The organism is Acinetobacter faecalis (assembly GCF_034187745.1).
GTDB classification, from domain to species: domain Bacteria; phylum Pseudomonadota; class Gammaproteobacteria; order Pseudomonadales; family Moraxellaceae; genus Acinetobacter; species Acinetobacter faecalis.
Genome location: NZ_JAXHPF010000004.1, coordinates 230,686 through 287,387 on the forward strand (window position 1 = coordinate 230,686; position 56,702 = coordinate 287,387).

Below are 56,702 nucleotides of genomic sequence, written 5' to 3' on the forward strand. Positions count from 1 at the left end.
GCGGAGGCGGTAATGTGTAAGCGGATTGCAGCTTGTTCAAAACTTCCTGTTTCAACTACAGCTAAAAAAGCTTCACAAGATTTGTGTGGGAGCATTACTAATCCTTAAAAATATTTAGTTATGTTGATATTTTCTTAATAATACTTAATTTTAAAAAAATTACGAGATAATCCGTCGCATATTAAAATGACGGTGAACAAAATGCTAAGTACAGCTCTTCAAGGATTTTTAGTCAGCATTGGATTGATTATTGCAATTGGTGCGCAAAATGCATTTGTGTTGAAGCAAGGTTTAAAACGAGAACATATTTTTTGGATTTGCTTAATTTGTGCAATGTCAGACGCCATTTTGATTTTTTCAGGTGTTTTTGGTTTTGGGCAAGTTGTTCAAAGTCATACGGGTTGGGTAGATATTGCAAAATACGCAGGTGCAATTTTTCTATTTTTATACGGTTTACAGCATTTTTATCAAGCTTTTGTTAAAAAGCATAGCTTAGAAGCGGGCGGTAAAGATGAATCTAGTTTACTTCGTGTTTTGCTCATTTGTTTAGCATTTACATGGTTAAACCCGCATGTGTATTTGGATACAGTCATTTTAATTGGTGCGATTTCTACACAAATTAATGGTGATAAAACACATTTTGCAGTCGGGGCGAGTTTAGCTTCATTTATATTCTTTTTTAGTTTGGGTTATGGGGCGAAATTTTTACAGCCATTGTTTAAAGATTATAGAGCTTGGAAAGTTTTAGATGTGTGCGTTGGTTTCTTGATGTGGGGAATTGCGTATTCGTTGGTTTTTTAAATAAAAAAGCAGGATCATTGAGTTATCCTGCTTTTTTATTTAAAAGGGTGATTTTATTAACCCTGAAGCGCTTTTAAGTCTTCCAAAACTTGTTCAGCATGACCTGCTGCTTTCACTTTACGGTATTCCTTAACCAATTTACCGTTATGGAAAATAAAAGTAGAACGTTCAATGCCCATAACTTTTTTGCCGTACATATTCTTTTCTTTAATTACATCAAAATGTTGGCAAAGTGCTTCTTCTTTATCGCTAATTAAATTAATCGTTAGATTTTGCTTTTCTGTGAAGTTTTGGTGTGCTTTAACAGAATCACGAGAAACACCAAAAATCGTGGTATTTAAAGCATCAAATTCATCTTTCAAGCAAGAAAAACCAACGGCTTGCGTAGTACAACCTGGAGTAGAATCTTTAGGATAAAAATAAACAATTAACCATTCTGTAGGCACTTCAGTTAAATTAATTTCACCCGTAGTTGTAGGGAGAACTTGATTAAGCAAACTTAATTGAGATGACATATGAATACTCTAAAATTCTGAATTATGGTAATGATCATACTGAATGTAGCTTAAATTTGGTAAGACTTTTCAGATAATTTTTATTCTAAAATATTTTATTTAGACATTAAAAAAGCCACATGATGTGGCTTTTTTAGCATAACTTATTTCTGTTGTTGTAACTTAGCAAGTTTAGCTTCTAAAGCTGTACCTAAGCATGCTTTAATTTTTGGTTGCTCAGTTTTCGCGAAACCTTGCATCGCTGTTGCAAAGCGTTTTTGATCTTTCGCATTTTGGGCACCTTGAAGTTCCCATTGTAGCGATTGAGACATACGACCTTGAGATTCAACATTACATTTACAAAGCTTATTCACTTCTTCTTTGCTTAATGCTTTTAAAGCGCCAGCTTTAGTTTGTTCATCTACACAAACACCAATTAAACCTTGTTTGATGTTATTACTTTTATAAGCAGCAGCCATTTTTGCTTGTTGATCTGCTGCTGGAGCTGCGAAGCTAGCAGCTGAGAAAAGTGCAGAAATAGCAAGAACACTTGAAAGAAAAATCTTTGATTTCATAAGGTTAGAATTCCTATTAAGCTGGAATATAACGAGTTGGATCTGTAATGCCTGCTTCTACAAAACCTTGTTTGCGTAAACGGCAGCTATCACATACACCACAAGCTCGTCCTTGGTCATCTGCTTGGTAGCAAGATACGGTTTGGCTATAGTCTACGCCATGCTCTACACCTAATCTAATAATATTTGCTTTAGATAGGTTTAAAAGCGGTGTTTCAAATTTAAGCGGTTTGCCTTCTACGCCTACCTTTGTAGCAAGGCGAGCCATATTCGCAAAAGCTTCAATGAACTCAGGACGGCAGTCTGGGTAACCTGAATAATCTACAGCATTAATACCAATAACAATTGCTTCTGCTTCAAACACTTCCGCTGCCGCTAAAGCATAAGAAAGGAAAATCGTGTTGCGTGCAGGAACGTAAGTAATTGGAATGCCTTCTTGTTCATGATCAGGCACAGAAATATTATGGTCTGTAAGCGCAGAACCACCTAAATTCCCTAGGTCGATATTAATAATACGATGTTCTACACCTGCGCGTTCAGTTAATGCTTGAGCAGCAACTAATTCTGTCGTTGAACGTTGACCATACATGAAGCTTAGTGCGATACATTCATAGCGAGCTTGAGCCCAAGCTAAACATGTTGTTGAATCTAAACCACCTGACAACAATACAATCGCACGAGGGCGCATATTAAATCTCCAAAAAAATAAATTAGTTTCAGATTTCTTCTATAAAATTCTTTAACTTATTCCACTGAATAAGCATGGAAAAAAGAATACAAACTTTATGAAAAAAGTCTATTAACGACCAGTTTCGTCATTCCAAAGTAGTTTATGCAACTGTAATTGGAAACGAACAGGGAGATGGTCTTCTAAAATCCATTGTGCTAAATCACGTGCAAGTTGAGGTAAGCGAACAGCACCTTTTTCTACTGCAAAAGCAGGGGAAAACCAAACAGTACTCACTTTTTCGTTTAGTTTATATTGTTCAACTTGTTGTTTAGACCATTCATAATCTTCACGGTTACAAATCACAAATTTAATTTGGTCATGTTGAGTTAAGTGATCTAAATTTGAAAGCAAGTTTCGTGCAACTTCACCTGAAGTTGGTGTTTTTAAATCTAAAACTTTAGATACACGTGGGTCAACTTTAGAAACGTCTAAAGCACCACTTGTTTCTAAAGAGACTTCACAGCCTAAATCTGCCAAGCGTTGCATTAATGGCAGCGCATTTGGTTGTGCCAGTGGTTCGCCACCAGTTACACAAATATACGGTGTTTTAAAATCTAATGTTGTTTGAATAATTTCATCTAAAGATTGGCGCTCACCACCTTCAAATGAATACGTTGTATCACAATAAGTACAACGTAAAGGGCAACCTGTTAAGCGAATAAATACAGTTGGCAAACCTGCTGCATTTGCTTCACCTTGTAATGAATAAAAAATCTCCGTAATGCGTAACCCCGCAGACGGATCAGAAACAGGAATAGCGGAAGATCGGAGAGTAGTCATAACAAAATTAACCAAGGAAGATGTAGCACTATAAAAATAAAAATCCCTACGATCATGTCTGATCGTAGAGACGAGGAACAGTTAAAGTTCCGCAATCTATTTAATGAAGAAGATTAATCTTCACGTAATAAGTCATTCAAGCTAGTTTTTGCACGAGTTTTCGCATCTACTTTTTTCACAATAATTGCAGCGTATAAGCTGTAAGTACCGCATTTAGATGGAAGGCTACCAGAAACAACAACAGAACCCGCAGGAACACGTCCGTAATGAACTTCACCTGTTGCACGGTCATAAATCTTAGTCGATTGACCAATGAACACGCCCATTGAAATTACAGAACCTTCTTCAACAATTACGCCTTCAACAATTTCAGAACGCGCACCGATGAAACAGTTATCTTCAATAATAGTAGGGTTCGCTTGAAGCGGTTCAAGAACACCACCAATACCAACACCGCCAGACAAGTGAACGTTTTTACCAATTTGAGCGCAAGAACCAACAGTTGCCCATGTATCTACCATTGTGCCTTCATCAACATAAGCACCGATGTTTACGTAAGATGGCATAAGTACAACATTTTTAGCTTGGAAAGAACCTTTACGAGCAACAGCAGGAGGTACTACGCGTACACCAGCAGCTTTAAATTGCTCTTCAGTCCAATCGCCAAATTTAGTATCAACTTTATCATAGAAGCGAAGATCACAAGCTTCCATTGGTTTGTTGTCATTCAATTTAAAAGATAATAATACTGCTTTTTTAATCCATTGATGAACAACCCATTCACCATCGATTTTTTCAGCGACACGTAAAGAGCCGTTATCTAAACCAGCAATAACTTCTTCAACAGCTTGACGAATTTCAGTAGAGCAATCCGTTGCTGTAAAATTGGCACGGTCTTCAAACGCTTGTTCAATGATAGTTGAAAGCTGAGACATGATCTTCGTTCCAGAAAAAAATTTTCAAAGATTTTACACTAAATTGATCAAGAAAATGTTTTAAAACAGTATTCGCTTTGAATTTATTCGTAAGTTTTTTATTTTTTAGAGGTATAAAACAGAATAAGGTTCGATGCTCTATATTTCTTCATAATTGTACGAAAAAGTATACTAATCATGTAAATGGAAACAAAAAACAAGCAAAAGGTGATCAAAAAATAGCTTTTTATAATCTATAGTAAATTTGTTGGTTATTCACATGAATCCAGATTTAAGACAATTTTGCACTTAATGGAGTATTAAATGAAATATTTAAAAACAGCTTTAGTTGCATCGGTTTTAACAACGGCAGCAGGTACTACAATGGCTGACGGTGCAGTAATTAAAGATGGTTATGTTTTCGAACAGAATAAATTAATTCCAACGGGTGCGCGTGCTGAAGTTGGTACAACGGGCTACGGTGGAGCAATTCAGTGGACTGCAAGCCCTTATGTAGGTCTTTCGCTGGGTTATAACGGTGGTAATATTTCTTGGCGTGATGATTTATCCGTAAACGGCACTAAATATGATGTCGATATGGACAATAATAACGTTTACTTAAATGCGGAAATTCGTCCTTGGGGCACAAGCGATAATCGTTGGGCTCAAGGTACATACTTTGCGGCAGGTGTAGCATACTTAGATAATGACTATGATTTATCTCAGCGTTCTAAAGATGGTAATGTGAAACTCAATGGAACAAACTATAGTTACAATGGTGAGCTACGTGGTCAAATGAACTATAAAAACAATATCGCACCTTATGTAGGTGTTGGTATTGCACCTAAATTTGGTAAAAACTGGGGTGTATTTGGTGAAATTGGTGCTTACTACACTGGGAATCCAACAGTTAATCTAGATGCAGACGGTACTTTTATTAATGCAAATGGTGGTAGTGCTGAAGCAGATTTAAAAGCTGAACAGCAAAAAATTGCCAACGATGATAAATATGCTTGGTTACCCGTTGGTAAAGTTGGTGTGAATTTCTATTGGTAATTTAGAAATTTTTACGCAATAAAAAAGAGGCTATTTAGCCTCTTTTTTATATTTAAAGAAATTGGCTTAATCTTCAGGATAAGCCATTTTCTTTAATGATTTTATATCTGTTTCTGGTGAACATAAAGAAATAAATTCGTAGCCATATCCACGAAGTAAATGACCTTTACGAACCGCAATCCATGTTGTATTAACACCAAAAATATCGGTTGGGATTTGTTTTAAGCGGTGGTCACGTTCAGCATCATATGCAACATCGTTGACAATACCAACGCCCATACCAAGTTCAACATAAGTCTTAATTACATCGGCATCTAAAGCTGACATTACAATATCAAAATCTGCACCAGATTCTTCAAAGGCTTTATCAATTTTAGAGCGACCTGTGAAACCGCCATGATAAGTAATAATAGGATATTCAGCTAAATCTAGAATTGAAATATCATTTTTTTGAGCCAGTGGATGGCTTTGTGGCGTAATAATACTATGTTGCCAGTTATAGAATGGAACACTAGCAAGGTTACTTTCAGTTGTTAAAGACTCTGTTGCAATACCAATATCAGCTTCGCCTTGTAATAACATTTCTGTAATTTCAACAGGGCTGGCTTGTTGCAAAATCAAGTGAACTTTAGGGAACTCTTTTTTGAATTTATTTACAATAGGCGGTAACACATAACGCGCTTGTGTATGCGTTGTTGCAATGGTCAGCGTACCTTCGTCCACTCTATTAAAATCATCTGCAAGACGTTTAATATTGTCTGCATCTACCAACATCCGTTCTACGATACCAAGTAAAGATTGACCAGGTTCTGTTAAGCCAAGTAAGCGTTTACCTTTACGAATAAAAAGTTGTACGCCTAATTCATCTTCTAAATCTTTAATGTGTTTACTCACGCCAGATTGCGAAGTGTATAACGCTGCAGAAGCTTCGGTAAGATTGTAATTTTGTCTTACTGTTTCTCGGATGATTCGTAGTTGTTGGAAATTCATTATCTTTGTTCCCTTTATATGAGTGGGGAATTAACCCCACTCTAAAGTCTTAAGCGACTTGATTTTCAAATAAATGCAATGCTGTTGCGCTTAACCAAACGGTTTGGTTAGGGCGGAATTGGTGTAGCTTTGCTTCATCAGGCGTTAATGTAATTTCAATTAAATTGCCTTGACGATCATTTAATTCTGCAATGACTTTACCTGCAATCCAAACTTCACGTATGAAAATTGCCTGAATAGCATTGTCTTGAGGCTGTGCATGAATGTGTAACTCATCTGGACGAGCAAAAGCAATAACACTACCTTCAGGTGCTTTGTTTAAACTGTCAAGTTGAATGCGATCTTCACCAATTTGAATTACACCATTTTGGTTGTGTCCTTCAAAACGGTTTGCTTGACCCAAAAAGTCGAATACAAAAGGTGTTGCAGGTTTTTCGTAAACTTCACGAGGTGAACCAATTTGCTCAACATTACCTTTGTTCATAACAATAATTTGGTCTGCAACTTCAAGTGCTTCTTCTTGGTCGTGCGTTACGAAAATAGATGTGATATGAAGTTCATCATGCAATGTACGTAACCAACGACGCAATTCTTTACGAACTTTAGCATCGAGCGCGCCAAAGGGTTCATCAAGTAAAAGTACGCGAGGTTCAACAGCTAAAGCGCGTGCAAGCGCAATACGTTGACGCTGACCACCTGAAAGTTGAGCAGGGTAACGATCTGCCAAGAAACCAAGTTGCACTAAGTCTAAAAGACGAGTTACACGCTTTTTAATTTCAGCTTCTGAAGGGCGAGTTGCACGTGGGCGAACACGTAAACCAAAAGCAATGTTGTCAAATACAGTCATATGACGGAACAATGCATAATGTTGGAATACAAAACCAACTTCACGTTCACGAACATGAACATTGGTTGCATCTTCACCTTCTAAAATAACCTGACCACCATCTGCAGATTCTAAGCCTGCAATAATACGAAGTAAGGTTGTTTTACCACAGCCAGATGGACCAAGCAGTGCCACCAATTGACCATCTGGAAAGTCTAAAGAGATGTTGTTAAGTGCATGGAATGCACCAAAATGTTTTTCAATATTTTTAACTTGAATACTCATGAGGTCATTCCTTAAGCTTGTGCATCTTCATTGCGTTTATCTTGTTTCTCTTGGCGAATCTCAACCCATGTTTTCAAAATTAGGGTCACAATTGCGAGTAGCGCCAACAGTGAAGAAACAGCAAATGCAGCACTGAATGTATATTCGTTATATAGAATTTCTACGTGTAATGGCAATGTATTGGTTTCACCGCGAATGTGCCCTGAAACGACAGACACCGCACCAAATTCACCCATTGCGCGCGCATTACATAGAATGACACCGTAGATTAAACCCCATTTAATATTTGGTAGGGTTACTTTCCAAAAAGTTTGCCAACCTGAAGCACCAAGGACAATTGCAGCTTCTTCTTCTTCTGTACCCTGAGCTTCCATAAGTGGAATAAGTTCACGGGCAACAAAAGGAACAGTAATAAATACAGTTGCAAGAACAATGGCAGGAACGGCATATAGGATTTTAATGTCGTTGTCCATGAGCCAACCGCCCATCCAACCTTGTGTACCAAAAATGAGAACAAGCATTAAGCCTGCAATAACAGGTGACACAGAGAAAGGCATATCAATAATTGTGGTTAAAATAGATTTACCACGGAAGTTAAACTTCGCAACACACCATGCCGCTGCTACACCAAATACAACGTTCATTGGTACTGCAATAACCGCAGTTAGGAGCGTTAATTTCACAGCAGATAAAGTATCTGGATGCACAAGTGATTGGAAATAAACGCCAACACCTTGTTTAAATGCTTCTACAAATACCAATATTAACGGCAGAATTAAGCAACTTAAAAAGAAAATAAGAGCAATTGTGAGCAGTGTATAACGTACCCAAGTTGGTTCACGTGTTGCATCACGCGACTGTAACTTTTCTGCTAAAGCAAAGCTGTTCGTATTCATCGAGCAGTTCTCCCTGTACGACGACTTGCCCAAGCTTGTAATAAGTTAATAAAGAACAAAATTACAAATGAAAGCACAAGCATAACCACTGCAATTGTTGTTGCGCCTGCATAATCATATTCTTCTAAACGAGAAATAATCATGAGTGGCGCAATTTCAGTTTTAAATGGCTGGTTACCTGCAATGAAAATTACCGAACCATATTCACCAACACCACGAGCAAATGCTAGAGCAAAGCCTGTAATAAGTGCAGGAAATAAAATAGGTAAAATCACTTTAGTAATAGTTTGGAAACGACTTGCCCCCAAAGCAGAAGCTGCTTCTTCAAGTTCAGTTTCTAAATCTGCAAGTACAGGTTGAACTGTACGCACAACAAAAGGAATACCAATAAAAATAAGCGCAAGGGTAATACCAATAGGGGTATAAGCCACTTGAATACCAATTGGTTCAAGATATTGACCAATCCAACCTGTAGGTGCATATAGCGATGTTAGTGCAATACCTGCCACCGCAGTTGGGAGTGCAAAAGGTAAATCGACTAAAGCATCTACAATACGTTTGCCAGGAAAGTTATAACGCACTAAACACCAAGCGAGTAATAAACCAAAAACAACGTTAATTACGGCAGCAATAATGGCTGCGCTAAAACTGAGTTGTAATGATTTTAAAATACGTTCAGATGTTAAGATTTCCCACAAACCATCCCATCCGATACCCATTGATTTTATAAAAACCGCAGACAGGGGAATAAGAACAATTAACGACAAATAAGCTAGGGTAAAGCCTAGGGAAAGACCAAATCCTGGCAGCACTCGGGATCGCTGCGACATGATTACTCCTCAAAAAGAGAGCACTGACTAAAATGAGTCAGTGAAATAAATAAATTGAAAACAAGCATAGTTTGCAGGCTTTAAATAGCAAATTTAAAAAAATACTTGTTTACATCAGAAATATTGATATGTTTAGGTGGCTTTTCTGAAATGAGATATTTTTCTAACTCAGGAAAAGCACCAAAACCAGATGCAACATTAATATGTCCAACTTGACCCAAGTTCACTGGGTTTAAATTCCAAGCCTTCGCCAATTGCAAAGCATCTTGAAATTCTAACCACGGATCATTTTCACTAATAATTAAATGTGTTGGCGCAAGTATCTTTAACTGATGAAAATAAGCTTGATAGTCGTTTTGGCTATCTCGTGCAAAGCCTGCATTTCCAAAACGTGCAGGGTTTGCAGGTGCAACTAAAACTAAGTTTTTCACTTTGCTATTTAGTTCAGGATGTTGTGCTAATGCAGCAACAGTCGTTAAGCAACCAAAACTATGTGCAACAATTTGAATATCATCTTTAATTGGTGCAACAGTTTTAACAAACTCTGCAACCCAGTCTTTTAAAATGGGTAAATTCCAATTGCTTTGTTGAACGCGAGAGCAAGATGACATGAGCTGTCTTTGTAATATAGATTGCCAATGGTTGTGTTCACTTCCACCAACACCTGGAACAATTACTGTATGTGTCATGATCTTGCTCCTTAACTTAGTGCATTACTTAGCGCTATTTGCTTTTACAATTTGATCGAACACACCGCCATTTTCAAAGTGTGCTTTTTGAACTTTTTCCCAGCCACCAAACTCTTTATCAATCGTTACAAGTTTTAGCGGTTTAAAAGTGGTTTTATATTTGGCTAAAGTTGTTGCATTACGTGGACGATAAAAGTTACGTGCAGCAATTTCTTGACCTGCAGGTGAGTACAAGTAATTTAAATAGCCTTTCGCTAAGTTTAAATTGCCTTTTTTCTCAGCGTTTTTTTCTACAATAGCAACAGGCGGTTCTGCCAAAATTGAAAGAGATGGTGTCACAATTTCAAACTTACCTGGTTGTTCACGAATTGCTAAATGTGCTTCGTTTTCCCATGCAAGTAGAACATCGCCAATACCGCGTTCTGCAAATGTTGTGGTTGAACCACGTGCGCCAGAATCGAGTACTTTTGTATTTTTATAAATTTTACGTACAAATTCTTGAGCAGTTTGATCGTTTCCACCTGCTTGATGCTTAGCCCAAGCCCAAGCTGCTAAATAGTTCCAACGTGCGCCACCTGAAGTTTTAGGGTTAGGTGTAATAATGCCAACATTTGGTTTAACTAAGTCACCCCAATCTTTAATGCCTTTAGGGTTGCCTTTATGCACCAAGAAAACAATTGTAGATGTATAAGGTGTCGAGTTTTGAGGAAGTTTTTTCTGCCAATCTAAAGGTAATAATTTTGCTTTTTCTGCAATTACATCAATATCTGCTGCTAACGCTAAGGTTACAACGTCAGCATCTAAACCATCAATTACAGCACGAGCTTGTTTGCCCGAACCGCCGTGTGATTGTTTGAAGTTAATTTTTTGACCTGTACGGCTTTCCCAGTATTTTCCAAACTGCTTGTTTACGTCTTCATATAATTCACGAGTTGGATCATAAGACACGTTTAAAAAGTCTTTCGCAGCAACAGAAAATGAAGTTGCAGAAATGACAGCGGCAAGTAAACCTAGTTTTAATTTTGATGAAACACTCATGACAACCTCAATATTATTAATGTTTTAAACATGGGTGCAGAATAGCGATTATCTTTATGCAGAAAAAATAATTTAAAATGAATTTTATATGAAAAAAAGAGATAAAGTAAGTGCGTGTAAAAAATGCTTATTTCTAAAATTGTTTGAATAATATGTGAATATCAGGCAAAAATAGCTTAGTTAAATGTATGTGTAAGTAAGAAATGAATTGGTCATTTCTAAACAGGTTCAACATCTAAAGATTTATGGGATATGCGATATATGCAATGTTTTAAAAATGCTCAACCAGTTTTAGATATTTCATTGCTAGATCGTGCATTTCATTATGGTGATGGCTGTTTTACTACAGGTCGTATTCGAAACAATAGAATTGAACTAGAAGATTTACATTTGGCGCGTTTAAAGCTCGCATGTGAAAAACTTCATTTAAATGTCAATTTAGAACTAATTAATCAAAGTATAGAAAAGTTAAAACTCGAACATCAAACTTTAAATGGAACTTTTAAAATTGTAATAAGCAGAGGTGAAGGGCAACGTGGATATAGCTTGCCTGAGCATGAAGCGGATTTTTGGTTTTATTTTTATTCTAAAGAAACTCAAGACTTCCAGTACGAATTAATACAAGCAGGTGTTTTAACGCAATCTATTGGTTTGCTTGCGCCAAATTTGGTTGGCGTGAAAAGCTTAAATCGTTTAGAACAAGTGCTCTTAAAAAAAGAAGTAGATGAAAAAAAATGGGTAGAAGCTTTAGTAACTGATATTCAAGGTTCTGTGATTGAAGGTGTGAGCAGTAATTGCTTTGTGCGAATAAACAACACGTGGATTACACCAGAACTTCGCTATAATGGCGTTCATGGTATTATGCGCACGGAAATTCTTCAGCGCATGAAGCAACAAGGAATTTCTTGTGAGCAACGCAGTATAGATCAGAATGAAATTCCAAATATTCAAAGCCTATTTTTTTGTAATGCATTGAGTCCTATGAAAATAGTGACAGAATTGAATACTGAACAGTTAAATACGCAAGCTTGTATTGATTTATTTCACCATCTTCAATTAAACCAGATTCGCTAATATGTCTAAACCAAAGCCAAAAGTTAAAAAGAAAACGACAAAATCATCATCAGTCGTTTCAGCTAAAACTATTTTAATGACAGCTCTTTTTTGTGCTGTTGTAGTGGCGGGTGTACTTTGGAGTAGTCTATTTAAGGATTATCCTGTAGATGCTCCAAAACAAAGACTTATTATTAGCAATGGCGATACTTACACAGGTTTTATTGACGATTTAGCGCATGAAGGCAAAGTAAATTTCCCAATTGTATTGAAGCTTTATCAAAAGTTTATGATTCATGACACTTTAAAAGCAGGTGTTTATGAAGTTCGTAAAGGCATGAGTGTGCGTCAAGTATTAGATATGATTTCTAATATTGATAATGCGGACATGAATCGTGTTCAAGTCATTGAGGGAACCACTTTTAAGGATTTAATTAACTCACTTCGAAAAAATCCTTTGGTTAAAAATGAAGTGAGTCATTTATCAAATGCAGAAATTTTAAAAGCTTTAGATATTCCTTTTGATCATCCTGAAGGTTTATTTGCGCCAGATACTTATTTTTATGATAAAGGCGAGTCTGATAAAACCATTTTACTCGATTTATATAAACGTCAAATGCGAGCTTTAGATGAGGCGTGGGAAAATAGAGAAGAGAATCTGCCTTATAAAAATAAATATGAAGTGCTGATTATGGCTTCAATTATTGAAAAAGAAACCAATGTAGATAGCGAGCTTGCACAAGTTTCAGGTGTATTTGAACGTCGTTTAAAACTCGGGATGCGTCTGCAAACAGATCCAACTGTCATTTATGGAATGGGTGATCGTTACAAAGGTAATATTACACGTAATGATTTACGCACAATGACGCCATACAATACCTATCGAATAGATGGCTTACCGCCAACACCAATTTCTTTACCAAGTAAAAAAGCAATAGAGGCGGCTGTTCATCCAGACGATTCAGATTATCTCTATTTTGTGGCTACAGGTAAGGGTGGACATAAATTTACCAGTAATTTGGCCGACCATAACCGCGCTGTGCAAGAGTATCTTGCTGTCATTCGTGCAAAGAAAAATTAAGGAGAGAATATGTTTATTAGTTTTGAAGGCACGGAAGGTGTAGGTAAAACAACGTTAATTCGTCGTATTTATGAATATTTAGAACAACAAAATAAAGATGTTGTACTTACTCGTGAGCCGGGTGGAACACCAATGGCAGAACAAATTCGTTCGCTATTGTTGTCTGTAAATCACGAAGAAAAAATGTGTAATGACACTGAACTCTTGTTGATGTATGCAGCACGAGCGCAGCATTTAGATTTGGTGGTGATGCCTGCTTTAAATTCAGGAAAAACGGTACTTTGCGATCGTTTTACAGATGCAAGTTTTGCTTACCAATGTGCAGGTCGAGGTTTAAGCCAAGAGAAACTTGCGCTTTTAAATGAAAATTTTGTAACGCGTATGCCAGACTTTACGTTTTGGTTAGATGCGCCTATTGAAATTGGTATGACACGTGCAAGAGAGCGTGGCGCACTTGATCGCTTTGAGCAAGAGAAGGTTACTTTCTTTGAGAAAGTAAGAGCGGGTTATGCAACTTTAGCAGAGCGTCATCCTGAGCGTATTAAGCGTTTAGATGCGACGCAAACAGCAGATCAAGTTTTTGAACAGGCTTTGGCATATTTAAAATCTGCATAGTCAAATTTTAATATCTAGCTATTTCATTAAATCCTTTATAGTAAAGATTCTATAAGGGATTTTTTAATAACAATGAAAAGTAATAAAGCGGAAATTATTGAATTTTTAAAACATGATTTTCCACAAAGTTTGGTTAATTGTGAAATTGAAGATGTCTTTTCTAAAGGCTCACGCCTGATTTATAAAATTGATCAGGAACAGCTCAGACCTGGTGGAACAGTATCTGGCCCTACAATGATGACGCTTGCAGATTTAGCACTTTATGTCGCAATTTTAGGTGAAATAGGTATTATTGCTTTAGCAGTAACAACCAATTTAAATATTAATTTTTTACGAAAACCTGTAGGTAATCAAAATTTAAAAGGCGAGTGTCGTTTAATAAAAGTCGGGTGCAGTTTAATTGTAGGGGAAGTCTGGATTTATTCGGCGGGTATGGATGATCCTGTTGCACATGTAACAGCGACCTATGTCATTCCTTAAATATAACAACTAAATATAGGAATGGAATAACGACCAAACAGTAGACCAAGTATTTGAACAAACTTTGATATATTTAAAATTCTTTATAGTGAACATTCTATAAGGGGGGGAATTAAATATATAAAAATAAGATGTGTGATTACGCATCAATTAAAATTTTAACAATATTTAAATTAATATATTCAATTACTTAGGTTTGTTAAACCTGGTGCTGATCGAATATTGATTAATCAAATAGCTTGAATTATGAAGTTGTTTTTATCAATCCAAATTTATAATAAAAGCATAATTTAGAGATAGTGATACTTATGGGAATAGATCACGAAGTTGTAAAAACTTTTCAGGATAATGTTTTTCCATTATCAGATAAGTTTACAGAAATGTTGAATGAGCATTTTAGCCATCAAACAGAGCGTCGGGGGTGTGGTTATACACAAGCCACACGTTTACTTGCTGATTATGTGAATTTTTCTCGTCAGGAAAAAGATTTAACAGATCTTAAAATTTTTAAAGATTATTCATCGAAAAGTGTTCGAAAAATTTTAGATAATAAGTCTTTGTATGGATTGGAAATTTCAAATTGGCGAAATTTGGATCAAAACTCAGATGTAGATGAATTCTTAAATAATCAACCTAAAGAAGATGATTATGTATTGAACTTAAAACAGCAAGCGCATATACAGTCTTCATTACGCAAATGTTATGAAAAGGTCGAATTAGAAGAAAGTAAAGTTTTATGCCAAATGCTTGCGGATGTTATTTTACCTATTTTACCCGAAACATCTCAGCTGATCGAACTCAAATCTTTGGTTGAGAAGCCTAAGGTTGGTTCATGTCCATTGGCAGAAAAATTCTTTCTAAAAATTGCTCATGGTACGATATTACGCCATGGTCAAATTAATATCATTGTTGATGAATATGATCGTCCATTGCTCATGGAAAAAGTGAATATGGGGGATAATCATTCATGTATAAGCTTACAAACTTTAGTGATGAATGGTATTCGTATCCCTGCGGGATCATTGTTTTCTGTAAATTATGATGTTGAACAAATTCAAAATAAGCGCCTAAATAAGCAATTTAAAGGGTTTGTTATTCCTTATACGGAGTTTCCAGGCTTTTGGTTTTTACGCTTAACGACATTAGCAATTTCACCTGAAAATCGTAAACGTGCATTTAGTACACATTATGATCAGCAAGTTGCAAATGGATTATTTAGCCCGGGGACGACCAAGCTGAGTCAATTGATTGATGTGGCAAAGGCTCAAATTTAAGGAGAAGCAAAATGCTCAATGTTTGCTATTCTCCGAAATATTTTGCCCATACGCACACAAACAGTATGGAGAAGTTAAAGGCAATTGCAGATCAACTAGGTGAATGGAAATGTGTGAAAATTCATGAGCCTGATGAGTTGGATTATACTTTGCTGTATGAAGTGCATGCACAAAAATATGTCGATGCAGTCTTAACAGGTGAACCTGCAAAATTGGCGACAATGGCGGGGTTTAAACCGTGGTGTGAACAGTTTAAAGATGCAGTTTTAAGCATTAATGCGGGACAAATTAAAGCAGCAGAGTTAGCCTTTGAGCATGGTATTTCAGCTAATGTAGCTCAGGGTTTTCATCATGCAACATATGATTTTGGTGGTTCATTTTGTACGTTTAATGGTTTAGCACTTATTGCAAAAGTCTTTCCATCTAAGCGAGTGTTTGTTTTAGATTGCGATCAACACATGGGTGATGGAACGACTGAGTTGGCAAGTCGAATTGAAAATTTATTTAACTTTTCAATTTATGGATTTCCACTTGGTGTAACTGCAAATGAGCGCTCGGCGTCACATCTTATACATAAAACCTCGGGTAATTTTGCTCAATATACCATGGCTATTTATGAGGCTTTTCAACGTGCAATTGATTGGCAAGCCGATATTATTGTTTATCAAGCAGGAATGGATTGTCATCAACATGATCCATTTGGTTCAAAATGGTTAACGACTGAACTTATCGAAAAACGTGAAGAGTTAGTTTTTAGTTTAGCCAAAAAACATAACATTCCAATCATGTTTGTTATGGCGGGTGGATATCAGCCTTTGCCAGAATTGGTTCCCCTACATTTAAAAACCTTTGAAATTGCACATCGCGTATTTTATTCAGCAGGTTAAATAAAAAGAGCAACTTTAAAAGTTGCTCTTTTTTTTAAGAAATAACAGAGATTAGAGATTGATTTGCTCAGAACGAATCATTGAATCTTTAGGGTTAAGTACAGTTCTTTGTAAATCATTTAACTGTTCAGCGTGGTCTAGTGTGTAATGCAAACCACGAGATTCTTTACGTTCAATAGCACATCGAACAATCATTTCTGAAACAAGGACTAAGTTACGTAATTCAATGAGGTTTTTACTAACTTTATAGTCTTGATAGTATTCAGAAATTTCGTTCTTTAACATTTCAATACGATGTAGTGCACGTTCTAAACGTTTGTTAGTACGTACAATACCAACGTAATTCCACATAGTCTGACGCAACTCATCCCAGTTTTGCAGAATGACAACATCTTCATCAGGATTCGTTACTTGAGAGTCATCCCAAGCAGGAACAGTAGGTGATTGGTAGTTATCTTTAAAATTAGCTTGAATATGTTTTGCTGCACTCATGCCATAAACAAAGCATTCTAAAAGTGAGTTACTAGCCATTCGGTTAGCACCATGCAAACCTGTATACGATGTTTCACCAATGGCATACAAACCTTCAATATCTGTTTGGCTGTGTTCATCCACCATAACGCCACCACAAGTGTAGTGTGCAGCAGGAACAACAGGAATCATCTCTTTAGTGATATCAATACCAAGTTCTAAAAGGCGTTCGTATAACGTTGGGAAATGTTCTTTAATGAATTCTTTTGGCTTATGGGTAATATCGAGCCAAACATGACGAATACCTAAGCGTTTAATTTCATAATCAATTGTTCTTGCTACAATGTCACGAGGTGCAAGTTCAGCACGATCATCGAAACGCAACATGAAACGTTCACCATCGGGTAAACGCAAATAAGCACCTTCACCACGCATAGCTTCTGTAATTAAAAATGAACGTGCTTGCGGATGATATAAGCAAGTTGGATGGAATTGGTTAAACTCCATATTGGCAACGCGGCAACCTGCACGATAAGCCATTGCTATACCATCACCTGTTGCAATGTCAGGGTTTGATGTATGTAAATATGCACGCATTGCGCCACCACAAGCGAGTGTAGTAAATGGTGCTAAAAAGGTATGAACTTGGTCTGTATTTTCATCTAAAACATATAAACCTAAAGCGCGGTTTTCATTTAATGAACCAAGCTTTTGTGATGTGATGACATCAATTGCAATGAAGTTTTCGAAAATTTGAATATTTTGTTTTTCTTTAGCACGTTCAACTAATGTCGTTGAAATAGCTTTACCTGTTGCATCGGCAGCATGAATAATTCGGCGCTGAGAATGACCGCCTTCACGGGTTAAATGAAGTTGATCTTGTTCATCTAAAGTGAACTGAACACCTTGCTTTAATAGGAAATCGACAGAAGCTTGACCGCCTTCAACCGTTTGTTGAACTGCTTCTTTTTCACATAAAAATGAACCTGCAATCATGGTGTCATTTATATGTTGTTCAATAGAGTCTGTTTCATCTAAAACAGCAGCAACACCACCTTGAGCATAATAGGTGCTTGCATCGGTGAGTGATGATTTTGCTAAAACAGCAATTTTAAAATGTTGTGGCAATGATAAAGCAAGTGTTAAGCCTGCACCGCCACTCCCCACAATAATCACATCATATTGATGAGAAGTATCTAAATTAGACATATCCATTAGCTAATTTTGAGAAAAGTCCGAACATCAGAACGCTTTTCACATAAAAATACAAGTGCTATTTGGTCTAGAGTAATGAAATAAAATTATGAATTTTAAAAAATTAAGGAATATTTAAGTTATTGTTTATAAAACATATAAAGAAACATTTTATTACGCAAGAATATATTTCTTTGTGATAAAAATTATCTATAACATTTAAATAACCGGTCGAGTGAACATTTAATATGAAGACTAATGAATTAAAAAAAGGAATTTATGCTGCTGTTTTTACAATGGCGGCTGTGCAGACAAATGCAGGGACACCAGTCGATTTTTCTAATTTGGTGGAAAATGTAAGTCCTGCAGTTGTGAGTGTAAACGTTGTGAAAAAGATGTCTCAAGAAGAGCTCATGCAACAACAGGTTCCTGAAATTTTACGCAGATTCTTTGGTAATCAAATTGTTATTCCTCAGCAAAAAGCACCACAAGAAAAAACAGGCTTTGGTAGCGCATTTTTTATTGGTAAAGATGGTTATTTGCTCACAAACCATCACGTTGTTGAAAATGCATCGAAAGTCACCGTTGTTTTAAATGACCGTCGTGAGTTAGATGCAACTGTTGTTGGAAGTGATGAGCGTACCGATGTTGCCTTACTGAAAGTTTCAGGTGGAAACTTCCCTGAATTAAAAACAGGTAATGTAGATAATTTAAGAGTAGGTGAGCCTGTACTTGCCATTGGTTCACCATTTGGTTTTGAGTATTCAGCATCTGCGGGTATTGTCAGTGCAAAAATGCGTAATATGACAGGTGAAACCTCAGTTCCATTTATTCAAACAGATGTGGCTTTAAACCCTGGTAATTCAGGTGGTCCATTATTTAACCAAAAGGGTGAAGTCGTTGGGGTGAACTCTCGTATCTTTAGTGGTACGGGGGGATACATGGGACTTTCATTCTCTATTCCAATTGATGTTGCGATGGATATTGCAGATCAATTGAAGAAAAACGGTAAAGTAACACGTGCTTATTTAGGTTTAGGCTTACAAGATATTGACCGAGATTTGGCAGAATCTTATAAACTGCCAAAACCTGAAGGTTCATTGATCACACAAATTGCACCAAACTCTCCTGCAGAAAAAGCAGGTTTAAAATCGGGCGATGTGATTTTAAAAATTAATGGGACACCTATTTTAAGAACAGTTGAGTTATTTAGTTATTTGAACCGACTTGTACCAGGTCAAACTGTACAGTTTGAAGTATTACGTGATGATAAACGTCAAAATATTTCAGCAAAATTATCAACAGCACCAGATGATACACCTGCCAAAAATAAAGCTGGAAATGCGCAAAATAAAGGGCCTGTTTTAGGTGTAAGTATTCGAGACTTAACAGCACAAGAGCAAAGTCGTTTATCGGTTAAAGGTGGCGTGTTATTGCAAGATGTTTTACGTGGTGGTGCCGCTTCACAAGCTCGCTTAATTCCGGGCGATATCATTGTTCAAGTGAATAGTCGAGATGTAAAAAATGCATCTGAATTTGTAGAAACAGTTGCTCAATTCAAAAAGAACAATGTTGTACGTATGACCATTATTCGTGATGGACAGCGTGCAATTGTTGGTGTTCGTATTCAATAATTATCTTTCATCAATTTAATAGATATTAATAGCAATAAAAACCGCTTTTTATAGGGCGGTTTTTATTTTTATTCTAAGCTGAATTTTCGTTAGACTAATGCAAATGTTATGGCAATAAAATTTAGAGAACGTAATGAGTGAGATTTTTGATTTAAGACTAACAGTAAAGCCAGAACATATTGATATTTTGGGGCATGTAAATAATGTGATGTATGTGCATTGGATGCAAGATGTTGCATTGGCGCATATTGAAGAGTTAGGTTTAGGCTTAAAAGAATATATTGAATTGAAACATGCAATGGTTGCTGTAGAGCATCATGTGCAATATCGCAAAGCTGCCTTAGAAGGCGAAACTATAGTATTAAGAACGTGGCTAAATGATATCAATTCACTGTATTTATTTAGACAGTACGCCTTTTATCGACCATCAGATAAAGCTTTATTGTTTGTGGGAAATACAAAGTGGGCATGTATTGAAATAGATACAGGTAGACCAAAAAGAATGTCTCCAACCTTTACACAAGCCTATCAGCCAATTTCAAATGAAAAAGATCCATTTGATTTTACACAATATGATGCTTCTTAGATTTCTTAGATGACATATAAGAAGTCTTCAGGAGTTGTGTTGTTAAGGGTTCTAAATAAATTTTATAGATCAATTCTATGTTGAATAAGAAGTAAATTTTCAACATAGAATCAAAAAAATATAGTGAAACTAAGTGTGAAAATTATTTAGAGTAAGATGATTGATCTGCTTTAATTTGAGCACATTGTTGACCGACTCGAGCAAGTGCTTTTTCTAAACCTTTAATTCTATTTGTATTGTTATATTTTTTTGCATATGCAATTTGCTGTTGTAGTTTTTCTTTTTTAATTTGGCAAGATTTATAATCTAGGGCAAATGCCTGAAATGAAATTAAAGAAATAGATGTAATTAGTAGTGATTTAAACAGCATATTGTAACCCAAAAAAATATAACAAAAGTTAAAAAGATAGTTTAAGTTATCTTAAATGTGTGGTGTGTGAATAAAGGCAAGTCTATGTAATATCCTGTAAATTTGACTGAATAAAACAAACTAAGTTCTAAGAAAAATAAAAGCTTATATTGAAGTTTGGCTTTTAGAGTTCGGGAAATATCATTTATTATTTAATTTGATTCTTTGTTTATCCAAAAAATAGAAAATATGCAGATGTGGTTAGGCTGAGAAAGCTTAAAACTAAATGATTATAATGAATACTTTGAAAAAACCATCTGCTATAATCTTTCGCAACTTTATTCTGCTTTTGCTGTGCATAAATTATTGCATGCATAGCGCGTTTATTTCCAAGGTAGCCCATGGCGCAAGCTAAAAAATCTGTTGATATAAAAAACATTCGTAACTTTTCGATTATTGCGCATATCGATCACGGAAAGTCGACTCTAGCTGATCGTTTTATTCAAACCTGTGGTGGTTTGCAAGACCGTGAAATGCAAGCGCAAGTTCTTGATTCTATGGAATTGGAGCGTGAGCGTGGTATTACAATTAAAGCTACATCGGTAACTTTGTATTACACACATCCGAATGGTGAAGAATATCAACTTAACTTCATTGACACACCTGGACACGTAGACTTCTCTTACGAAGTGTCTCGTTCACTTGCTGCCTGTGAAGGTGCTTTGCTTGTGGTCGATGCTGCTCAAGGTGTGGAAGCTCAATCTGTAGCAAACTGCTATACAGCAATTGAACAAGGTCTAGAAGTTCTTCCAGTACTTAATAAAATTGACTTGCCTCAAGCAGAGCCTGAGCGTGTTATTCAAGAAATTGAAGATATTATTGGTATTGAAGCAACTGAAGCACCAACGTGTTCTGCTAAAACAGGTTTAGGTATTGAAGGTGTTTTAGAAACACTTGTAAATATTATTCCTGCACCTGTAGGCGATCGCGAAGCACCGTTACAAGCTTTAATTGTTGATTCATGGTTCGACAACTATTTAGGTGTTGTATCGTTAGTACGTATTAAACAAGGTCGTGTGCGTAAGGGCGACAAAATGTTGATGAAATCAACAGGTCAAACGCACATCATCACTTCCGTTGGTATTTTTAATCCAAAACATACTGAAACAGGAATGTTGGAAGCAGGCGAAGTTGGTTTTGTGATTGCGGGTATTAAAGATATTTTTGGTGCGCCAGTAGGTGACACAATTACGCTTTCTACTACGCCTGAAGTTGAAACGTTACCAGGTTTCAAAAAGGTTAAGCCGCAGGTTTATGCAGGTTTATTCCCAATTGACGCAAGTGATTTTGAACCATTCCGTGATGCGTTACAGAAATTACAAATTAACGATTCTGCATTATTCTTTGAACCAGAAAGTTCAGATGCATTAGGCTTTGGTTTCCGTTGTGGCTTCTTAGGTATGCTACATATGGAAATTGTACAAGAGCGTTTAGAACGTGAGTACGATTTAGACCTCATTTCATCTGCTCCAACGGTAATTTACGAAGCTGTTATGAAAAATGGTGAAACCATTTATATTGATAGCCCATCTAAAATGCCAGATGGTTCTACAGTAGAAGACCTCCGTGAACCAATCGCAGAATGTAATATTCTCGTTCCTCAAGAATACTTGGGTAATGTAATGACATTGTGTGTTGAACGCCGTGGTATTCAAAAAGATATGAAGTTTGTAAGTAATCAAGTTGCGATTACTTTTGAAATCCCAATGGCTGAAGTTGTAATGGATTTCTTTGATAAATTGAAATCTTGTTCGCGTGGTTTTGCATCACTCGATTACAATTTTGTACGTTTTGAAAGTTCTTCTTTAGTTAAAGTTGACGTGTTGATCAATGGCGATAAAGTAGATGCTTTAGCTATGATTTGTCACCGTCAAGATGCTCGTCATCGCGGTATTGCGCTTGTTGAAAAAATGAAAGATTTGATTCCGCGTCAAATGTTTGATGTTGCAATTCAAGCTGCAATTGGTGCACAAATTATCGCGCGTTCAACAGTAAAAGCGATGCGTAAAAACGTATTGGCTAAATGTTATGGTGGTGACGTTTCACGTAAGAAGAAACTTCTATCAAAACAAAAAGAAGGTAAGAAGCGCATGAAGCAAGTGGGTAGTGTTGAAATCCCACAAGAAGCGTTCCTTGCTGTATTGAAAGTAGAAAGATAAAACACAGAGGTCATTTAGCTCATGGATTTTGATTTTAATTTAATCCTCGTACCAGCCACACTTGTATTCTTTTTTGTGTGGCTATTAGATAAGTTTGTCTTTAAACAAAGACAAACAAAAGGGCGTGGAAATGAAAATTTCATTATCACATGGGCTTATGACTTTTGGCCTGTTTTAGCGGTTGTTTTAATTCTACGCTCGTTTTTATATGAACCATTTAATATTCCGTCAGATTCTATGGTGCCAACCTTAGAAACAGGTGATTTTATTTTGGTGAATAAATTCGATTATGGCGTTCGTTTACCAATTATTAATAAGAAAATTATTGATGTTGGCGAACCTGAGCGTGGTGATGTGATTGTATTTCGTTATCCACCACAACCTACAATTAGCTATATTAAGCGTGTAGTCGGTGTTCCTGGTGATCATATTGTTTATGATCATGGTCAGCTCACCATTAATGGTACAAAAGTTGCTAAAGTTCCTGTGGAATTTAGCCGTGAAAAAGATGCTTTAGATACACCAACCTCTATTTATCACAAAGAAACATTGGGTGAGCATACGTTCACCATGCGTGAGTTAGAGGACGTAAATGTTGCACGCCAAGCACCATTTATTAACTACGTAGAAAATGGTAAGTATTCAACTACAAATGGTTTATATTGGGAAGTAAAAGTTCCTGAAGGTCAATACTTTGCAATGGGTGATAACCGAGATCAAAGTGCTGATAGTCGTTTTTGGGGATTTGTGCCAGAAGAAAATCTAACAGGTCGCGCATTCTATAAATGGATGCATAAAGAACCTGGGTTAAACATTCCATCTTTTGGTCGTAATGGGGCAATTGATTAAAACAATTAGGGGAAATTTATGCGTAAATCTCAGCGTGGGGCTTCGTATAGTTCAATTTTATTTGCAGTGATTGTTTTTGTATTACTTGCAAAGTTTTTGGTTGCTGTTGGTGGACCATATTTTGATGATAGAATGATTGATAGTGAAATATCAGAAGTGCTTAAAAATAGCCCATCAGATATAACGCCATTGAAACTTAATACCCAAATGAATCAACGTTTTTCGATGAATAATATCGATGTGAAATTTGAAGACATCGCAAAAGTAACGAAAGATAATCAATTGGTTGTTAAAAAGAATTACGAAGTAAGAAAGCCTTTCTTCTTAAATATAGATTTAGTGTTAAAGTTCGAGAAAAATTTTGATCAAAGCTCAGTCCAAGCTAAATGAAAGTCGTTTAGTGAGTCGTATCGGGTATCAGTTTAAACAACCTGAATTGTTGCAACTGGCATTGACCCACCGCTCGGTGAGCCATAAATTAAACTATGAGCGCCTAGAATTTCTAGGCGATTCATTGTTAGGGATGATTATTGCCAATTATCTCTATCGTGCTTATCCTCATGAAAATGAAGGTCGTTTAACGCGTATGCGTGCAACCTTAGTGCGACAAGAAGCGCTAGGAAAAATTGCCAACGACTTAAAGTTAAGCCAAAATTTAATTTTAAGTACGGGTGAATTAAAGTCTGGTGGTCATCACCGTGAGTCTATTTTGGCAGATACTGTGGAAGCAATTATTGGTGCTATTTATGTAGATTGTAATGATCTAACTATATTAGAACCTATTGTTTTAAAATGGTATGTACCTTATTTAGATAATATTGAACCAACAGATCAACTGAAAGATCCTAAGTCCCGCTTACAAGAGTATTTACAAGCACGTAAAAAACCTCTCCCGGTTTACGAGGTTGTGGATATTCAGGGTGATGCGCCGAATCAACACTTTAAAGTAGAGTGTATTGTTCAGGGCTTACCCGTGAAGTATGGAGAAGGATCTAGCCGTCGCTTTGCTGAACAATCAGTAGCGGCAGATATCTTAAAACTATTGGAGATAAAGTCTTAATGACTACTCATTCCGATCACATCGATGCTGATCACGAGTCGCAAGAAAGCGACAGTAACGACTTAATTAGTCAATTTTTTAGTTCGCAAGGAACAGAAATTCCTGCCGATTATAAAAGTGGATTTGTTGCAATTGTAGGTCGCCCAAACGTGGGTAAATCTACACTTATGAACCATATATTGGGTCAAAAGTTATCTATTACTTCACGTAAACCACAAACAACGCGTCATAAAATTGTGGGTATTGATACACGTGAAAAATCTCAGGCTGTATTTGTAGATACACCAGGGATGCACAAAAAAGAAGTGCGTGCGATTAACAAAATGATGAACCGTGCTGCACACTCTGCATTACGTGATGTAAACTTAGTTTTGTTTGTTGTTGATGCTCAAAAGTGGACACCAAACGATGATTTGGTTTTGGAAAAACTGCAAAATGCAGAAATGCCAGTCATTTTGGTTATCAATAAACTTGATACTTTTGAAAATAAGAATCAAGCATTACCACTTATTCAAGAACGTGCAAAGCTCATGAACTTTGCTGAAATTGTTCCTGTGTCTGCATTACGTGGTTCTAACTTAGATCACTTGCGTGACACAATTGAGCGTTATTTACCGTTCCAGCCACCGCTATATTCAATGGATCAAATTACAGATCGTTCAGAGCGTTTCTTAGCATCTGAAACAATCCGTGAAAAGATTATGCGTCAATTGGGTGAAGAGCTTCCATACGATTTAACCGTTCAAATTGAATCTTTTAAAACGGAAGAAGCAACCATTAGTCCAAAAACAGGCCGTCCAAAAGCTGCATGTACATATATTGATGCAACAATTTTTGTAGACCGTCCAAGCCAAAAAGCAATTGTGATTGGTGAGCGCGGTGCGAAATTGAAGAAAATTGGTATGGATGCCCGTGTGGACATGGAAAAAATGTTCGAACAGAAAATCATGCTTACACTTTGGGTTAAAGTGAAAGGTGGATGGTCTGATGATGAACGTGCACTGAAAAGCTTAGGATATAGCGATATTTAATATCGCTTATTGATACCTTAGGGGGCTGTAATGATAAAAGTTTTTGCTATAGGAATATGTGCTTTATTTCTACAAGGCTGTATTACTAAAATTGTTACAGTCCCTGTTAAGGTTGCCTATAAAACAACAAAAGGTGTTGTAAAGGGCACAGCAGCAGTGGTTGGAGCTGTCATTCCGGATGGAGATGATGACGCTGACTCAAATGAAGATGATGAAGATAATCAAAAAAAATAATTTAAGGATTAAGAACTTCTGTCATGCGCAATGAAATTTTGCATGGTTATTTAATTCATCACAGAAAATATCGTGACCGTAGCCATATTGTGCATTTATTTACGCAAGAGCATGGTCGTGTTGATGGAATTTTAAGACAAACACCTCCTCCACAATATCAACCTATATGCCTTCAAGCTTCAGGTAAATCTGAACTCAAAAATTTTAGTAAATTAGAAATTGTAAATCAGCCGATTTTTTTTCATGGCGATGCATTTTTTTCAGGTTTTTATTTGAATGAAGTTTTATTAAGACTTTGTCCACTTGAAGTAGAAATGCCACAAACATTTAGTCAATATTCAAGAACCTTAGAACAATTACAAAAGCTTTCTCAACAATCAGATCAAAACTTATTTTTACGCCAAATTTTACGTCAGTTTGAACATGAATTATTAGAAGACCTTGGTTATGCAATTGATTTTTCAGTCGATTCAAACCAAGAAGAAATTTCTAGTGAAATGAATTATCAATTCCAATTAAATGATGGATTTCTTGCCACTGCCCAAGCATCTAGATCAGCTGTATCGGGTGCTTTAATAAAAACCATGATGCAGTATGAAAAAGGTGGGGAATTCAATCTAGAGCAGTTACAATTGCTCACTAAGCTATATCGACAAGTGATTACTTCACTTTTAGGGGATCGCCCTTTAAAAAGTAGACAATTGTGGGTTCAAAACGCTCAAACTCATCGTCAGTAGGAAAGTATTATGGCTGCATTATTAGGTGTGAATATTGATCATGTTGCAACTTTGCGACAAGCACGTGGCACCTCTTATCCAGATCCTGTAAGTGCGGCATTAATTTGCGAGCAAGCGGGTGCAGAAGGTATTACTTTGCATTTGCGTGAAGATCGTCGTCATATTCAAGATGCAGACGTGTATCGCATGCGTAAAGCTTTAAAAACACGTATGAATTTGGAAATAGCAGTAACCGATGAAATGATTGAAATTGCTAAAAATGTAAAGCCACATCATATTTGTTTTGTGCCTGAAAAGCGTGAAGAAGTAACGACTGAAGGTGGTTTAGATGTTGTTGGGCATTTTGAAGATGTAAGAAAAGCTACGCAAGAATTAACAGCAATTGGTTGTGATGTTTCATTATTTATTGATGCTGATTTTGCCCAAATTGATGCAGCCGTTGCTTGTGGTGCACCAACAATTGAAATTCATACAGGTGCGTATGCAGATGCGGAAACACCTGAACAGCAGCAAGCTGAACTTGAGCGCATTGTGAAAGGTGTTGAATATGCTGCTTCAAAAGGCTTGGTTGTAAATGCAGGGCATGGTTTGCATCTTGAAAACGTTACTCCAATTGCTCAAATCCCACAAATTCATGAATTAAATATTGGTCATTCAATTATTGCTGATGCTGTATTTATTGGATTAGCAGAAGCAGTAAAACAAATGAAAGCGGTTATTAAGGCGGCACGTAAGTAAGTTATGTCTACAATTAATTATGATGAACTTATGGAACCCGTGATTGGTTTCTTAGGTTGTAAAACGCCACAGCCTTGGCTAGATGAAGCATTAAATAATTTAGAAATTTTGATGCAAGATCATGCGAATTGTGAGAAAAAAGCGGCAAGTACAGCAATGAACTTGATGTTTCGCTATAACTATTATGTCGATTTACAAGTAAAGCTTGCTCAGCTTGTGCGTGAAGAAATGCTGCATTATGAACAAGTTTTAGGGCTTATGAATAAGCGTGGACAAGCTTGGAAAAATTTAAGTGCAGGGCGTTACGCAGGTGGTTTGCGCAAAGAAATTCGTACTTATGAGCCTGAAGCATTGATTGATGTATTGGTAATTGGTGCATTTGTTGAAGCACGTTCATGTGAGCGTTTTTATGCGCTTGCACCGCTTGTAGATGATGAATTAGGACGTTACTACCGTTACCTGCTAAAGTCTGAATCTAGACATTATGAAGATTATTTAGCACTGGCTGTAGATGTTGCAAAAACTTCTAAATTGAAAAATCCTGAAGAGGATATTCAACAGCGTATTGAGTACATTCGTGAAGTAGAAAAGAATCTGATTTTAACGCCAGATGAGCTTTTCCGTTTCCATAGCGGTGTACCTGTGAAGGCTGTATAACGTAGTTTGAAGCTGTAAAAAAATCCCTCTAGATGAGGGATTTTTTTATGAATTTATTTATTCAAAACAGAAAAAAGCCCACTTCATAATGAGTGGGCTTTTTAGTATTTGGCTCTCCAACCTGGGCTCGAACCAGGGACCTGCGGATTAACAGTCCGTCGCTCTACCGACTGAGCTATTGGAGAATCTGCATGCGATTATAAGGACATTTGAAAGAGGGTCAAGGGAAAACTGTCATCTTTCTTACATTTTTTATCTGTATGCTTTTTATTTGAACAAAAAACAAAAGAATAAAGAAAAAATGATTGAAGGGCTTGCAAAGAAAAAAATCAATTGGTAGTCTGATACTAACAACAGAGCGTTTGAGCGAAAGCTTAAACAGTGTGGATTTAAACCCAACTTGCCAGCACTAAAATGGCTAAATAGGAGAAAGCGAATGAATACGCTCACTATCCCTCAAATTTTTGCAAATTTTTCTTTTTACAAAGAAAATTACCTTTCAATTATTAATAATGCTGATCAATACTATGTGCCTGTGAGAGGTGCTGAAGTACAAATTTGGCCGTTAACAGCGCATCAGTTATTTTTAGGCGATTTATTGCAACTTTGGTTTGCTGGTAAATGGACTGTAGATAACAAGAGAAAGCTTCTCATCAACACCATTTTAAGAGATAAAACTTTAGATCAAACTGAACAAGATTTATTTGTTTATGAGATTAAAGGTAGCTCGATTTCAGGTGAGGATAGTTCAACTGCTTGGTCAAGAAGTGAAAATAAGGCGGTTGATATTTCGGTAGGTTCAATTTTTCAATTTTATTGCGTATTTAAAGGGCTTTCACGTCCTATTCAAACTTTTAATAGCGCAGAAAAGCTGAAATCTGCAATTTAATTTCTCATATAATGAGCGCAAATTAGTTCTAATTTAGCGCTCAAAATGAATTGATGATTTTAGTTTTATAATTGAACATGTGTGAAAATTACCGTTATGCGAGTATAAGAATTTCTTTCTTATTTCTCTTTATGCTTAGAGTCTAGACATATAAGTTTTATCAAAAGTATCAAATTTATTTAATATTTTAAGTGAAATATCTTCGCCTGTAATAGATGTTGCAGATGTATGCTGTGAGTTAACAAGAATAATATCTAGATTAAGACAAAGGGTTCGTTTACTTTCAATAACAATAAATTGAGGTGAATGCTTTTTTAGGCATTTTGCGATATATCTTTTTAAGTTCTCTGTTTGATAGACATCTATAATTTGGTAACGCATGAGAGAGGCTTTACAAAAAAAATATAGACACATAATAGAACGTGAAGAATCAAGTATCTACAATTAAAAAGTATCAATATGTACAAAGCTATTATTAAGTTTATAAAAGTATTTTCTGCCCCAATTTTAATATTGAAGCAGTTTAAATTTAACTCAATAAAAATTGTAATTTAAAGATTAAAAATCAATTAATTTTAGATTCACCTAAATGGCGTGAACCTTCTAAAATCATACGAATCATAATCATGGTTTGTTCAGCAACTTCTTTACGTTGCTCCATAGGCATTTCAATAACTTTGGCACCCATATTGAAAACAAGCTGAGTAATCGCATTGGCAACAATTTCAGGATGAGTGAGGTTACTGTTATTTTCTTTTTCTAAACGTACAAGATCATCACGTAATTCTTGTTGGAAATAGTTAAGCTGACGTTCTACTGCTAATTTGTAAGAATTAGAACCTGTATAACCTTCACGTAATAAAAGGCTTAAATTGCCTTCATCTGCATTAAGCTGTTCAATAAAAACTTCTACAGATGTGCGAATAATACTGCTTTGCTTCGATGCTTTTAAACGCGCTTGATGCAAAATTTTACGTAATACACCACCAGAACGTTCAATCAGTTCAATAGCTAATTCATCTATATCTTTAAAATGACGATAAAAACTATTTGGTGCAATGCCTGCTTCACGTGCAACTTCACGCAAACTCAATGATGCAATACTTTTTTGTGGACCAATTAAATTGAGTGCAGCTTGGAAAAGTTCTTCTTTTGTAATTGTTGCTTTACGCCCAACTGTGCGTGCAGGAAGTGTTTCCTGAACATTTTTAGGTTCATGTGAAGTAGCGTCACTGCTTATTTTCATTGATTTTTCAGTCATGTGTTTGGGGGCAAAATAGCTTTAAATCATTATAACCATTACGGCTACACTTTGAAATGATTGGATACAATACAACTGTATATACAAATATATATACATGTGTATAATAATTGAAAATTCAAAGGCGTGGTGAACGAACTATGCATGCAATCGAAAAAACGAAATCTCCTTTATCTGCATTAGTAGATGTGGTGATAGATTCATATTCAGCAAATTTCTGGCTTCAAAAGTTGAATCCTTTATGGTCTGTAAATCAGGCGCTTGGTTCAATTGTTAAAAAAGAAATTATTGCAAATGACACAGTTGCTTTAACGATTGAATTTAATCGTAAATTTAACGTGGGTGAAGCAGGACAGCATCATCCAGTATTTGTTGTTGTAAAAGGAATTCGTTACGAACGCACGTACAGTTTGACGCAAGTAAGTGCTAAAAAAGTGCTACTTGTTGCTAAGAAAGTTGAGAATGGCGTTGCGAGTAATTGGTTGTTAGAACAATCTAAAGTTGGGGATGTTCTTGAGTTTGGTCGCCCTTATGGTGATATGCAACTTCCAGAGAATAATTCACCTTTGATTTTGCTTGCAGCGGGTAGTGGTATTACACCTATGTATAGCTTAATTCAGGCTTTGGTGGCTTCATCTAAAATTAAAACTTTGCCTGTAACATTGTTGTATTGGGTAAAAACTCAAGCAGATGCAGCATTTAAAGATGAGTTTGAACAATTAGCATCGAAGTATGGAAACTTTAATGTTGAATTTTTCTATACGCAAGATTCTGAACAACCAGCTTCGCGCTTAAACGAATCACATTTACAAGCTTTAAAAAATATTGAAGAAAGCACTGTATATGCATGTGGACCATCAGGTTTTACGACAAATGTTGAAGCCTTATTTGCTCATGCAAATGCTGTAAAAACAGAAGCTTTTAGTATGAGTCCTGTTGTTTATGATGATGTTGGTTTTGTGAGTGTTACGCTAACGCAATCTAATAAAGTCATTGCAATTCCTAAAGGTCAGCCAATTTTATTAGGTTTAGAGCAACAAAATGTTAAGCCTAAACATGGCTGTCGTATGGGTATTTGTAATAAGTGCGCATGCAATAAAGCTGAAGGTTCTACTAAAAATTTAGTAGATGGTTCACAAAATAATGAACCAGGAAATTTACTTAAAATTTGTGTTAACTCGGCACAAACTGACTTAGTTATAGATTTATAAAAGGGGCTATAAATATGAATATGCCAGTCAAATTAGAATATTTTAAAAACCCAAAAAATCGTGAATTAACTCCGGCAGAACAAGATGAGTTAGCACGTGAACTTGATGCGATTCGCCAAGAAGTTTTAGATGACCTTGGTGAAAAAGATGCTAAATATATTAACCGCGTGTATGCGACCGTTAAGTATTCAGAAATCATTGGTCGTGGCTTGTTGTTTGCGGGATGGTTTCCACCAGCATGGTTGTTAGGTACAGGTTTACTTGGTTTTTCAAAAATCATGGAAAACATGGAATTAGGACATAACGTCATTCACGGTCAATACGACTGGATGAATGATCCTAAATTCAACGGTACCAAATATGAGTGGGATATTGTTGGTACCGCAGACGATTGGCGTCAAACACATAACTATAAACATCATACTTATACCAATATTAAAGGTATGGATGATGATATTGGCTATGGCGTATTACGTTTATTCCCAGAACAACGCTGGAAAAAAGGCTATTTATTACAGCCTTTATATAGCATTCCATTCTGTTTGCTTTTCCAGTGGGGCGTTGCAATTCAAAACCTTGAAATTGGTAAATACCTGAAAGGGCGTATGACCAAAGAAGAGTTCAAGCAACGTTTTGCACCAATGAAAAAGAAAATCACCAAACAATTAGTGAAAGATTACGTATTTTTCCCTGTAATTGCTGGCCCTGCAGCGTTGCCTGTTTTGGCGGGTAACTGTGTTGCAAATGGTATTCGTAATATTTGGACATTCAGTATTATTTTCTGCGGTCACTTTACAAAAGATGTTGAAGTGTTCTCAAAAGATGTTTTAAAGGATGAAAGTCGCGGTCACTGGTACATGCGTCAAATTCGTGGTTCTTCGAACTTAACAGGTTCAGAAGCATTCCATATTTTGACAGGTCATTTAAGTCACCAAATTGAACATCATTTATATCCTGATATTCCTGCACGTCGTTATCGCAAAATGGCACCAAAAGTACAAGCAGTTTGTGAAAAATATGGTTTGAATTACAACAATGCAAGTTTGGTTAAGCAATACGGAAGTGTGATTAAGCGTATTGTGAAATATGCATTTCCATTTAAAAAGTAATAATTGAAAAGCTAAAAAAGCCACTATTGATTAGTGGCTTTTTTATCCGTACATATGCAGTTTGGACTTTAAGAGATAATAAAAGCTAGCAGCACAAAAATTACAATTAATTAGCTAAAGTAAATAAAATTAGTGAAATATATTATAAAAAAGTTGATAAAATGATGAGAAACTACGTCTTATTAATAGTTATTATGTCTTTTTACAAATCTTTACTATGTTGTTTTTTGTTTATGTAATGCCTATTTTTGCTCAATTCGCACCAATTTACTTCGATTATAATGATTAAAACTCTATAAGAATAATTTATAAATATAATTTAAATATATTATATAAGTGGATTAAATTGATTAAACTGTGTTCGCCTATGCTTTGGCTATTGTTAAGTAATTTGGATTAATAGAGATGAAAAAAATAAATTTAGCGTATTGGGGACTTGCAATTGCTACTACATTAGTAACAGCTAATGTGTCTGCTGCAATTACAGGTCAAGTTGATGTTAAGTTGAATGTATCTTCTGGTTGTAAAGTTGATAACTCCAATGAGAATGGAAATATTAACAAGTTTGGTACTTTAGATTTTGGTAAAACAGCATCTACCTGGGACAACATTTTAACTGCAGAAGTTGCTTCTACAGGTAACGGAAGTGACATTACCGTAACTTGTGATGAAGGTGTAAGTGGTTTTAAAGTGAGTATTGATGGTGGTGAAAAAGGTGATCGTCAATTAACGAATGGTACAGATAACGTTAAATATAATGTTTATCAAGATGCAGCTCGTTCAAAATTATATGAAATTAATACACCTGTAACATTTAATACAGCCGCAACAACTCCTGTAAAAGTTCCTGTTTTTGGTGCGGTTCCAGCAAATAGTACTCCGGTGTCTGAAGGTGATTATAAAGACACATTATTAGTAACAGTAACATTCTAATTTTTTAATAAATTTAGAATGATTGGGGCAGTAATGTTTAAGCAATATTTAATCTTAAAAAATACTTGTTTTATGGGTGTTTTAGCTTTTTTTGTTATTGCCCCTTCTTTTGCTGGTCAAGGCCTAACTCGTTTAAAAAGCACTCTTAATTTAGAGCCTGCTTGCATCATCAACTCAAAAATCGTGACAAATGGATCATCTAATCAAAAATTAGGTGAACTCGATTTTGGGGATCAATCTGCGAGTTTTAGTTCTGTAAATACAATGCTGACCAATGAATTTAATGCGATAAAAATACATTGTCCAGTGAATAGTCGTGTCAATGTAAGTTTTAATGCGGGTCAAAATTCAGCAAATATTCCGAGTGTAAATCAGTCCAAAGCGAATAGAGCAATGTCTGATGGTGCTGGGCATTTTATTGCCTATCAAATTTATAGAGACAATAAAAGTGGAACAGTTTTGACACCACAAACACAACTAAATTTTGATGGGGGCGTAGAGCAGCAAATTAAAATTTATGCTGAAGCTTATAACAGCAGTAATGTAGTGAAGGGTCAATATACTGATCAGATCACAGTAACAATAGCATTTTAAGAGTCAATATTATGCTGCGGTTTATTATATTCACATTCTGCTTTTTAGTTTATATGCCTTTACATGCTGAAACTTCAGCAAATATAAAGATTTCTGCAACTATCGAGAAAGGCTGTGCTTTTTATGACTCTGGAGCTGTTTTAGATTTTGGTAGCCATCCAACAAGTTCTAAAGAAACAAATGTCACTGCTAGTGTTGTAAATAATAGATCGACTTGGAGTTTAGAATGTACACCTGATATTCCAGTCAGTATTACATTTGATAATGGTAAAAACTTTGATACAGCTACTCAAACTAGACGTTTAAAAAGTGAAGTTGGTAATTATTTTGTTAATTATCAAGTTTATTCAAATGCGGCACACTCTAAAGTTATTGGTGTTAATTCACCTTCTAATACACTTTCTTTAATAAGTAACACTTTTGATAATATTCTAGATTTTGGTGTTTATGGATTAATCGACCTAAGTAAAGGCGAAACAAATAAACCATCTGGAAAATATTCTGATGAAGTGCTTATTACAATTATTTGGTAATTAAAATGCATAAGTTAATTTCTATTTATTTAGCTAAATTGGTTAATAAAGCTTTATTTTTATTGGTTGTAGCTGTATTAACTACGCAAATTATTTATGCAAAATCTAATTTTTTAATTTGGCCAATTTACCCTATTATTGAAAGTCAAGATAAAGCAGCACCAGTATGGTTAGAAAATATTGGTGATGAGGCATCTATAGTACAAATTAGAGTATTTAAATGGTTACAAAATGATAATAAAGATCAATATCAAAATCAGCAGGAAATTATTGCAAGCCCACCTATTGTAAAAGTTGCGGCAGGCGATAAGCAAATGATTCGATTAACGAAAGCTATTAATATTCCTGACTCTAAAGAGTATAGTTATCGTATTGTTGTAGATGAGTTACCAGTAGATCTAGAAAAAAAAGATGCAACCAGTAGTGTTAGTTTTAAAATGCGCTATTCACTACCATTATTTGTTTACGGTAAAGGGATTGGTAGCGGTAATAGTGTAGATACTAAAAAATTAAATAGTAAAAACCTTAATGCACGCCCAATTCTAAACTGGTCACTGGTTAAAAATAATAATAAGGATTATCTCGAGATTGAAAATTATGGATTACTTTCAGTGCGAGTTTCTGGTTTTCAAATAGAGGATAAGAAATATAAATCTATGGCTGGTAATAATACATTTGGTTATGTATTGGCTGGTGGGAAATTAGCATTTGATATTAATCAGGATTTTAAGTCCTTGTTATTACAGAATAAGCCAATTTATGCAATTATTGGGCAAGATAAAGAGCCTATTCTCTTAATTAAAAAATAATTGGATTTATGGCTATGCATATTAATTTGAAACTTAGTATTTTAAGTCAGTGTGTTCTATTAATTATGACATGTACTGTTTCTAAAATTAATGCTCAAACATTTACAGAAATACCTGCTATAAATATAAGTGTAAAGGAAATTCCTTATTTTAAATTTTATTTAGAATTAGTCATAAATACATATTCAACTCAAAAAGTTGTGCCAGTATTAGTTAAAGATAATGATTATCTTGTTCTAAGACGAGATCTTGAAAGTCTAGAGCTGGAATATACAAATTTTACTAGCACTAGTAATATATCTGAACAAGAATTAATTCAACTTGGATTAGAGAATACTGTTGATGATTGGGTTAAATTAAATACGAATGGTGGTGGATATTCTATTAAATATCAAAGTCAAAACCAGCAGTTATATTTAAATTTACCAACAGAATGGTTGCCTGAGCAAATGTTGGGTAAAGACTATTGGTATAAAAAAGCACCTTCTCAAAGTGGAACAGGATTATTAAATAACTTTGATGCTTATTACTATGTACCTCATCAGGGGGGAAATGCTTTAAATTTATATACAGAACAAAGGCTTTTTAGTCCCTTAGGTGTTCTAAGTCATTCTGGAGTATATAGCTCCCTTGAAGATAATGATGGTGAAAAAAAGAAAAATGAATATATACGATACGATACGACCTGGCGATTTGATGATGAAGAATCAATTTATACGGTCGAAGTTGGTGATATCTATTCGTTAAATAAAAATAGTTGGACGAGTTCAGTGCGTATGGGGGGGATACAGCTTCGTAAAAATTATTCTATTCGCCCGGATTTAATTACGTATCCATTACCTCAATTTAAAGGGGAAGTGGGTTTGCCAAGTACAGTAGATTTATTTATTAATGGAGCAAAAAATACCACTGAACAATTACAACCCGGACCATTTTTAATTACCAATGTGCCATTTATTAATGGTCGTGGTGAAGCTGTTATTGTGACGAGAGATGCTGTTGGTAGACAAATTTCAACGACTGTACCTTTTTATGTGTCGGGTGATTTACTTAAAAAAGGAATGTTAGATTATTCATTATCTTTAGGTCAGTTACGTGAAAACTATGGTATCAAAAATTTTGATTATGGGGATTTTATAACTTCATTTGATGCTCGCTATGGTGTAAATAATTGGTTAACTGGCGAGTTTCACGTAGAAGGGAACGATAAGATTTGGAATACGGGTGTTGGTGCTGTATTTTCCATAAAAAATTTCGGGGTGTTAAATACTTCATATACTCATAGTTTTGTTGAAGAATCACCTTTTTCAACAGGTAGTAATACTGGGGAAGGTCATCAATTTACAGTGGGTTATCAATATCAACAGAGCCATTTTGGCTTTAATGCTGCGCATACTAGAAGAGATGAAAACTTTTCGAATCTAGCAAATTACTATAGTTCTAATTTAGGTTCAGTAAATTCAGAAGAAAGCACAAATGCAAATATCTTTATTTCAGGGAAAAATACAGGAACATTTGGGGTAGGTTATTTCAATATTAAACGAAGTAATTTTGATAATACCGAACTTTTAAGTTTATCTTGGGCACCTGTTTTACCTCCATTTTTGTATGGCGCATCTGTTTCATTAAGTGCGAATCAAGATTTAAATGAAAAAACGTGGAGTGGTGCGTTACAAATGACGTTCCCATTGGGTCGTACACCAAGTCGAATTAGTGCAGGACACCAATATCAAGAAGATGGTGCAAGTTCTAGTTTTGTGAACTATAGCTATCAAATGCCTACAGATGGTGGGTTTGGGGTGGATTTAACACATAAATTTAATGAACGTGGAAATGATTTTAGTCAAGCGCAACTTCGTTATCGTAATCGTTATATGAATTTTGATGCGGGCATTTCAGGTCATGATGAATATGATCAATGGTATGGTGTGTCTGGTTCATTTGTGTGGATGAAAAACTCTTTATTTTTCTCTAATCGATTAGGGGAATCTTTTGCTTTGGTTGATACAAATAAAAATGAAAATATTCCAATTCGTTATGAGAACAATTTAATTGGTGAAACGAATAGAAAAGGCTATTTATTTGTACCGAATGTCACTCCATATTATAGCGCCAAGTATTCTATTGATCCTTTAAATCTATCATCAAGTTATGCAACGCCAGTAGTTGAGAAAAGAGTGTCCGCAAAATTGGGTACAGGGATTGTTATTGAGTTCCCTGTGAAAAAAATTACTTCTGCAAGTGTGTATTTAAAACTCAGTAACGGAGAGCCTGTTCCTGTTGGTTCCATTGTTCATCAAAATGGGAAAGATTCAACTTATGTAGGAATGGATGGTATTGCATATATTACAGAGGTTGATGCTACAAATAACTTAACCGTAGTTTTAGAAGATGGGCGTTCTTGTCAGGCTAAATTTGATGCAGTTTTAGATTTTGATGAAATTCAGAGTATCGAGAATGTGGTGTGTGAAATACATGGAGATGAGAATGAATAAAGCATTTAGGTATTTATCGGTAGTTTTATTATCATTTTCTGCACAATATGCATATGCAGATTGTAGTGCATACTCTCAACCTGCAAATTTAGGTCCAGTAAGCTCCTTTGATGTACCTAATTTACCTTCACAGCAAATGTCTGGCGGGCTTTCATGTGTTGGAAGCTTGACGCTTGCATCAACTTCACACATTAAATATAGACCTATCGTCGCGCCCACAACTTTAGTTCATCAAAATGGAGTGAATATTGCGCGTATTGTAATTCGTGACTCTCAAAATAATATTGTACAAACTGGTGTTGAAAGAGATTTAAGTTCATTTTCTTTACTTTCGTTATTTGGCGGTCCCAATAGTAGTATTCCTTTTCAAGTATTTCTTACGGAGTCTGTAAGCTTAAAACCGGGAGTGTATACGGGGAATTTACAAATAAAATGGTATTACTATGTCGGTGCTCTTGGAATAGGTGGAGTTAATTTATTGGACTATAGAAGTCCTGGTTTAGTGTATTCTTGGATTTGGGGGGTTACCAATTGGGGGACTGGTTTAGATGCCATAGTACCTATTACCTTAATTGTGAAAGAAGATTGTCGTATTAATACATACAACGTAGATTTAGGTTCTGCTGCCTTAGTATCTAAATTTGATACAGCTAGTGGTATGGTTCAAATTATTTGTTCTGCACAAACACCTTATAGTGTTGGGCTTTCGAATGGACAGAACTTTAATACAACAAGACGTTTGAAGCATCAATCTAAAAATAATTATATCGCATATGATATCTATAAAAACTTTTCCCCTCAGCGGTGGGGAAGTGAAGGTGCGGAAAGATGGAATAGTACAGATGCTTCTATATATCCAGGCGTGCATGATGGTACTACCAGACAAACGTATTCATTCACTACTAAGATTATTGAGCCATCCACTACTATTGCACCTGAAGGGGTTTATACAGATACACTGCAAGTAGAAGTAAGGTTTTAGTTTTAGTCTTTATTAAATTATTAAATTATTAAATTATTAAATTATTAAATTAAGATTTAAGCCAATTCTTTAGCTTTTTCTAATATAGGAAGATGAGTGCTTTTCCCAACATAATAGGAATAGTGCGCCAAATTAAGCATAGCAAGATCTTCATCACTATTTCCATAAGCATAAATATGTTGATATTGGCTTAATTGATATTTTTCTAAAACACGAATTGCTTTTTGTTGAGCGCTACAATCTGCTGAAGAATAGTGCCCTGTATAGTGACTATTAATGATTTCTGTTTCTGTGCAAATTAAGTCAACGCCTAGAGATTCTGCAACGTATTTCAAATAAACATCTACTGTTGCAGAAACCAAAACAACATGATCACCTAATACTTGATGCGTACGTAATCTTGCTAATAATTCAGGATTATAACTTTTGATAATATGATCTGCATATTCTTGAGCAATTGAATCTATTTCACTAACTTTGGCATTTTTAAACATGGCATGAAAGAGTTTATGGCGCATGGCATGTGCAGGATAAGCCTTTAAGTAATAGGCTTGAATCCAAGGTAGTATTTTAAAACCTTGTTTAATAATATGCCGTTTAGATAAAGCGTAAAAAATGAACCCTGTGAAACTATCTTTCGTACACAAGGTTCCATCAAAGTCGAATAACGCTAAATTTTTATACTTTTTGCTTTTCTCATACATGTTTCAAAGCGTCCATTTACGCGAGTTGCGAACCAATTCGTGTTGTAGTCACGGCTTAATTTTGGTCCCGTAATAACAACTTCAGGCATAATTGCATAGATTGGTTCTTTATTTGTTGCTTCTTTATAAAGTTTAGCAACGGCTCTATATGTTGCTGTATCTTCAAATTTCTTTTCTTTTTCTTTCTTTAAATCTGAACGAATTTGGCGTGGCGTAACTAAAATATTATGTTGTGTGAATACATTAATTAGTTCGCGTTCAGACTGACTTTTTGCAGATTTAGGTGAGCCATTTTTATCGTAAAGAAGTAAGTCACCGTCTAAATCCAATTCTGCTGTTGTTAAGTCATTTAGCATACTTTGAAAGGCTGCATTACGGCTTGAGTACATTCCAGAGTTATAGTCTGCGAAGCGGTAGAGTGGCTTGTCGTAATCTGCGGAATACATCATTAATCGATGAATACCATAATATAAGCCACCATATTGGCTGTATAAGTCGGTACGTAAATCTGCAATGCTGCCACTTTTACGTTTATGTTCTTTGGCATAGCTAATATGAACTTGCATAGAACCCAAGGTGGTAATTGGATTCATCTTTTCACCAATATCTTGCCCGACTAATTTCGCTGCACCTGTTAATGCGCTGACATGATAATGCTTAGACATATAGTCGAAAATTTCACGATACAATTCATCAAGTTGACGTTCTGTTTTAACACGACGCATTTGGCTTAAATAGTTATCTTCAGGACTAGGCTGATTTTTTAAAACGTCTTGGAAATAACCTGCAATAGGAGCGCCAATGGTATCGCCCAATTTATCTGTAAATTTTTCTTCTAAACGTTCTTGAACTTCTTTAACTGCTTTTTCACCCAAACCATAAACTTGAGGGTCTGCATGGAAATTCGATTCCTGATCGACCACAGCAATAATGGTACACATGTTTTCTTTGGTTTGTGGAATACCAAATTGTTCTGAAATATCGTAAATATCTTTAGACCAAGAATCTCGGTCACTTACTCGATTAGGTAATAAGCGTTTTACTTGTTCTTGTTTTAAAGTTGGTTCGTCGCTAGACCACCAAGAGCTATCACCACACGCGGTTAATCCAATAGATAAAGCTAAAACAGATAAAGGTTTAAGCATTGAAAAAATAACTTTTTCTTTCATATTTAGGAAAACTCGTTTAGAGGTGATGAGCCTATAGGGTAGATGAAGTATACTATGCAAGTCGTCAACGTTAAGAATATATATGTATATTGGTCCTTATCAACTGTCAAATAATTTGATTGTCGCTCCTATGGCAGGAGTTACCGATCGTCCATTTAGAACGCTATGCAAGTATTTTGGTGCAGGGCACGCTGTTAGTGAAATGATGACGTCTGATAAGACCTTACGTATGAGTAAGAAAAGCTTATATCGTGCCAACTTTGATGGTGAGCTTTCCCCAATTTCAGCGCAAATTGCAGGTTCAGATCCTGCCGATTTAGCAGAAGCTGCAAGATATCAGGTGGCAAATGGCGCACAAATTGTTGATATTAATATGGGATGTCCTGCTAAAAAAGTATGTAATAAATTAGCTGGTTCTGCACTTTTACAAGATGAAGATTTAGTTGCACGTATTTTAGATACCGTTGTTACCGCAGTTGATGTACCTGTAACGTTAAAAACCCGTTTAGGTTTTTTAAATGGTCATGAAAATATTATGCGCGTTGCCAAACGTGCAGAAGAAGCGGGTATTACGGCATTGGCTTTGCATGGTCGTACACGTGAAGATATGTATTTAAATACTGCTCGTTATTCTTTAATTAAAGATGTGAAAGAAATGCTCAGCATTCCTGTGATTGCCAATGGCGACATCGACAGTCCTGAAAAAGCGAAATATGTTTTGGACTATACAGGTGCAGATGCAGTCATGATTGGACGTGCTGCACAAGGTCGACCTTGGATTTTTCGTGAAATAGCACATTATTTACAAACAGGCGAACATTTGGCTGCACCAAGCATTCAAGAAGTAAAAGAAGTTTTACTTGGACATTTAGCAGAACTTTATGAATTTTATGGTGAATATTCAGGATGTCGTATTTCACGTAAACATATTGCGTGGTACACCAAAGGTTTACGCTCAAGTAACGAATTCCGTCAAAATATGTATAAAGTCGAATCGACTGTAGAGCAATATAAAGTTGTTGAAGATTACTTTAATAACCTGCTTATGCATGGTGAAATTATGAGTGATGTTCAAGTAGAACAAGTCAACTTACTTGAAACGAAATAAAGTAAAAAAGCTTCTCATGAGAGAAGCTTTTTTATTGCTATTTAATCTACATTTATTTCTAGAACAAGCTGATTAATTAAATCTGTTGCTTCTAATTCACGAATTTGTGAAACATTTGAACCTGCCCAAAATGCGCCATAGCCAGAATCGCCATGTTTGCTTGCAGCCGTATGAAGTTGTTTACCTAAGTCGTATGCATAAGGATATGGTGGAACTTGCGGGCGAGTAGGTGTATCAACCTCTTTATGCCAATGATTAATTAAACCACGTGCAGGTCGACCTGAAATACTTGCCGTAATTTGTGTTAGCGGTTGGTCAAATAAAGCTTTTCTATAGGCATCGTTTGCACTAGAGGTTTTACATTGCACAAAAGCTGTGCCGAGTTGTACTGCATCTGCACCTAAGTCTAAAAATTGCTTGGCTTGATGACCATTCATAATGCCACCTGCGGCAATGACAGGAAGTGTGCAATTTTGTTTTAGAAGCTGAACTAAGTCTTCGGTACGAATGGCTGTATCAAAGCTTTCATTGAAGATACCTCTATGCCCACCAGCTTCAATACCTTGCGCAATAATAATATCGATTCCTGCTGCTTCAATGGCTTTAGCTTCTGCTAAGTTTGTTGCTGAAACTAAAGTGATAATTCCTGCATTTTTTAAAGCTTTAATTTGATGTACGTGTGGAATACCAAAATGGAAACTAACAGCTTTCGGCTTAGTTTCTAAAACTAAATTGAGGAAGTCATCATTATCTTTAAAGCTTGGATAAATACAATTTAAGCTTGTTGGTACTTCTGCATCTAATTCTTTAAATTTGTCAGCAAAAAGAGCAATCCAGTTTTGTGAAACTTCACTATTTAAATCACGGCTTTCGTGACAGAAAAAATTCACCTGAAAAGGCTTATCTGTTAATTCTTGAGTATGCAAAATTTGCTTTCGAGCAGCATCAACAGTACTTGCTCCCAAACCTAAAGAGCCAAATGCACCTTGATTCGATACTTGAGCCGCTAATTCAGGTGTTGAAACGCCTGCCATTGGGGCAAGGAAAATAGGATGTTGAATTCCTAATGTGTCTAATAAACTCATTTGCATACTCCTTATTGCTTCTTACACTTTGCCCAAGCTAGAAAAATTTGGCAAATAATATTCGTTATTTACTTTATAAATAGAATTAAAAAGAGCAGATGTTTTACATTTCAAGCGACAAGCTCTGTCGTTGTGGAGATGGTTGGACATCGCATTTTTCACATAAATTTTATAATCAACTTTTCTCTTAAATTACATCTCTCATGTCTGATCGTATCCGTGAAAAACTGCAAATTTTAGCCGATGCTGCCAAATATGATGTTTCATGTTCATCGAGTGGTAGTGATCGTAAAAATAAAGACAAAGGTCTGGGCAATACCGGCTCAGGAATTTGTCATAGCTATACAGAAGATGGTCGCTGTGTATCTTTGCTTAAAATTTTATTTTCAAATGTTTGTATTTTTGATTGCGCTTATTGTGTATCACGTCGTTCAAATGATGTGAAAAGGGCAGCATTTACGGTGCAAGAGGTGGTTGATTTAACCATGAACTTTTATCGCCGTAATTATATTGAAGGGCTGTTTTTAAGTTCAGGGATTTTTAAATCCGCAGATTACACCATGGAGCGCATGCTTCAAGTGGTTAAAAAATTGCGTTTAGAAGAAAATTTTAATGGATATATCCATTTAAAAACCATTCCAGGAGCATCTCAGGAAATTATTACAGAAGCTGGTTTATATGTAGATAGAATGAGCATTAATTTAGAAATGCCAACAGAAGCAGGCTTACAAAAATTTGCGCCTGAAAAATCGCATTCAGAAGTGCAAAAAGATTTAGGGATTGTTCGAGATAAACTCATTCAGCTTAAAGAAGATAGGCAAATTATTCGTTCGACACCTAAGTTTGTTCCTGCGGGGCAAACCACGCAAATGGTCGTAGGCGCACATAATGAATCTGATAAAGACATTATTTTAATGGCAGATCATCACTACAAAGCTTTTAAATTAAAGCGCGTTTATTATTCGGGCTATATTCCAATTAATGAGGAAGAAAAAGCATTGCCTGCAATTGGTTCTGCACCACCTTTATTGCGTGAAAATCGCTTATATCAAAGTGATTGGTTAATGCGTTTTTATGGTTTCGATGCCAATGAGCTTGTAGATGATGAACACCCAAATTTAGATTTAGATGTAGACCCAAAATTAAGTTGGGCGCTGAGGCATCCTGAAGCATTTCCTGTAGATATTAACCAAGCAGATTACAAAATGATTTTGCGCGTGCCTGGAATAGGGGTGAAGTCTGCTAAAAAAATTGTACAAGCGCGCCGTTTTGGCAAAATTTATATTGATCAATTAAAGCGTATGGGTGTTTCTTATAATAGAGCGCAACATTTTATTCGTTGTGCAGATACGCCAAAATTTCAAAAGGAACAACATTCAGCGCAAATTCGTAGGCAAATTTTGCAATCTGGACAATCGAAATATACTCAGCAACTTTCACCACAATTAGGCTTTGGTTTTTAATGGCGACGTATTGTTTTGACGGAACATTTACAGGGCTTTTAAGTTGTGTGTTTCGTTGTTTTCAATTTAAAGAATTTGATGTGAATGTTACTGCAAATCCTAAAAGCCAAAATGGTTTATTTGATGACTTTATTGAAGTTGCTTCAAATGATGAACATGCACAGCGTGTTTGGCAGGGATTAAAACAAAAAACATCTGCAAATAGCCTAAGAAATTTTTACTACAGTTTTTTGTCGGAAAAAGACGAAGCTTTTCAGCATTGTTTGAATTTCGCAATTTATGTATTTCAGTCGCAAAAACCTGTCGATCGAAATTTTGGTCATGTTGATGTTTTAGGGATTTCACAATGGGCAAAACAAGTTGGTCGTGAAAAGCACAGAATGGAAGCTTTTGTGCGTTTCAAAAAATGTAAAGATGGCTTATTTTTAAGTTTGGTCAGACCAGATTTTAATGTTTTACCACTCATTGAAAAGCATTTTAAATCACGTTATCAAGACCAGAAGTGGCTCATTTATGATGAGCAACGTAAATTTGGTATTTATTATGATTTAGATGTTGTGCATCAAATTGAAATGAATGCACATGAAATAGATACGCAACTGCAAATAGGGCATAGCCAGAACTTTAGTATTGAACTAGATGATGACGAAGTACTTTATGATCAATTGTGGAAAGATTACTTTAATAGCGTGAATATTAAGGCACGAAAAAATATGAAACTTCATATTCAATATGTACCAAAAAGATATTGGCGCTATATGAATGAAAAGACACTTTAAATAGTTGAAGCCAAATTTTTTATTATATGCATAATGGTGCTTATATTTAAATATTGAATGTGAGAAAATGAATGAAGCCGTTGCTTTGGACGACTTTAATTGCAAGTATTGTTTTTACAGGCTGTTCTAAAACAGAAGAAGCGAAAACTGTTGTAAATGAAAGCCAATATAAAGTGAAAGATGTTGCGACATTACAAACACGCTTTGAACAATTAAATGAAAAGCTTGCTACCGATTTTAAGCAATTTAAACAAACACAAAGTATGGCTTTTGCACAGCAACTTCCACTTGATGTAAATGATTTAAAAACATTGAATATGCATTTGGTTGCGAGTACATCTTTAAAACCAACAAAATTGGCATATTGCGATTTAATGAATGGCTACTTTACAGAGATGTATCGTTTAGGACACTACAATCTACAATTGCTAAAAGATGTTAAATTGCCAAATGCAGCAAATGAAAATCTTCAGACAAATTTCTCTTCTTCTGATCAATTTTATGACTTCATTTTGAATCGTTATACGACATATAGACAAGTCCAACAAATAATGGGATATGGCTGTAATTTAAAAGAAGCCTTGAGATAATATAAAGTGCCTAAAAAACCTACTTTCATGTAGGTTTTTTATACTTTTAAGGAATCATAAAAATGAAAAAAGACGATTTTTTCTGCAAAAAATGTGTAGTTAATTTTAAATGATTAGAAATTAGAATATTAAATAATTTAATTGATAAGAAGTCTTAATGAGTCATTGGTCTAAATAAATATAAAAAATAATAGATAGAAGCTATAGAGTAATTAAGGCTATTTTTTAATAAAGAGATATTTAAGTCGTTTTATATTGATTTGTTAAAATTAAATTATTGTTTAATATAAAATTATAATTATTATGTGAAAAATATAGTTGTATTTAGCTTATTGTTTTTTGATCAATAAACATTCAAATGACTCTTAATATTGATTGTGAAATGAGCAATTAAAATTAAGTATATGAAAAAGATATATATTTTATTTATAAATATTAGACTAAAGGCGTACATGGTTGCCTATCTTTGATACTTGCTTTTCTTTAAAATCTCCGAAGTTTTTAGCAGTAATTTTTTGTAGTTATTGTTTATGTTTACTGTAAGCGTAACTTTTTAGTTTTAAAATTTATTAAAAGGGCCTCCCATGGATATTCATGTTGATGAGCATGCTCAGCCACCAAAGAAACAAAAGTTTTATCAAATTCTTTATGTGCAAGTAATTTTCGCTATTTTAGCGGGTATTGCATTAGGTCATTTTGCGCCAGATCTTGGTGAAAGCTTAAAACCGTTAGGTGATGCTTTTATTAAACTTGTTAAAATGATTATTGCTCCAGTCATCTTCTTAACGGTATGTACTGGTATTGCTGGTATGACCAATATGGGTTCTGTGGGGCGTGTAACAGGTAAAGCAATGCTTTACTTCATTACTTTCTCTACTTTAGCGCTTATTGTAGGTATGGTTGTTGCCAATATTATTCAACCTGGTAAAGGTTTAAATATTGATCCTGCTCAACTTGCTGGCGATAAAGTCGCAACTTATGTTGAAAAAGCTCACGATGCTTCTATTGTAGACTTCTTCATGAATATCATTCCAAAGACTTTAGTTAGTCCATTGGTTGCTGGTGATATTCTTCAAGTTCTATTTGTAGCTGTATTGTTTGGTTTGGCTATTGCAAGCGTTGGTGAGAAGGGCAAACCTGTTACAGAATTTTTGAATCATTTAACTGTACCTGTATTTAAATTAGTAGGTATGTTAATGAAGTTCGCTCCTATTGGTGCGTTCGGTGCTATGGCATTCACCATTGGTGCTTATGGTATTTCAAGTATTGGTAACTTAATGCTATTAATCGCGACCTTCTACATCACGTCATTATTGTTTGTGATTGTAATTTTAGGCGCGGTTGCTAAATACAATGGTTTCTCTATTTTTGATTTAATCCGTTATATCAAAGATGAATTATGGCTTGTATTAGGTACATCTTCTTCTGAAGCAGCTTTACCAACTTTAATGAATAAGATGGAAAAAGCAGGTTGTGAAAAGTCTGTTGTAGGTTTGGTTATTCCTACAGGTTATTCATTTAACCTTGATGGTACAAACATCTATATGACAATGGCGGCATTATTCATTGCACAAGCATGTAATATCGACCTTTCAATTGGTGAACAAATTACATTGTTATTAGTTGCTATGATTAGTTCTAAAGGTGCAGCAGGTGTTACTGGTGCAGGCTTCATTACTCTTGCAGCTACATTATCTGTAGTTCCAGCAGTTCCTGTAGCAGGTATGGCATTGATTCTTGGTATTGACCGTTTCATGTCAGAATGTCGTGCATTAACGAACTTAGTTGGTAATGCGTGTGCAACAATTGTTGTAGCACGTTGGGACAATGCTTTAGATAAAGAAGTATTAGATGAAACTTTAAAAAAGAAAGTTTAATTTAAGAATTTTAAAAAGCCCTTCGGGGCTTTTTTTATTGATTAAAATAATGTGGTAAAGATTAGGTGAAGATGCGATAGTAAATTTATTTATAATTGGACTGAATAATATTTAGTATTCGAAACAAAGTTAAGTTTATTGATTTTTAATAGGTTTTTTATCTTGTTAATTTTATAGGTTGGGTTAATGATTATTAATGTAAGATTTTTTTTGACTTGTATCTGTATTTTTTTTAGTTCGCTACTACACTCAGATAATGATATTGAGAATAATCTCCATGGGTACTGGTCGTGTAGTAATTATTCCGAATTAGAAGATTATAATATATTAGAAATTTATAATTTAAAGTTTGAGCATAAAAAATCATATCAAAATGGAATTATGCACTTTGTTAATTTAGATGGAGAGGCTATTGTAAAATATAATCTTATCAATGATTTTATAGTGGATGAAAATGATTTAGTTTTTAAAAATACCGAAGTTTTAAATCATTCTATAGATAATGTTGTTTTTGATGATAAATATAAAGTATCTGATATATTTCGAGATATTTCTTCAGATGTACAGGTTGCTTATAAAATTAAGTTAATAACAAATAGTGAGTTAGTATATAAGTCTAAAGATATTGATTTTGAATGGTTATCCATAAAATCTAAATGCCAAAAAGTTAATGATGAAAAAGATTTGCCAGTTTTTTAATTAGATGTAATTTAGTTAAAAGCCCATCATAAGATAGGCTTTTAATAATTTAGCTTTTTAAATTAACAACCAGTCAGTTGCTCAGGTTTTGGTTTTTCATTTGGGAAGAAAATAGGGCGAAGTTTTACACCAACACCATTACCAATGAATGCAAAAATAAGCCATAACCAACCATGTAAGCTACCAGAAGCAATACCACTGAAATAAGCACCAATGTTGCAGCCATACGCTAAACGAGCGCCATAACCTAACAATAATCCACCTACAATGGCAGCAATTAATGAACGCTTAGGAATATTGAAGTTAGGTGCAAATTTACCTGCAAGACTTGCAGCAAATAAAGCACCAATCATAATGCCAAAGTTCATCATTGAGGTAATATCAAACCATAAAGATTCTGCTAAAGCTTTAGCATTACCTGGTTGTTGCCAATATGCCCAAGATGCAACATCAACACCTACAAAACTTGCAGATTTAGCAGCCCAAACAGCAAGTGCAGAAGTTACCCCCCAAGGACGACCAGCAAGTGCGAGCGTTGCAAAGTTAAGCAGAGTAAGAATAATACCGCCCCAAATGAGTGGCCAAGGTCCACGAATAAAACGCTTCCAACCTTGGTATTCACTTCTAGGTTCAATTTCAAGTGAACCATGACGTTTTTTCTCAGCAAAAACTGTAATGGCAGCAATTAAAGCAAAAAGCACAAAGTTGATGAGTAGAGCAGGTGCAACACCTAAGCTAGACACAAGTGAAATAGGTGCTAAATGCGGAAGATTAAACCACCAATCAATATGCGAAGTTGCAATTAAAGAACCTAAGCAGAAGAAAACAAGTGTCACGATCATACGTGCGCTACCGCCACCAACTGTATAAAGCGTACCTGAAGCACACCCACCGCCTAATTGCATACCAATACCAAAAATAAAGGCACCAATCATCACAGACATAGAGACAGGGCTAACATTGCCTTTTACAGGATTACCAAATAATTCACCTGCACCTAAAGCAGGGAAAAATAGTAAAACGGCAAGGCTAAGCATGATCATTTGAGCACGTAGCCCACGACCACGACGTTCTTTAATAAAAACACGCCAGCTAGATGTAAAACCAAAAGAGGCATGATACAAAGTCATACCGAGTGCGCCACCAATCAAAAACAAAAGTGCTTGATTGGTGCTGACAACTTGATAAGTACCTAAAGTACCAAGAATTAATAAAATAAAGGCCACCCAAACCGATACATTTGAACGGTTTGCAGGTGCTGCAATAATAGACATGGGAGAAATAGTAAAACTAACAATAGTGTGACTATTTTAAAGTATTTAAAATAATAAGAAGTTGGAAAAAGCTTAGAAAATATGAATTAATGCTGAATATAATTGATTTAATAAATCAATTATATTCATATGTGAATTTTTGGTTAAAACGTACTTACATTAAAAAATGAGCCAATGAAGCTTGCAAATGCCATCGCAATAACACCCCATATGGTCACACGTAAACTGCCACGAATAATAGACGTGCCTGCAAAGTAACTTGAAACTGCACCTAGAATTGCTAAAGATAATACGCCTACAATCATTACTGTTTTACCAACGAAGCCTTCGGGGCTTAGTAATATGGCAAACATAGGAAATAATGCACCCAAAGAAAAGGCAAGGGCAGAAGAACCCGCAGCTTGTAATGGATTGGCTGATGTATTTTCATGAATCCCAATTTCATCACGTGCATGTGCTTCAAGTGCATTATGAGCAGTAAGTTGGACTGCAACTTCGTGCGCTAAATCTGGCTGTAAGCCACGTAAAACATAAATATGAGTCAGTTCTTTGAGTTCTAAATCTGGATTTTTTTCTAATTCATTACGTTCTGTATGTAAATCTGCTTCTTCAATATCTACTTGAGATTTCACAGAAATATATTCACCCGCAGCCATGGAGCTTGCACCAGAAATTAAACCTGCCACACAAGTAATTAATAAAGTTTGTGTAGATGCACCACTTGCAGCCATCCCCATAATTAAGCTGGTTACCGAAATAATTCCATCATTTGCACCTAAAACAGAAGCACGTAACCAGCCTGCACGTTGAATAAGGTGTTTTTCTTGATGATGAGAATAATACATTTATAGCGCTCTTATATTTAATTTTGGGTTAACCATAGCGAATGTATGATTGATTAATCAAGTGAATTACATCGGTAAATACAAAAAAGCCCCAATTATATTGAGGCTTCTTTGTATTATTTTTAAATATTTAAAAAATTATTGCTCGGCTTTTTCTTTAACATCAGCTGCGCCTTTTTCAACTGCACCTGCAACATGTGCAGTTGCATCTTTTACAGCTGCTTTGGCATCAGCAGCAGCTGCTTGTGTTTTAGCGGCAGCTTCATCAGCAGCTTCGTTAATTTTTGCAGTAGCAGTATCTGTTGCAGCTTTAGTTTCAGATGCAGCATGATCAGTTGCTGTAGCAATATCATGTGTTGCTTGAGATGCAGCATTTTCTAAATGTTCACCTGTAGTTGCACCTGTTTCGGGTGCTTTATCTTTGTTACAACCCACAAGTGCAACAGTAGCAACAAGACCTAAAGCAATAAATAACTTATTCATTCTGATTTTCCTTTTGTTATCCCCAAATGCGGGTTCGTTTAAAATATAATCTATTTTTCTGATATATAAATATTCATTATTGTTTATAAAATGTAATTTTTATTATAAAAACTTCTGTGAAAAAAAAGGCTTAGCATCTTTCGATGCTAAACCTTTTTTTGTGATTTTTCGCTTATCTAACGACTTAGTTACCACTACGAATAATGTAATCAAAAGCAGATAACGAAGCTTTAGCACCTTCACCTGTCGCAATAATGATTTGCTTGTACGGAACAGTTGTACAGTCACCCGCTGCAAATACACCTTTTACATTGGTTTCATTGCGGTCATTAATTACAATCTCACCGCGGTTTGAAAGTTCAACATCTGTTGCTTTTAAGAAATCTGTATTTGGTAATAAACCAATTTGTACAAAGATTCCTGCAAGTTCGACAGTGTGTTCAACATCAGTTGCACGGTCTTTGTATTTAAGTGCTGTTACTTGTGAACCATCACCAACCACTTCTGTAGATAACGCATTCTTAATTACAGTAGTGTTTGGCAAGCTGTTCAATTTGTCTTGAAGTACTTGGTCAGCACGTAATTTAGTATCAAACTCAACCAATGTTACATGCTCAACAATACCTGCAAGGTCAATTGCAGCTTCTACGCCCGAGTTACCACCACCGATCACTGCAACACGCTTGCCTTTAAACAATGGACCATCACAGTGTGGGCAGTATGCAACACCACGTGTACGGTATTCTTGCTCACCTGGAACGTTCATTTCTCTCCAACGCGCACCTGTTGAAAGGATGACAGTTTTAGATTCTAGTTTTGCACCATTTTCTAAAGTCACTTCAACAAGTCCATTTGCTGTTGCATCTGCACCTTTAATGTCAGATACACGTTGCAAATTCATAATGTCTACACCGTACTCACGTACATGTGCTTCCATTTCAGCAGCAAACTTAGGACCTTGTGTTTTTTGGATAGAGGTAAAGTTCTCAATATCCATTGTATCCATCACCTGACCGCCCATGCGTTCAGCTACGATACCTGTTTTAATCCCTTTACGTGCTGCATAGATAGCAGATGTATTACCCGCAGGTCCACCACCAATAACTAGTACATCAAACGCTTCTTTAGCATTTAATTTCTCAGCATCTTTTGCAGCAGAGTTTGTATCAAGTTTTGCAATAATTTCTTCAAGTGTCATACGACCTTGACCAATGTGTTCACCATTTTGGAATAACATTGGAACAGCCATAATTTTGCGTTCTTCAACTTCTTCTTGGAAGAATGCACCATCAATCATGGTAGCTGTTGTGCCAGGGTTGTTAATTGCAATTAAGTTCAATGCTTGAACAACGTCAGGGCAGTTATGACAGCTTAAAGATACAAATACGTCGAAGTCAGCTTTAATGCCTAAGCCTTTAATTTGAGCAAGAACTTCATCAGATACTTTTGGTGCATAACCTGAAACTTGTAACAATGCCAAGATCAAAGATGTGAACTCATGACCCATTGGTAAACCTGCGAAGTTTACACGTGGTTGTTCACCTACTTTTGCAATACCAAAACTTGGCGCACGAGAGTTAGTACCGTCAAAACGAGCAGTGACTAAATTAGAAAGCTCTGCAATTTCTGAAACAAGCTCTTTAATTTTGTCTGATTTATCAGAACCATTTAAAGTTGCAACAATTTCAATTGGGCTTTCAAGGCGTTCAAGAAGTGTTTTTAATTGAGCTGAAGTATTTTGATCTAACATTGCTAACGTCTCCAAAGGAGTAAATGTTTATTTGATGAGAGAATCATAGAACAAACCATTAAATTGAGGAAACAGTTTGTTTTTATCTTGATAATCGGTTTTTGGGATTAAAATGCAAAATAGTACAATTAATCAACAGTATATTCGTGTATAGCTTCATGTAAGAATGGGGTAGAAAAGGTAAATTTCAAGTAATACTGAGCATTTAAAGTGAAAAAAGTATGAATTTTATGAAAATAATAATAATCTGATTAAGGTAATGAATCTTGTAAATAGAGAGTATTAAGCGTGAGTTTAAAGAAAGGAATTTATCAGCATTATAAAGGCAACCTGTACCAAGTATTTAATGTGGCAACGCATAGTGAAACACGAGAGCAAGTCGTTGTTTATCAATGTTTATATGGTGATTACTCTATGTGGGTGCGACCATTAACTATGTTTACAGAAACAATTACAACATCGGATGATCGTGAAATTGAAAGATTTAAATTAATTCAAGAAACAGAGTAATTTAATAATTAAAAGAGTGTAAAAATGAGTCAGAATTTTTTAGCAAAAATCGATGCGTTATATCAACAATTTCAAGCACATGATCAGGCTCATTCAGATCGTTTAAAACGTTATAGAAATATAGAGCCTGAATCTGCTGAATTATTAAATGTACTCATTCGAGCGCAACAATCTAAACGTATTTTAGAAATTGGTACATCAACAGGTTATTCCACTTTGTGGTTGGCGTATGCAGCGCAAGCAACTTCAGCAAAAATTACTACTTTGGAAATTGACGCTGAAAGGTCGGAGCTTGCACATCAAAATGCAGTCGATTTTTCACTTGATCGTTTTGTTGAGTTTTTAGTTTTTGATGCACAAGATTATTTGCGTCAAACCACAGAAAAGTTCGACTTTATTTTGTTGGATGCAGAACGTGATGCATATTGTGATTATTGGAATTACTTACCACAAATCTTAAAAGAAAAAGGCGGTTTGCTTGTTGTAGATAATGTGGTTTCACATGAGTCTGAAGTGAATGATTTTTTAAATTTAGTCCGTGATAATCCAAAATTTAGTACAACAATTTTGCCTATTGGTGCGGGACTATTTTTAGTGACATATAACTAATTGATAAAAAGCATCGTTAAAGAAAAGCCATCAATTTTAGCATTGATGGCTTTTTTATTTATTGCATAGAAACACGTTTGAAGCTGAGGTCATATTCTAAATATTTATGAACAAATGATGCTTTATCATCAGATCGAACTAAATTATTGTAAATAAATTCAGGAACTGGATGGAACAAATCGGCACGTCCATTGTTGTAAAAAATTTTTAAATATCTAGATGTGGCATTGTATTTGTAAAAAGTAACAGCGATTGTTTTTTCCATAAGCAACCTCGTTATTATCATGTTTTATGTTGTGTTAAAACTTTATTGTTGTTTATAAATAAGTTTTATTTATGTATATCATAATTGTGGAATGAATCAACGTATAAATGTAAGATTTTTATTTATTTTTTGAATAATGAATGAAATGCTTAACAATAAAAAACCACGCTAAAAGCGTGGTTTTTTGAATCAGTACGATCTAATTAAAATTAGATTTTACCAACTAAGTCGATTGAAGGAGCAAGAGTTGCGTCGCCTTCTTTCCATTTAGCAGGGCATACTTCACCTGGGTGAGCATGTACGTATTGAGCTGCTTTAACTTTACGAAGAAGTTCTTGAGCGTCACGACCAATACCACCAGCGTTGATTTCAACGATTTGGATTTTACCTTCAGGATCGATAACGAAAGTACCACGGTCAGCAAGACCAGCAGATTCAATTAATACGTCGAAGTTTTTAGCAAGTGTCCAGTTAGCATCACCAACCATTACATATTCGATTTTTTTGATTTCGTCAGAAGAATCGTGCCATGCTTTATGAGTGAAGTGAGTGTCAGTAGAAACTGAGTAGATTTCAACGCCTAATTTTTTGAATTCAGCGTAGTTGTCTGCAAGGTCACCAAGTTCAGTTGGGCAAACAAAAGTAAAGTCAGCTGGGTAGAAGAATACTACAGACCATTTGCCTTTAAGATCAGCTTCAGTAACTTCAATGAATTGACCATTTTGGAATGCTGTTGTTTTGAACGGTTTAACTTCAGTATTAATTAAGCTCATCATTGTCTCCATGATTGAGGTGAGTCTTGGTTTTCCATAAGATTATAGAAATTTTGAGCCTTGCTGAAACAGTATTTTTACATAACTAAAATCGGAAAAACCGAATTGAAAGATTTTACTGTTTCTACAAGTAGATATTTCTTATCATTTAACAGAACATATATGATGCTGATATGACAAGAATCTTCATTTATGCTTGTTATTAAAGATGGAGCCGTAGCAACTAAAAATCAAGGGCAAAAATTAAAATAATTTCGTAAATTTTATAGTTCATTATTTAAGTAATAATTGATATTGCTTAATTTTTATTCCAAATGTGAGATACGTAAAACATGAAAAATAATGTATTTATAGTTGGTTTGATGGTTGCTGTAATTCAAACATCTGTAAAGGCTGAAAGCATAAATTTTGAAGATTATCCTGTTCAAAATACCCAAGATGTTTTCGCAAAGAACATTATTTTGAAAGGTAAAAATCAAAAATATAGAACCTTACTTACTGAGCTTTCAAAGCAGGAAATAAATTTTGCAGGTCATTATGTTTTAGATTCTTTTGGTTGTGGTGGCGGTTGTCAGGCGCTTGCAACATATAATGCTAAAACGGGTTATGGCTTTTTACATCCACAAAACTTTTCAGATTGTTATAGTCAAACTCATGGTTTTATAAGCAGAGATTATGAGTTCCAAAATAATAGTCGCTTGTTGGTTGTGACAGGAAGCCGAAGTTCAAAGCCTTATCAATGTGAAAAAGTCTATTATCTTGTGCATGAAAATAGCTTTAAGGAAATTGCACAGCATTGGATTTATAAAAGTAATTAATTCTCCAAATTCTCCAAAATGAAACTTTTAAAATTTATTGAACAATTATTGTGAAAACATTGTCGTGTAACAATTGGGAATCTATTTGAAAACGAGTAGAATATTCTCTTTTAGTTAAGCTGTAGGGCGTTCACTTGGTTGCGAAAGATTTAAATGTAGATAATATGGTGATGGCAAAAGATCTTCACCGTTTAAATCGATTGCGTAAAGGTAAAGACGCCAACGAAAAACAACATCAAGAATTACTAGAAAAATCAAATGCAAAAGTACGTGAACGTATTACGCGTATTCCTAATATTAAGCTCAATCGAGATTTACCTGTAACTCAATCTGCAGACAAGCTCATTGAAGCAATTCAAAAGCATCAAGTGATTATTGTGGCAGGTGAAACGGGCTCGGGTAAAACAACACAATTACCGCAAATTGCAATGCTTGCAGGTCGTGGTTTAACAGGTTTAATTGGTCATACACAGCCACGACGTTTAGCTGCACGTAGCGTATCACAACGTATTGCAGAAGAAGTGGGCGAAAAATTAGGGGAATCTATTTCCTTTAAAGTTCGTTTTAATGAGCAAGGTTCGCAGGACTCTATCGTACGTTTAATGACGGATGGTATTTTGCTTGCAGAATTATCTCATGATCGCTTTTTAACAAAGTACGACACCATTATTATTGATGAAGCGCATGAGCGTTCACTCAATATCGATTTTATTATGGGCTATTTAAAACAGCTCTTACCACGTCGTAAAGACTTAAAAGTAATCATTACTTCTGCAACTTTGGATGTAAAACGTTTTAGTAATTACTTTAATGGTGCACCAATTTTTGAAGTGGAAGGGCGCAGTTTTCCAGTAGAAGTGCGTTATCGTCCAATTTCAGAAATGAGCATTGTTGGTAGTGATGATGATGAATTTGATGATTTTGAGGAAAACTTACCTCGCGCTGTTGTTGCCGCAGTAGAAGAATGTTTTCAGGACGCGAAAGATAAAGGGCATCCTGAATATGCAGATACGCTTATTTTTGCAAGTACAG

The 56,702-nt window shown here is 35.4% G+C and carries 62 protein-coding genes and 1 tRNA gene (2 of these 63 only partly in view); 38 read left to right on the forward strand and 25 right to left on the reverse strand.

Annotation, left to right across the window (positions count from 1 at the left end; translation table 11 throughout):
- Positions 1-95 carry the 5' portion of a LysR family transcriptional regulator ArgP gene (locus tag SKM54_RS06250; protein WP_154773609.1) on the reverse strand. 802 nt of this gene lie to the left of the window's left edge, so 95 of the gene's 897 nt are visible here — the first part of the coding sequence; it begins with the start codon at positions 93-95; the stop codon falls past the left edge of the window.
- Between the two features lie 106 nt (positions 96-201).
- Here SKM54_RS06250 and SKM54_RS06255 point away from each other — a divergent pair, with 106 nt between their 5' ends.
- Positions 202-801, forward strand: coding sequence for a LysE/ArgO family amino acid transporter (locus SKM54_RS06255; RefSeq protein WP_321094739.1), 600 nt, complete (start codon positions 202-204; stop codon positions 799-801).
- Between the two features lie 56 nt (positions 802-857).
- On the opposite strand, the gene SKM54_RS06260 is transcribed toward SKM54_RS06255, so the two are convergent.
- The 5 genes from SKM54_RS06260 to dapD all read right to left on the reverse strand — a co-directional run bounded on the left by SKM54_RS06260 (position 858) and on the right by dapD (position 4,315).
- The gene (locus SKM54_RS06260; protein WP_321094741.1) at positions 858-1,316 is read right to left on the reverse strand and encodes a peroxiredoxin; all 459 of its coding nucleotides are present in this window, start codon (positions 1,314-1,316) and stop codon (positions 858-860) included.
- A gap of 143 nt (positions 1,317-1,459) precedes the next feature.
- A complete protein-coding gene (locus tag SKM54_RS06265) occupies positions 1,460-1,870 on the reverse strand; it encodes a hypothetical protein (protein ID WP_248103793.1) in 411 nt (136 codons plus the stop codon).
- 16 nt (positions 1,871-1,886) lie between these two features.
- Positions 1,887-2,558: a 7-cyano-7-deazaguanine synthase QueC gene (queC, locus tag SKM54_RS06270; protein WP_248103790.1), complete on the reverse strand. Its 672-nt coding sequence runs from the start codon at positions 2,556-2,558 to the stop codon at positions 1,887-1,889.
- A 111-nt stretch (positions 2,559-2,669) separates the two neighbouring features.
- Positions 2,670-3,380 (reverse strand): 7-carboxy-7-deazaguanine synthase QueE, encoded by a 711-nt coding sequence (queE, locus tag SKM54_RS06275; RefSeq protein ID WP_154773604.1) that lies wholly within the window; start codon positions 3,378-3,380, stop codon positions 2,670-2,672.
- A gap of 113 nt (positions 3,381-3,493) precedes the next feature.
- Positions 3,494-4,315: a 2,3,4,5-tetrahydropyridine-2,6-dicarboxylate N-succinyltransferase gene (gene dapD, locus SKM54_RS06280; RefSeq protein WP_321094744.1), complete on the reverse strand. Its 822-nt coding sequence runs from the start codon at positions 4,313-4,315 to the stop codon at positions 3,494-3,496.
- A 303-nt stretch (positions 4,316-4,618) separates the two neighbouring features.
- Here dapD and carO point away from each other — a divergent pair, with 303 nt between their 5' ends.
- The gene (gene carO, locus SKM54_RS06285; RefSeq protein ID WP_321088029.1) at positions 4,619-5,350 is read left to right on the forward strand and encodes an ornithine uptake porin CarO; all 732 of its coding nucleotides are present in this window, start codon (positions 4,619-4,621) and stop codon (positions 5,348-5,350) included.
- Positions 5,351-5,416: 66 nt separating this feature from the next.
- Here the strand turns inward: carO and SKM54_RS06290 are convergent, their stop codons facing one another.
- The 6 genes from SKM54_RS06290 to SKM54_RS06315 all read right to left on the reverse strand — a co-directional run bounded on the left by SKM54_RS06290 (position 5,417) and on the right by SKM54_RS06315 (position 10,904).
- Positions 5,417-6,340, reverse strand: a complete 924-nt coding sequence (locus SKM54_RS06290) for a CysB family HTH-type transcriptional regulator (protein ID WP_154773601.1) — start codon at positions 6,338-6,340, stop codon at positions 5,417-5,419.
- Positions 6,341-6,389: 49 nt separating this feature from the next.
- The gene (locus SKM54_RS06295) at positions 6,390-7,451 is read right to left on the reverse strand and encodes a sulfate/molybdate ABC transporter ATP-binding protein (RefSeq protein ID WP_321094746.1); all 1,062 of its coding nucleotides are present in this window, start codon (positions 7,449-7,451) and stop codon (positions 6,390-6,392) included.
- An 11-nt stretch (positions 7,452-7,462) separates the two neighbouring features.
- On the reverse strand, positions 7,463-8,347 hold the full coding sequence (gene cysW, locus SKM54_RS06300) for a sulfate ABC transporter permease subunit CysW (RefSeq protein WP_248103779.1): 885 nt from the start codon (positions 8,345-8,347) through the stop codon (positions 7,463-7,465).
- Positions 8,344-9,177, reverse strand: coding sequence for a sulfate ABC transporter permease subunit CysT (cysT, locus tag SKM54_RS06305; RefSeq protein WP_321094748.1), 834 nt, complete (start codon positions 9,175-9,177; stop codon positions 8,344-8,346). Before cysT ends, cysW begins: the two co-directional genes overlap by 4 nt.
- 80 nt (positions 9,178-9,257) lie before the next feature.
- Complete coding sequence (locus SKM54_RS06310) at positions 9,258-9,866, reverse strand: alpha/beta hydrolase (RefSeq protein ID WP_154773597.1); 609 nt, start codon at positions 9,864-9,866, stop codon at positions 9,258-9,260.
- Between the two features lie 24 nt (positions 9,867-9,890).
- Positions 9,891-10,904 carry a sulfate ABC transporter substrate-binding protein gene (locus SKM54_RS06315; RefSeq protein WP_321094750.1) on the reverse strand — a complete coding sequence of 338 codons (1,014 nt, stop codon included), beginning with the start codon at positions 10,902-10,904 and terminating at the stop codon, positions 9,891-9,893.
- A 261-nt stretch (positions 10,905-11,165) separates the two neighbouring features.
- Here SKM54_RS06315 and pabC point away from each other — a divergent pair, with 261 nt between their 5' ends.
- From pabC to SKM54_RS06345, 6 genes are all read left to right on the forward strand, one after another.
- Entirely contained in the window at positions 11,166-11,978 is an 813-nt protein-coding gene (gene pabC, locus SKM54_RS06320) for an aminodeoxychorismate lyase (RefSeq protein ID WP_321094752.1), read from the forward strand.
- A gap of 1 nt (position 11,979) precedes the next feature.
- Entirely contained in the window at positions 11,980-13,038 is a 1,059-nt protein-coding gene (gene mltG, locus SKM54_RS06325; protein WP_407061297.1) for an endolytic transglycosylase MltG, read from the forward strand.
- Between the two features lie 9 nt (positions 13,039-13,047).
- Positions 13,048-13,653 carry a dTMP kinase gene (gene tmk, locus SKM54_RS06330; protein ID WP_321094754.1) on the forward strand — a complete coding sequence of 202 codons (606 nt, stop codon included), beginning with the start codon at positions 13,048-13,050 and terminating at the stop codon, positions 13,651-13,653.
- Positions 13,654-13,725: 72 nt separating this feature from the next.
- Positions 13,726-14,133 carry a PaaI family thioesterase gene (locus tag SKM54_RS06335; RefSeq protein WP_321088036.1) on the forward strand — a complete coding sequence of 136 codons (408 nt, stop codon included), beginning with the start codon at positions 13,726-13,728 and terminating at the stop codon, positions 14,131-14,133.
- A 308-nt stretch (positions 14,134-14,441) separates the two neighbouring features.
- Positions 14,442-15,407, forward strand: coding sequence for a hypothetical protein (locus SKM54_RS06340; protein ID WP_321088037.1), 966 nt, complete (start codon positions 14,442-14,444; stop codon positions 15,405-15,407).
- 11 nt (positions 15,408-15,418) lie between these two features.
- On the forward strand, positions 15,419-16,294 hold the full coding sequence (locus tag SKM54_RS06345; RefSeq protein ID WP_321088038.1) for an arginase family protein: 876 nt from the start codon (positions 15,419-15,421) through the stop codon (positions 16,292-16,294).
- A 51-nt stretch (positions 16,295-16,345) separates the two neighbouring features.
- Here SKM54_RS06345 and nadB read toward each other — a convergent pair whose 3' ends face one another.
- Complete coding sequence (gene nadB, locus SKM54_RS06350; protein WP_321094756.1) at positions 16,346-17,980, reverse strand: L-aspartate oxidase; 1,635 nt, start codon at positions 17,978-17,980, stop codon at positions 16,346-16,348.
- 227 nt (positions 17,981-18,207) lie between these two features.
- Between nadB and SKM54_RS06355 the strand changes: the two genes are divergently transcribed.
- Positions 18,208-19,593, forward strand: a complete 1,386-nt coding sequence (locus SKM54_RS06355) for a Do family serine endopeptidase (RefSeq protein ID WP_154773432.1) — start codon at positions 18,208-18,210, stop codon at positions 19,591-19,593.
- 133 nt (positions 19,594-19,726) lie between these two features.
- Positions 19,727-20,179 (forward strand): acyl-CoA thioesterase, encoded by a 453-nt coding sequence (locus tag SKM54_RS06360; RefSeq protein WP_321094758.1) that lies wholly within the window; start codon positions 19,727-19,729, stop codon positions 20,177-20,179.
- Positions 20,180-20,321: 142 nt separating this feature from the next.
- Here the strand turns inward: SKM54_RS06360 and SKM54_RS06365 are convergent, their stop codons facing one another.
- Entirely contained in the window at positions 20,322-20,549 is a 228-nt protein-coding gene (locus SKM54_RS06365) for a DUF1090 family protein (protein WP_154773434.1), read from the reverse strand.
- 380 nt (positions 20,550-20,929) lie between these two features.
- On the opposite strand from SKM54_RS06365, the gene lepA reads away from it, so the two are divergent.
- The 9 genes from lepA to miaE are packed head-to-tail and all read left to right on the forward strand — an operon-like array spanning position 20,930 to position 28,053.
- Positions 20,930-22,747, forward strand: coding sequence for a translation elongation factor 4 (gene lepA / locus SKM54_RS06370; RefSeq protein ID WP_154773435.1), 1,818 nt, complete (start codon positions 20,930-20,932; stop codon positions 22,745-22,747).
- A 21-nt stretch (positions 22,748-22,768) separates the two neighbouring features.
- Positions 22,769-23,596 carry a signal peptidase I gene (lepB, locus tag SKM54_RS06375; protein ID WP_154773436.1) on the forward strand — a complete coding sequence of 276 codons (828 nt, stop codon included), beginning with the start codon at positions 22,769-22,771 and terminating at the stop codon, positions 23,594-23,596.
- An 18-nt stretch (positions 23,597-23,614) separates the two neighbouring features.
- Positions 23,615-23,986, forward strand: a complete 372-nt coding sequence (locus tag SKM54_RS06380) for a DUF4845 domain-containing protein (RefSeq protein ID WP_154773437.1) — start codon at positions 23,615-23,617, stop codon at positions 23,984-23,986.
- Positions 23,958-24,656 (forward strand): ribonuclease III, encoded by a 699-nt coding sequence (rnc, locus tag SKM54_RS06385; protein WP_321094760.1) that lies wholly within the window; start codon positions 23,958-23,960, stop codon positions 24,654-24,656. Before SKM54_RS06380 ends, rnc begins: the two co-directional genes overlap by 29 nt.
- A complete protein-coding gene (gene era / locus SKM54_RS06390; protein ID WP_248103340.1) occupies positions 24,656-25,687 on the forward strand; it encodes a GTPase Era in 1,032 nt (343 codons plus the stop codon). The genes rnc and era overlap by 1 nt, the downstream gene beginning before the upstream one ends.
- A gap of 30 nt (positions 25,688-25,717) precedes the next feature.
- Complete coding sequence (locus tag SKM54_RS06395) at positions 25,718-25,921, forward strand: NF038104 family lipoprotein (protein WP_248103338.1); 204 nt, start codon at positions 25,718-25,720, stop codon at positions 25,919-25,921.
- A 23-nt stretch (positions 25,922-25,944) separates the two neighbouring features.
- Positions 25,945-26,658, forward strand: coding sequence for a DNA repair protein RecO (gene recO, locus SKM54_RS06400; RefSeq protein ID WP_321088041.1), 714 nt, complete (start codon positions 25,945-25,947; stop codon positions 26,656-26,658).
- Between the two features lie 9 nt (positions 26,659-26,667).
- A complete protein-coding gene (gene pdxJ, locus SKM54_RS06405) occupies positions 26,668-27,396 on the forward strand; it encodes a pyridoxine 5'-phosphate synthase (protein ID WP_248103334.1) in 729 nt (242 codons plus the stop codon).
- A gap of 3 nt (positions 27,397-27,399) precedes the next feature.
- A complete protein-coding gene (gene miaE, locus SKM54_RS06410) occupies positions 27,400-28,053 on the forward strand; it encodes a tRNA-(ms[2]io[6]A)-hydroxylase (RefSeq protein ID WP_154773443.1) in 654 nt (217 codons plus the stop codon).
- Between the two features lie 109 nt (positions 28,054-28,162).
- Here the strand turns inward: miaE and SKM54_RS06415 are convergent.
- Positions 28,163-28,238: transfer RNA gene (locus SKM54_RS06415), tRNA-Asn, on the reverse strand.
- Between the two features lie 251 nt (positions 28,239-28,489).
- On the opposite strand from SKM54_RS06415, the gene SKM54_RS06420 reads away from it, so the two are divergent.
- Positions 28,490-28,942 carry a hypothetical protein gene (locus SKM54_RS06420; protein WP_321094763.1) on the forward strand — a complete coding sequence of 151 codons (453 nt, stop codon included), beginning with the start codon at positions 28,490-28,492 and terminating at the stop codon, positions 28,940-28,942.
- Between the two features lie 565 nt (positions 28,943-29,507).
- On the opposite strand, the gene fabR is transcribed toward SKM54_RS06420, so the two are convergent.
- Positions 29,508-30,188: an HTH-type transcriptional repressor FabR gene (gene fabR / locus SKM54_RS06425; protein WP_248103326.1), complete on the reverse strand. Its 681-nt coding sequence runs from the start codon at positions 30,186-30,188 to the stop codon at positions 29,508-29,510.
- Between the two features lie 155 nt (positions 30,189-30,343).
- On the opposite strand from fabR, the gene SKM54_RS06430 reads away from it, so the two are divergent.
- The 8 genes from SKM54_RS06430 (at position 30,344) to SKM54_RS06465 (ending at position 38,869) form a co-directional block, all read left to right on the forward strand.
- On the forward strand, positions 30,344-31,414 hold the full coding sequence (locus SKM54_RS06430; protein ID WP_321094765.1) for a flavin reductase family protein: 1,071 nt from the start codon (positions 30,344-30,346) through the stop codon (positions 31,412-31,414).
- Between the two features lie 14 nt (positions 31,415-31,428).
- Positions 31,429-32,523, forward strand: coding sequence for a fatty acid desaturase family protein (locus SKM54_RS06435; RefSeq protein WP_321094767.1), 1,095 nt, complete (start codon positions 31,429-31,431; stop codon positions 32,521-32,523).
- A 405-nt stretch (positions 32,524-32,928) separates the two neighbouring features.
- The gene (locus SKM54_RS06440; protein ID WP_321089085.1) at positions 32,929-33,456 is read left to right on the forward strand and encodes a Csu type fimbrial protein; all 528 of its coding nucleotides are present in this window, start codon (positions 32,929-32,931) and stop codon (positions 33,454-33,456) included.
- A 33-nt stretch (positions 33,457-33,489) separates the two neighbouring features.
- On the forward strand, positions 33,490-34,050 hold the full coding sequence (locus tag SKM54_RS06445) for a Csu type fimbrial protein (protein WP_321094768.1): 561 nt from the start codon (positions 33,490-33,492) through the stop codon (positions 34,048-34,050).
- 53 nt (positions 34,051-34,103) lie between these two features.
- A complete protein-coding gene (locus tag SKM54_RS06450) occupies positions 34,104-34,583 on the forward strand; it encodes a Csu type fimbrial protein (RefSeq protein WP_321089083.1) in 480 nt (159 codons plus the stop codon).
- A gap of 5 nt (positions 34,584-34,588) precedes the next feature.
- Complete coding sequence (locus SKM54_RS06455) at positions 34,589-35,392, forward strand: fimbrial biogenesis chaperone (protein ID WP_321094770.1); 804 nt, start codon at positions 34,589-34,591, stop codon at positions 35,390-35,392.
- A 65-nt stretch (positions 35,393-35,457) separates the two neighbouring features.
- Complete coding sequence (locus tag SKM54_RS06460) at positions 35,458-37,887, forward strand: fimbria/pilus outer membrane usher protein (protein ID WP_321094772.1); 2,430 nt, start codon at positions 35,458-35,460, stop codon at positions 37,885-37,887.
- Positions 37,868-38,869: a Csu type fimbrial protein gene (locus SKM54_RS06465; protein WP_321094774.1), complete on the forward strand. Its 1,002-nt coding sequence runs from the start codon at positions 37,868-37,870 to the stop codon at positions 38,867-38,869. The genes SKM54_RS06460 and SKM54_RS06465 overlap by 20 nt, the downstream gene beginning before the upstream one ends.
- Before the next feature lie 56 nt (positions 38,870-38,925).
- On the opposite strand, the gene SKM54_RS06470 is transcribed toward SKM54_RS06465, so the two are convergent.
- Positions 38,926-39,573 carry an HAD family hydrolase gene (locus SKM54_RS06470; protein WP_321089079.1) on the reverse strand — a complete coding sequence of 216 codons (648 nt, stop codon included), beginning with the start codon at positions 39,571-39,573 and terminating at the stop codon, positions 38,926-38,928.
- Positions 39,540-40,742 carry a DUF1615 family protein gene (locus SKM54_RS06475; RefSeq protein WP_321088046.1) on the reverse strand — a complete coding sequence of 401 codons (1,203 nt, stop codon included), beginning with the start codon at positions 40,740-40,742 and terminating at the stop codon, positions 39,540-39,542. Before SKM54_RS06475 ends, SKM54_RS06470 begins: the two co-directional genes overlap by 34 nt.
- Before the next feature lie 82 nt (positions 40,743-40,824).
- On the opposite strand from SKM54_RS06475, the gene dusB reads away from it, so the two are divergent.
- Positions 40,825-41,850 carry a tRNA dihydrouridine synthase DusB gene (gene dusB / locus SKM54_RS06480; RefSeq protein ID WP_321094776.1) on the forward strand — a complete coding sequence of 342 codons (1,026 nt, stop codon included), beginning with the start codon at positions 40,825-40,827 and terminating at the stop codon, positions 41,848-41,850.
- Positions 41,851-41,891: 41 nt separating this feature from the next.
- Here dusB and SKM54_RS06485 read toward each other — a convergent pair whose 3' ends face one another.
- Positions 41,892-42,935 (reverse strand): NAD(P)H-dependent flavin oxidoreductase, encoded by a 1,044-nt coding sequence (locus tag SKM54_RS06485; protein WP_321094778.1) that lies wholly within the window; start codon positions 42,933-42,935, stop codon positions 41,892-41,894.
- Positions 42,936-43,138: 203 nt separating this feature from the next.
- Here SKM54_RS06485 and SKM54_RS06490 point away from each other — a divergent pair, with 203 nt between their 5' ends.
- From SKM54_RS06490 to SKM54_RS06510, 5 genes are all read left to right on the forward strand, one after another.
- Positions 43,139-44,398 (forward strand): putative DNA modification/repair radical SAM protein, encoded by a 1,260-nt coding sequence (locus SKM54_RS06490; protein ID WP_321094780.1) that lies wholly within the window; start codon positions 43,139-43,141, stop codon positions 44,396-44,398.
- Positions 44,398-45,177: a TIGR03915 family putative DNA repair protein gene (locus SKM54_RS06495; protein WP_321088050.1), complete on the forward strand. Its 780-nt coding sequence runs from the start codon at positions 44,398-44,400 to the stop codon at positions 45,175-45,177. The genes SKM54_RS06490 and SKM54_RS06495 overlap by 1 nt, the downstream gene beginning before the upstream one ends.
- A gap of 71 nt (positions 45,178-45,248) precedes the next feature.
- Complete coding sequence (locus tag SKM54_RS06500) at positions 45,249-45,767, forward strand: hypothetical protein (RefSeq protein WP_321094782.1); 519 nt, start codon at positions 45,249-45,251, stop codon at positions 45,765-45,767.
- A gap of 584 nt (positions 45,768-46,351) precedes the next feature.
- Positions 46,352-47,644 carry a dicarboxylate/amino acid:cation symporter gene (locus SKM54_RS06505; RefSeq protein WP_321094786.1) on the forward strand — a complete coding sequence of 431 codons (1,293 nt, stop codon included), beginning with the start codon at positions 46,352-46,354 and terminating at the stop codon, positions 47,642-47,644.
- A 186-nt stretch (positions 47,645-47,830) separates the two neighbouring features.
- Positions 47,831-48,343, forward strand: coding sequence for a hypothetical protein (locus SKM54_RS06510; RefSeq protein ID WP_321094788.1), 513 nt, complete (start codon positions 47,831-47,833; stop codon positions 48,341-48,343).
- A gap of 62 nt (positions 48,344-48,405) precedes the next feature.
- Here the strand turns inward: SKM54_RS06510 and SKM54_RS06515 are convergent, their stop codons facing one another.
- The 4 genes from SKM54_RS06515 to ahpF form a co-directional block, all read right to left on the reverse strand.
- On the reverse strand, positions 48,406-49,617 hold the full coding sequence (locus SKM54_RS06515) for a YeeE/YedE family protein (RefSeq protein WP_321094790.1): 1,212 nt from the start codon (positions 49,615-49,617) through the stop codon (positions 48,406-48,408).
- Between the two features lie 143 nt (positions 49,618-49,760).
- Positions 49,761-50,462 carry a VIT1/CCC1 transporter family protein gene (locus SKM54_RS06520; protein ID WP_154773669.1) on the reverse strand — a complete coding sequence of 234 codons (702 nt, stop codon included), beginning with the start codon at positions 50,460-50,462 and terminating at the stop codon, positions 49,761-49,763.
- A 138-nt stretch (positions 50,463-50,600) separates the two neighbouring features.
- Positions 50,601-50,945 (reverse strand): hypothetical protein, encoded by a 345-nt coding sequence (locus tag SKM54_RS06525; RefSeq protein ID WP_154773668.1) that lies wholly within the window; start codon positions 50,943-50,945, stop codon positions 50,601-50,603.
- Positions 50,946-51,129: 184 nt separating this feature from the next.
- Positions 51,130-52,695: an alkyl hydroperoxide reductase subunit F gene (gene ahpF, locus SKM54_RS06530; RefSeq protein ID WP_321094792.1), complete on the reverse strand. Its 1,566-nt coding sequence runs from the start codon at positions 52,693-52,695 to the stop codon at positions 51,130-51,132.
- 288 nt (positions 52,696-52,983) lie between these two features.
- On the opposite strand from ahpF, the gene SKM54_RS06535 reads away from it, so the two are divergent.
- On the forward strand, positions 52,984-53,205 hold the full coding sequence (locus SKM54_RS06535; RefSeq protein ID WP_171501371.1) for a DUF1653 domain-containing protein: 222 nt from the start codon (positions 52,984-52,986) through the stop codon (positions 53,203-53,205).
- Positions 53,206-53,229: 24 nt separating this feature from the next.
- Positions 53,230-53,814, forward strand: coding sequence for an O-methyltransferase (locus SKM54_RS06540; RefSeq protein ID WP_321094794.1), 585 nt, complete (start codon positions 53,230-53,232; stop codon positions 53,812-53,814).
- A gap of 58 nt (positions 53,815-53,872) precedes the next feature.
- On the opposite strand, the gene SKM54_RS06545 is transcribed toward SKM54_RS06540, so the two are convergent.
- The gene (locus SKM54_RS06545; protein WP_154773665.1) at positions 53,873-54,079 is read right to left on the reverse strand and encodes a KTSC domain-containing protein; all 207 of its coding nucleotides are present in this window, start codon (positions 54,077-54,079) and stop codon (positions 53,873-53,875) included.
- A gap of 209 nt (positions 54,080-54,288) precedes the next feature.
- Positions 54,289-54,852: an alkyl hydroperoxide reductase subunit C gene (ahpC, locus tag SKM54_RS06550; RefSeq protein ID WP_154773664.1), complete on the reverse strand. Its 564-nt coding sequence runs from the start codon at positions 54,850-54,852 to the stop codon at positions 54,289-54,291.
- Positions 54,853-55,184: 332 nt separating this feature from the next.
- Between ahpC and SKM54_RS06555 the strand changes: the two genes are divergently transcribed.
- A complete protein-coding gene (locus tag SKM54_RS06555; RefSeq protein WP_321094797.1) occupies positions 55,185-55,670 on the forward strand; it encodes a hypothetical protein in 486 nt (161 codons plus the stop codon).
- 164 nt (positions 55,671-55,834) lie between these two features.
- On the forward strand, positions 55,835-56,702 hold the 5' end (the start) of the coding sequence (gene hrpA / locus SKM54_RS06560) for an ATP-dependent RNA helicase HrpA (protein WP_321094817.1). 3,053 nt of this gene lie beyond the right edge of the window; 868 of the gene's 3,921 nt are visible here — the first part of the coding sequence; the start codon lies at positions 55,835-55,837; its stop codon lies beyond the right edge, outside the window.

What these genes read in the sequence shown, in the direction of transcription:
- SKM54_RS06255 (WP_321094739.1), top strand. Translation starts at nt 202, where the DNA reads ATGCTAAGTACAGCTCTTCAAGGATTTTTAGTCAGCATTGGATTGATT.
- SKM54_RS06260 (WP_321094741.1), bottom strand. Translation starts at nt 1,316, where the DNA reads ATGTCATCTCAATTAAGTTTGCTTAATCAAGTTCTCCCTACAACTACG.
- SKM54_RS06265 (WP_248103793.1), bottom strand. Translation starts at nt 1,870, where the DNA reads ATGAAATCAAAGATTTTTCTTTCAAGTGTTCTTGCTATTTCTGCACTT.
- queC (WP_248103790.1), bottom strand. Translation starts at nt 2,558, where the DNA reads ATGCGCCCTCGTGCGATTGTATTGTTGTCAGGTGGTTTAGATTCAACA.
- queE (WP_154773604.1), bottom strand. Translation starts at nt 3,380, where the DNA reads ATGACTACTCTCCGATCTTCCGCTATTCCTGTTTCTGATCCGTCTGCG.
- dapD (WP_321094744.1), bottom strand. Translation starts at nt 4,315, where the DNA reads ATGTCTCAGCTTTCAACTATCATTGAACAAGCGTTTGAAGACCGTGCC.
- carO (WP_321088029.1), top strand. Translation starts at nt 4,619, where the DNA reads ATGAAATATTTAAAAACAGCTTTAGTTGCATCGGTTTTAACAACGGCA.
- SKM54_RS06290 (WP_154773601.1), bottom strand. Translation starts at nt 6,340, where the DNA reads ATGAATTTCCAACAACTACGAATCATCCGAGAAACAGTAAGACAAAAT.
- SKM54_RS06295 (WP_321094746.1), bottom strand. Translation starts at nt 7,451, where the DNA reads ATGAGTATTCAAGTTAAAAATATTGAAAAACATTTTGGTGCATTCCAT.
- cysW (WP_248103779.1), bottom strand. Translation starts at nt 8,347, where the DNA reads ATGAATACGAACAGCTTTGCTTTAGCAGAAAAGTTACAGTCGCGTGAT.
- cysT (WP_321094748.1), bottom strand. Translation starts at nt 9,177, where the DNA reads ATGTCGCAGCGATCCCGAGTGCTGCCAGGATTTGGTCTTTCCCTAGGC.
- SKM54_RS06310 (WP_154773597.1), bottom strand. Translation starts at nt 9,866, where the DNA reads ATGACACATACAGTAATTGTTCCAGGTGTTGGTGGAAGTGAACACAAC.
- SKM54_RS06315 (WP_321094750.1), bottom strand. Translation starts at nt 10,904, where the DNA reads ATGAGTGTTTCATCAAAATTAAAACTAGGTTTACTTGCCGCTGTCATT.
- pabC (WP_321094752.1), top strand. Translation starts at nt 11,166, where the DNA reads ATGCAATGTTTTAAAAATGCTCAACCAGTTTTAGATATTTCATTGCTA.
- mltG (WP_407061297.1), top strand. Translation starts at nt 11,980, where the DNA reads ATGTCTAAACCAAAGCCAAAAGTTAAAAAGAAAACGACAAAATCATCA.
- tmk (WP_321094754.1), top strand. Translation starts at nt 13,048, where the DNA reads ATGTTTATTAGTTTTGAAGGCACGGAAGGTGTAGGTAAAACAACGTTA.
- SKM54_RS06335 (WP_321088036.1), top strand. Translation starts at nt 13,726, where the DNA reads ATGAAAAGTAATAAAGCGGAAATTATTGAATTTTTAAAACATGATTTT.
- SKM54_RS06340 (WP_321088037.1), top strand. Translation starts at nt 14,442, where the DNA reads ATGGGAATAGATCACGAAGTTGTAAAAACTTTTCAGGATAATGTTTTT.
- SKM54_RS06345 (WP_321088038.1), top strand. Translation starts at nt 15,419, where the DNA reads ATGCTCAATGTTTGCTATTCTCCGAAATATTTTGCCCATACGCACACA.
- nadB (WP_321094756.1), bottom strand. Translation starts at nt 17,980, where the DNA reads ATGGATATGTCTAATTTAGATACTTCTCATCAATATGATGTGATTATT.
- SKM54_RS06355 (WP_154773432.1), top strand. Translation starts at nt 18,208, where the DNA reads ATGAAGACTAATGAATTAAAAAAAGGAATTTATGCTGCTGTTTTTACA.
- SKM54_RS06360 (WP_321094758.1), top strand. Translation starts at nt 19,727, where the DNA reads ATGAGTGAGATTTTTGATTTAAGACTAACAGTAAAGCCAGAACATATT.
- SKM54_RS06365 (WP_154773434.1), bottom strand. Translation starts at nt 20,549, where the DNA reads ATGCTGTTTAAATCACTACTAATTACATCTATTTCTTTAATTTCATTT.
- lepA (WP_154773435.1), top strand. Translation starts at nt 20,930, where the DNA reads ATGGCGCAAGCTAAAAAATCTGTTGATATAAAAAACATTCGTAACTTT.
- lepB (WP_154773436.1), top strand. Translation starts at nt 22,769, where the DNA reads ATGGATTTTGATTTTAATTTAATCCTCGTACCAGCCACACTTGTATTC.
- SKM54_RS06380 (WP_154773437.1), top strand. Translation starts at nt 23,615, where the DNA reads ATGCGTAAATCTCAGCGTGGGGCTTCGTATAGTTCAATTTTATTTGCA.
- era (WP_248103340.1), top strand. Translation starts at nt 24,656, where the DNA reads ATGACTACTCATTCCGATCACATCGATGCTGATCACGAGTCGCAAGAA.
- SKM54_RS06395 (WP_248103338.1), top strand. Translation starts at nt 25,718, where the DNA reads ATGATAAAAGTTTTTGCTATAGGAATATGTGCTTTATTTCTACAAGGC.
- recO (WP_321088041.1), top strand. Translation starts at nt 25,945, where the DNA reads ATGCGCAATGAAATTTTGCATGGTTATTTAATTCATCACAGAAAATAT.
- pdxJ (WP_248103334.1), top strand. Translation starts at nt 26,668, where the DNA reads ATGGCTGCATTATTAGGTGTGAATATTGATCATGTTGCAACTTTGCGA.
- miaE (WP_154773443.1), top strand. Translation starts at nt 27,400, where the DNA reads ATGTCTACAATTAATTATGATGAACTTATGGAACCCGTGATTGGTTTC.
- SKM54_RS06420 (WP_321094763.1), top strand. Translation starts at nt 28,490, where the DNA reads ATGAATACGCTCACTATCCCTCAAATTTTTGCAAATTTTTCTTTTTAC.
- fabR (WP_248103326.1), bottom strand. Translation starts at nt 30,188, where the DNA reads ATGAAAATAAGCAGTGACGCTACTTCACATGAACCTAAAAATGTTCAG.
- SKM54_RS06430 (WP_321094765.1), top strand. Translation starts at nt 30,344, where the DNA reads ATGCATGCAATCGAAAAAACGAAATCTCCTTTATCTGCATTAGTAGAT.
- SKM54_RS06435 (WP_321094767.1), top strand. Translation starts at nt 31,429, where the DNA reads ATGAATATGCCAGTCAAATTAGAATATTTTAAAAACCCAAAAAATCGT.
- SKM54_RS06440 (WP_321089085.1), top strand. Translation starts at nt 32,929, where the DNA reads ATGAAAAAAATAAATTTAGCGTATTGGGGACTTGCAATTGCTACTACA.
- SKM54_RS06445 (WP_321094768.1), top strand. Translation starts at nt 33,490, where the DNA reads ATGTTTAAGCAATATTTAATCTTAAAAAATACTTGTTTTATGGGTGTT.
- SKM54_RS06450 (WP_321089083.1), top strand. Translation starts at nt 34,104, where the DNA reads ATGCCTTTACATGCTGAAACTTCAGCAAATATAAAGATTTCTGCAACT.
- SKM54_RS06455 (WP_321094770.1), top strand. Translation starts at nt 34,589, where the DNA reads ATGCATAAGTTAATTTCTATTTATTTAGCTAAATTGGTTAATAAAGCT.
- SKM54_RS06460 (WP_321094772.1), top strand. Translation starts at nt 35,458, where the DNA reads ATGACATGTACTGTTTCTAAAATTAATGCTCAAACATTTACAGAAATA.
- SKM54_RS06465 (WP_321094774.1), top strand. Translation starts at nt 37,868, where the DNA reads ATGGAGATGAGAATGAATAAAGCATTTAGGTATTTATCGGTAGTTTTA.
- SKM54_RS06470 (WP_321089079.1), bottom strand. Translation starts at nt 39,573, where the DNA reads ATGTATGAGAAAAGCAAAAAGTATAAAAATTTAGCGTTATTCGACTTT.
- SKM54_RS06475 (WP_321088046.1), bottom strand. Translation starts at nt 40,742, where the DNA reads ATGAAAGAAAAAGTTATTTTTTCAATGCTTAAACCTTTATCTGTTTTA.
- dusB (WP_321094776.1), top strand. Translation starts at nt 40,825, where the DNA reads ATGTATATTGGTCCTTATCAACTGTCAAATAATTTGATTGTCGCTCCT.
- SKM54_RS06485 (WP_321094778.1), bottom strand. Translation starts at nt 42,935, where the DNA reads ATGAGTTTATTAGACACATTAGGAATTCAACATCCTATTTTCCTTGCC.
- SKM54_RS06490 (WP_321094780.1), top strand. Translation starts at nt 43,139, where the DNA reads ATGTCTGATCGTATCCGTGAAAAACTGCAAATTTTAGCCGATGCTGCC.
- SKM54_RS06495 (WP_321088050.1), top strand. Translation starts at nt 44,398, where the DNA reads ATGGCGACGTATTGTTTTGACGGAACATTTACAGGGCTTTTAAGTTGT.
- SKM54_RS06500 (WP_321094782.1), top strand. Translation starts at nt 45,249, where the DNA reads ATGAAGCCGTTGCTTTGGACGACTTTAATTGCAAGTATTGTTTTTACA.
- SKM54_RS06505 (WP_321094786.1), top strand. Translation starts at nt 46,352, where the DNA reads ATGGATATTCATGTTGATGAGCATGCTCAGCCACCAAAGAAACAAAAG.
- SKM54_RS06510 (WP_321094788.1), top strand. Translation starts at nt 47,831, where the DNA reads ATGATTATTAATGTAAGATTTTTTTTGACTTGTATCTGTATTTTTTTT.
- SKM54_RS06515 (WP_321094790.1), bottom strand. Translation starts at nt 49,617, where the DNA reads ATGTCTATTATTGCAGCACCTGCAAACCGTTCAAATGTATCGGTTTGG.
- SKM54_RS06520 (WP_154773669.1), bottom strand. Translation starts at nt 50,462, where the DNA reads ATGTATTATTCTCATCATCAAGAAAAACACCTTATTCAACGTGCAGGC.
- SKM54_RS06525 (WP_154773668.1), bottom strand. Translation starts at nt 50,945, where the DNA reads ATGAATAAGTTATTTATTGCTTTAGGTCTTGTTGCTACTGTTGCACTT.
- ahpF (WP_321094792.1), bottom strand. Translation starts at nt 52,695, where the DNA reads ATGTTAGATCAAAATACTTCAGCTCAATTAAAAACACTTCTTGAACGC.
- SKM54_RS06540 (WP_321094794.1), top strand. Translation starts at nt 53,230, where the DNA reads ATGAGTCAGAATTTTTTAGCAAAAATCGATGCGTTATATCAACAATTT.
- SKM54_RS06545 (WP_154773665.1), bottom strand. Translation starts at nt 54,079, where the DNA reads ATGGAAAAAACAATCGCTGTTACTTTTTACAAATACAATGCCACATCT.
- ahpC (WP_154773664.1), bottom strand. Translation starts at nt 54,852, where the DNA reads ATGAGCTTAATTAATACTGAAGTTAAACCGTTCAAAACAACAGCATTC.
- SKM54_RS06555 (WP_321094797.1), top strand. Translation starts at nt 55,185, where the DNA reads ATGAAAAATAATGTATTTATAGTTGGTTTGATGGTTGCTGTAATTCAA.